Below are 57462 nucleotides of genomic sequence, written 5' to 3' on the forward strand. Positions count from 1 at the left end.
ACGGCTGAACGAGGGTGGGTTCGCGCAGTTCCTCGCCAACTGGCAGCACGTCGAGGGGGAGGACTGGCAGGACAGACTCAGGTCGTGGGTGCCCCGCGGGTGCGACGCCTGGATCGTGCAGCGCGAGGTGCAGGACATCACCCAGTACGCCGAACTGTGGCTGAGGGACGCGGGCGACCACCGCGGTGACCGGGCCGCGTACCGGGCGCGGTACGACGCGTGGCTGGACGAGTTCGAGGCGCGCAAGGTGAAGGCGGTCGGCTTCGGCTGGATCACCCTGCGCAAGTCGGGTTCCGCCGCGGAGTCGGTCACGGTGGAGGAGTGGCCGCACCCGGTCGAGCAGCCGCTCGGCGAGACGGTCCGGGCGCACTTCGACCGGCTCGACTACCTGCGGACGCACGACGACGCGGCGCTCCTCGAAGCGCGCTTCGCGCTGGCCGCCGAGGTGGTGCAGGAACAGGTCGGGCTGCCCGGCGCCGAGGATCCGGAGCACGTCGTGCTGCGGCAGAACCGCGGGATGCGCCGGGCCACCAAGGTGGACACGATCGGCGCGGGCTTCGCGGGCGTGTGCGACGGCACCATGGGCGCGGGCCGGATCCTGGACGCCATCGCCCAGCTCCTCGGCGAGGACCCGGTGCTGCTGCGCGACCGGACGCCGGCCCAGATCCGGCTGCTGGTGGAGCAGGGCTTCCTGGAGCCCGTCGGCTGACACGGGCGGCGGCGGTCTCCGGGCACCCCGGCGGGCCGGGCCCCACGGGTCACGTCACTGCCTCGTGTCGCGTCTTTCACGCCGGCCACAGCCTCCCGCCCGGCCCTTTCACATCGATCCGGAATTTCCGTGAAAGGGCCCCCGGGCCGGTTTCCGGACACTTGCCCGGGCCCGTAGTCCTCGCGTTCACCTCCGATTCGCCCGCCCGCCGTCCGGGCGTGGCAGCGTCCTTGCGAGGCCGGTGGCGGCGGACGGGAAAGAGGGCATCGGGCGACCATGGAGAGCGGACCGGCGATCTTCGCGGGAATGGTGTTCTGCCTGTTCGGAGGCGGATTGCTGGCCTGGACCGTGACCCGCGCGCGGCAGCACCGCCCCGTCGCCCAGAATGTGAGCCCCGTCGCATCGATCACCGTCGCGGGACTGGCCGCGATGATCTTCCTGGCCCTCGGCGCATGGTGCCTGACCCGCCTGTGAGGAGCGCGGAACCCCAGCGGCTCCCAGTAACCGGTAGATCGCACTCCGCATAAGCGCGGGCGGAGTCTGGACACTCCGGGCGGCAGGAACGGTGGTAGTCGGGTTACCGTTCGAGTGGCCGTTGCGGGCTTTTCCCGTTTGACACGGGGGCGGGATGTACCGTCACACTCCGCAGCGTCACCATGACCCGACCCCGGGGGAGACCGCCTGGGGAGCCCCAAGCGTCGACCGGAGAGAAGAGCGAAGTTGTCCCCGACCAGCGAGACCGCGAAGGGCGGCCGCCGACTCGTCATCGTCGAGTCGCCTGCCAAGGCGAAGACGATCAAGGGCTACCTCGGCCCCGGCTACATCGTCGAGGCGAGCGTCGGGCACATTCGCGATCTTCCCAACGGCGCCGCCGAGGTGCCGGAGAAGTACACCGGCGAGGTCCGCCGCCTCGGTGTGGACGTCGACCACGACTTCCAGCCGATCTATGTGGTCAACGCGGACAAGCGGGCCCAGGTCAAGAAGCTGAAGGACCTGCTGAAGGAGTCCGACGAACTCTTCCTCGCCACCGATGAGGACCGCGAGGGCGAGGCCATCGCCTGGCACCTGCAGGAAGTGCTCAAGCCGAAGATCCCGGTCAAGCGGATGGTCTTCCACGAGATCACCAAGGACGCGATCCGCGCGGCCGTGGCCAACCCGCGCCAGCTCAACCAGAAGCTGGTCGACGCCCAGGAGACCCGCCGCATCCTCGACCGCCTCTACGGCTACGAGGTCTCGCCGGTCCTGTGGAAGAAGGTCATGCCCCGGCTGTCCGCCGGCCGCGTGCAGTCCGTCGCCACCAGGCTGGTGGTGGAGCGGGAGCGCGAGCGCATGGCGTTCCGCTCCGCCGAGTACTGGGACCTGACGGGCACCTTCGCGACCGGCCGGGCCGGGGACGCGAGCGACCCGTCGTCGCTTGTCGCCCGCCTGCAGACCGTCGACGGCAGGCGGATCGCGCAGGGCCGCGACTTCGACTCCCTGGGGCAGCCGAAGAGCGCGAACACCCTCCACCTCGACGAGGCCCACGCCCGCGCCCTGGCCGCCGCCCTGGAGAACACGCGGTTCGCCGTGCGTTCCGTCGAGTCCAAGCCGTACCGCCGCTCGCCGTACGCCCCGTTCCGTACGACGACGCTGCAGCAGGAGGCGAGCCGCAAGCTCGGCTTCGGCGCGAAGGCCACGATGCAGATCGCGCAGAAGCTGTACGAGAACGGCTACATCACCTACATGCGTACGGACTCGACGACCCTGAGCGAGACGGCGGTCGCCGCCGCCCGTGCCCAGGTCACGCAGCTGTACGGCGCCGACTACCTGCCCCCGCAGCCGCGCACCTACGCGGGCAAGGTCAAGAACGCGCAGGAGGCGCACGAGGCGATCCGCCCCTCGGGCGACCGTTTCCGTACGCCCGCCGAGACCGGTCTGAGCGGCGACCAGTTCAGGCTCTACGAGCTGATCTGGAAGCGGACCGTCGCCTCGCAGATGAAGGACGCCACCGGCAACTCCGTCACCGTGAGGATCGGCGGCACGGCGGCCGACGGCCGGGACGTCGAGTTCAGCGCGTCCGGCAAGACGATCACCTTCCACGGCTTCCTGAAGGCGTACGTGGAAGGCGCCGACGACCCGAACGCCGAACTCGACGACCGCGAGCGCCGGCTGCCGCAGGTCGCCGAGGGCGACGCCCTCACCGCCGAGGAGATCACGGTCGACGGGCACGCCACCAAGCCCCCGGCCCGCTACACCGAGGCGTCGCTGGTCAAGGAGCTGGAGGAGCGGGAGATCGGCCGGCCGTCGACGTACGCGTCGATCATCGGCACGATCCTCGACCGCGGCTACGTGTTCAAGAAGGGCACGGCCCTGGTGCCGTCCTTCCTCTCCTTCGCCGTGGTCAACCTGCTGGAGAAGCACTTCGGCCGGCTCGTCGACTACGACTTCACCGCCCGGATGGAGGACGACCTCGACCGCATCGCGCGGGGCGAGGCGCGGGCGGTGCCGTGGCTGAAGCGGTTCTACTTCGGCGAGGGCACGAGCAACGGGGACGCGGCCGACGCAGGCAACGGCGACGGGGACCACCTCGGCGGCCTCAAGGAGCTGGTGACCGACCTGGGCGCGATCGACGCGCGCGAGGTGTCGTCGTTCCCGGTGGGCAACGGCATCGTGCTGCGGGTCGGGCGCTACGGCCCGTACATCGAGCGCGGCGAGAAGGACACCGAGCAGCACCAGCGCGCCGACATCCCCACGGACCTGGCGCCCGACGAGCTGACCGTCGAGCTCGCCGAGGAACTGCTCGCCAAGCCGAGCGGCGACTTCGAGCTGGGCACCGATCCGGCGACCGGTCACGCGATCGTCGCCAAGGACGGCCGCTACGGTCCGTACGTCACGGAGGTCCTTCCCGAGGGCACCCCGAAGACCGGCAAGAACGCGGTCAAGCCGCGTACGGCCTCCCTCTTCAAGTCGATGTCCCTGGACACGGTGACGCTCGACGAGGCGCTGAGGCTGATGTCGCTGCCGCGTGTGGTCGGCGCGGACGCCGAGGGCCAGGAGATCACCGCGCAGAACGGCCGCTACGGGCCGTACCTGAAGAAGGGCACCGACTCGCGGTCGCTGCAGTCCGAGGAGCAGCTCTTCACGATCACGCTGGAGGAGGCGCTGGCGATCTACGCCCAGCCCAAGCAGCGCGGTCGGGCAGCGGCCAAGCCGCCGCTGAAGGAGCTGGGCACCGACCCGGTCAGCGAGAGGCCGGTCGTGGTGAAGGACGGCCGCTTCGGGCCGTACGTCACCGACGGGGAGACCAACGCGACGCTGCGCTCCGGCGACAGCGTCGAGGAGATCACCCCGGAGCGCGGGTTCGAGCTGCTCGCCGAGAAGCGGGCGAAGGGCCCCGCCAAGAAGACGGCGAAGAAGACCGTCAAGAAGACGGCGGCCAAGAAGGCGCCGGCGAAGAAGGCGACGGCCGCCAAGAAGACCGCGGCGAAGAAGACCACGACGGCGAAGAAGACGGCGGCCAAGAAGGCGACCGCCTCGAACGCGGCGGAGGACTGAAACCCCACCGCGCGGGTACCCGCCGGGGACCGCGCGGATTTCCGTCCGGTCCCCTGTCGGTCTTCGCCGGAGGTTCGGAATGCGAACGTCCCGACAACACTTCGGTGTCGGGGCGTGGGCATGTCAGGCGCGTCGCGCCGGGCTGTCGGCCCGGGCCGATAGGCTGAACGCATGACGCGAGCCGAGCAGCCAACGGCCCCTCAGCCGGCCCCCGACGACGCCCTTCTCGCGGACTCCCGCGAGCGTGCCGTCCGCGCCCTGCTGCGCCGACCCCAGCTGAAACGGCTGTGGAGCGCGCAGCTCGTGGGCGGGGTGGGTGATGTCCTCGCCCTCCTGGTGCTGGTCCTCCTCACCGTGCAGGCGGCGGTCGCCGAGGGGTCCTTCGGCGGGGGCTACCGGGGCGTGGCGTTCGCAGTGGCGACCGTCTTCGGGGTGCGCATCCTGGCCACGCTGCTGTTCGGCGCCGTCCTCCTCGGCCCGCTCACCTCGCTCACCTCGCCGGACGGGCCGCTGGACCGCCGCTGGACCATGGTCGGCGCCGACGGGCTGCGGGCCGCGCTGCTCATCGTGGCGCCGCTGTGGATCGACTGGACGCCCCAGGACGCGCCGGCCGTCCTCCTCGTCACCGCCTTCGTGACCGGTGTCGCCGAGCGGTTCTGGACGGTGTGCCGGGAGAGCGCCGCACCCTCGCTGCTGCCCGCCCCGCCCCCCGAGGGCGCGACCGTGCGCCCGCTGCCCGACCACATGGACGCGCTGCGCCGGCTGTCGCTGCGCACGAGCTTCGTGGCGATACCGCTCGCGGCCGTCGCGCTCGTCGTCGCGGCCCTGTGCAACAACCTGCTCGCCACCGGGATCGACTGGTTCGGCGACCACCGGGCGGCCCTCGCCTCGTACGTCGCGGCCGGACTGTTCGCCGCGTCGCTGTCCGTCCTGACCTTCCTGGAACTGCCCGGCACCCGCACCCCGCGCGCCCGGTCGCCGCTGGAGGGACTGCGCCGCCCGAAGAGCGCCACCGGCGCCGACAAGGGCCGCACCGGCGCGGTGCCGCTGCTGGTGCTCGCGTCCGCGTCCGTCGCCGCCGCGGTGTCGGCCGCCGTCTCCGTGTCGGTGCTGCACGCCAAGGACCTGGGCGGCGGCCCCGTGCTGTACGGCCTGCTGGTGGGCGCGCTGACCGGCGGTGTCGTCGTCGGCATCCGTACGGCGCCCGCCCTGCTGCCGGCCCTGTCCCGGCGCCGGCTGCTCGCGCTCGCCCTCGCCCTCACGGGGGTCGCGCTGCTGGCCGCCGGACTCGTACCGGACGTCACCAGCGTGGTGATCGTCATGGCGCTGGCGGGTGCCGGCGCGGGCATGGCGGCCAACACCGGGCACACGCTGCTCGACCAGGAGGCCGAGGACCAGCGGCGGGCCCGTACGACCGAGCACCTGCACGCGGTGGTCCGGGTCTTCGTGGCGCTCGGCGCGGTGATCGCCCCGCTGGTCGCCGCGGCCATCGGGCCGCACCGGCTGGAGAACGGCCGGTTCGTCTTCGCGCACGGCGGCGCCGCCTTCACGCTGATGCTGGTCGGCGCGCTGCTGCTGCCGCTGGCCGCGCTGGTGCTGGCCAAGGTCGACGACCGCTCCGGCGTGCCGCTGCGGCAGGACCTGCGCGACGCGCTGCTCGGCGGCGACGACCCGCACCAGGCGACCGCCGCCTCCGGCTTCTTCATCGCCCTGGAGGGCGGCGACGGCGCCGGGAAGTCCACCCAGGCCGAGGCCCTCGCCGATTGGATCAGGGCCAAGGGGCACGAGGTCGTGCTCACCCGCGAGCCCGGGGCGACCCCGGTCGGCAAGCGGCTGCGGTCCATCCTGCTGGACGTCTCCAGCGCCGGCCTCTCGCACCGCGCGGAGGCACTGCTGTACGCCGCGGACCGCGCGGAGCACATCGACACCGTCGTACGGCCCGCCCTGGAGCGCGGCGCCGTCGTCATCACCGACCGGTACATCGACTCCTCCGTCGCCTACCAGGGCGCCGGGCGCGATCTGTCGCCGACCGAGATCGCCCGCATCAACCGCTGGGCGACCGACGGGCTGGTCCCGCATCTGACGGTGCTGCTGGACGTGGCCCCGGAGACCGCGCGGGAGCGCTTCACCGAGGCGCCGGACCGGCTGGAGTCGGAGCCCGCCGAGTTCCACGCGCGCGTGCGGGCCGGTTTCCTCACGCTGGCCGCGGCCGACCCCGGCCGCTACCTGGTGGTCGACGCCGGCCAGGAACCGGAGGCGGTCACCACGGTGATCCGGCACCGGCTCGACCGGGTGCTGCCGCTGTCCGAGGCCGAGATCCGGGCCCGTGAGGAAGCACGCCGCAAGGCCGAGGAGGAGGCCCGCCGCAAGGCGGAGGAGGAGGCGGCCCGCAAGGCCGAGGAGGAGCGCCTGGAGCGCGAGCGCGAGGAGCAGCTCGCCCGGCTGCGCGCCGAGGAGGAGGAGCGCAAGCGGCGCGAGCTGGAGGAGGCGCAGCGGCGCGAGGCGGAACGGCAGGCGGAGGAGGCCCGGCAGCGGGCCGAGGAAGCGCGCCGGCGCGCGGAGGAGGAGCGGCAGCGGCTGCTCGCCGAGGAGAAGGCGCGCGCCGAGGAGGAGGCCCGCCGCAAGGCCGAGGAGGAACGCCGCCGCAAGCAGGCCGAGGAGGAGGCGCGGCTGCGCGCCGAGGCCGAGGCGCTGCGCCTGGAGAAGCAGCGCAAGGCCGAGGAGGCGCTGCTGCGCGCGGAGCAGGCCCGGCGGCTGGCCGAGCAGGCGGCGGCCGCGGCGGAGGCGGGACCGAGGACGACGGGTGCCCCCGGTGCCGCACGTCGGGGAGCGGCCGACGAGGCGGCGACCGTACCGACGCCGGTGGTGACGCCGACGAACGCGTCGGGCGGTCCGGTCGACGAGACCGCCGTGCTGCCCCGGGTGCCGGAGGAGGACGCCGGGCAGCGGTCCGGCCGGTCCGGGGTGTCCGACGCCGAGGTGACGACCGAGCTGCCGAAGCCGTCGGTGCCGCCGGGCGCGGCGGACGAGACGGCGGTGCTGCCTCCGGTGCGGGAGGACGGCGGGGGGTCCGCGGACCGGGTGCCGCCGGGCTACTTCCGGGACGAGCGGCCGGCGGGCGGCCCCGGGGGGACCGACGGGCCCGACGACCGCACGCGCGAGCTGCCCCGGGTCGACGACGGGGGCGCGCCCCGCCGACGCCGGCCGCGTTCGGACTGGGCCGAGGAGACCCCGCTGGACGACCTGCCGACGCTGGCCGACGAACTGCTGGGCCCGCGCGACGGCGAGCACGAGGACGGTGACGAGGACGGGGGCCGGGGACGCCGGCGCTGACCGGCCGGTCCACGGGTGCGGGCGTTGTCAGTGCCCGCCCGCACAATGGATCCGGTAAGGCAGACGTGACGGAAGGACGGTCCGACCCATGACCGTGTGGGACGACCTGGTCGGGCAGGAGCGGGTGAGCGAGCAGCTCGCCGGCGCCGCCCGCGACGCCGACGCGCTCGTCACCGCGGCGGCGTCCGGCGCGCCCCCGCCCGAGGCGTCGAGGATGACGCACGCCTGGCTGTTCACGGGTCCGCCCGGCGCGGGACGCAACCAGGTGGCGCGTGCCTTCGCCGCCGCGCTCCAGTGCGTCAGCCCCGACCGCGCCCTCGGCGGAGCCCCCGGCTGCGGGTTCTGCGACGGCTGCCACACCGCGCTGATCGGTACCCACGCGGACGTCAGCTCGGTCGCCGCCGTCGGCTCGGAGATCCTGGTCAAGGACATGCGCGACACCGTCCGCAAGTCGTTCACCGCCCCGGCGAACGGCCGCTGGCAGGTGATCCTGGTCGAGGACGCCGAGCGGCTGAACGAGAAGTCCGCCAACGCCGTCCTCAAGGCCGTCGAGGAGCCCGCCCCCCGCACGGTCTGGCTGCTGTGCGCCCCCTCCCTCGAGGACGTCCTGCCGACGATCCGCTCCCGCTGCCGCCACCTCAACCTGAGCACGCCGTCGGTGGCCGCCGTCGCCGACATGCTCGTCCGGCGCGAGGGCATCGAGCCGGACGTCGCCGCGGCCGTCGCCCGCGTCACCCAGGGGCACGTCGACCGGGCCCGCCGTCTGGCCACCGACCCCGCCGCCCGCGCCCGCCGGGCCTCCGTGCTGAAGCTGCCGCTGCGGGTCGAGGACATCGGCGGCGCGCTGAAGGCCGCCCAGGAACTCGTCGACGCCGCCGCCGAGGACGCCAAGCAGCTCGCCGAGGAGATGGACAGCAAGGAGACCGAGGAACTGAAGGCGGCGCTGGGCGCGGCCCAGGGCGGCCGCATGCCGCGCGGCACGGCAGGCGTCATCAAGGACCTGGAGGCCGATCAGAAGCGCCGCAGAACGCGCACGCAGCGCGACAGCCTCGACGTGGCGCTGAGCGACCTGACCAGCTTCTACCGCGACGTCCTCGCCCTCCAGTTCGGCTCCCGCATCGCCATCGCCAACGGCGACGCCGAGGACGCACTGGAGCGCACGGCCCGCGGCAGCTCTCCGGAGTCCACGCTCCGCCGCATCGAGGCGATCGCGGCGTGCGGTGAGGCCCTGGACCGCAATGTGGCCCCGCTGCTCGCGGTGGAGGCGATGACGATGGCCCTCAGGGCGGGCTGACCGGGGGCATCCGCCCAGTGGCTCGACGCGGTAACTCGTACGGGGCACGGCGTGTGCACAGAGCACCCGCACCGTCGCGCACGGTTACGCTCGCTGCATGCACACAAGGCGCACCCATCGCAGGACCCGTACCGGAACCGGAGCCGCGCTGCTCGCCGCCGTCGCGCTGCTGATCCCGGGCTGCTCCTCGGGCAGCAGTCCGAGTGCGGCCAGTGCGGCGGCGGAGCAGGCGGAGGCCGCCCTCGTCCCCCTGCCCCGCTCCACACCCGCGGCCCTCGCGCCGTACTACGGGCAGAAACCGGCCTGGCGTGACTGCAAGGTCCCCGGTTTCCAGTGCGCCACGCTGAAGGTCCCGCTCGACTACGCCGAACCGACGGCCGGTGACGTGCGCCTCGCCCTCACCCGGAAGAAGGCCACGGGCCCCGGGAAGCGGCTGGGCTCCCTGCTGGTGAACCCCGGCGGCCCGGGCGGCTCGGCGGTCGGCTACGTCCAGGCGTACGCCGGGATCGGCTACCCGGCCGACGTGCGCGCCCGCTACGACATGGTGGCCGTCGACCCGCGGGGCGTCGCCGGCAGCGAACCCGTCGAGTGCCTGGACGGGCCCGGGATGGACGCGTTCACGCGGACGGACATCACACCGGACGACGCGGGGGAGACCGGCACGCTGGTCGCGTCGTACAAGAGGTTCGCCGAGGGCTGCGGAGCGGACGCGCCGAAGCTGCTGCGCCATGTCTCCACCGTCGAGGCGGCCCGGGACATGGACATCGTCCGGGCCGCGCTGGGCGACGGGAAGCTGAACTACGTCGGCGCCTCGTACGGCACCTTCCTCGGCGCGACGTACGCCGGGCTGTTCCCGGACCGGGCGGGCCGGCTGGTGCTGGACGGCGCGATGGACCCCTCGCTGTCCGCGCGGCGGCTCAACATCGAGCAGACGGCGGGCTTCGACACCGCCTTCACCGCCTTCGCGAAGGACTGCGTGCGGCGGAGCGACTGCCCGCTCGGCGGCCGGGGCACCGGCGCCGGGCGGGCCGGCGAGAACCTCAAGGCGTTCTTCGAGAAGCTCGACACCCGGCCGATCCCCACCGGTGACGCCGACGGCCGCAGGCTCACCGAGTCGCTGGCGACGATCGGCGTGATCGCCGCGATGTACGACGAGGGCGCCTGGCAGCGGCTGCGCGAGGCGCTGACGGCCGCGATGAAGGAGAACGACGGCGCCGGACTCCTCCTGCTCTCCGACAGCTACTACGAACGTGACGCGAACGGCGACTACAGCAACCTGATGTTCGCCAACGCGGCCGTGAACTGCCTCGACCTCCCGCCCGCCTTCGACTCCCCGGACGAGGTGCGGCGGGCGCTGCCCGACTTCGAGAAGGCGTCCCCGGTGTTCGGCGAGGGTCTCGCCTGGGCCTCGCTGAACTGCGCGTACTGGCCGGTGCGGGCCACGGGCGAGGCCCGGCGCATCGAGGCGAAGGGTGCGGCCCCGATCGTCGTCGTCGGCACCACCCGGGACCCGGCCACCCCGTACCGCTGGGCCGAGGCCCTGGCCGGCCAGCTCTCCTCGGCCCGCCTCCTCACCTACGAGGGCGACGGCCACACCGCCTACGGCCGGGGCAGCGCCTGCATCGACTCCGCGATCAACGCCTACCTGCTCGCCGGCACCCCGCCGAAGGACGGAAAGCGCTGCTCATAGCCGGTACGACCGGCCCCGGAGGCGTCCGCTCCGGCCCGCCTCCGGGGCCGGTACGAAGCACCCTCGGAAACTGTGTAGACTTACCGACGTCGCTGATCGCACCATGGTGCCGGCAGCGCGCCGCCTTAGCTCAGATGGCCAGAGCAACGCACTCGTAATGCGTAGGTCTCGGGTTCGAATCCCGAAGGCGGCTCTTCGAAGAAGGCCCAGCTCCTCACCCTTGAGCTGGGCCTTTCTCGTTCAGCGGATGCGACGGCGGCATAGGGAGCGTGCCGCGCGGGTGTCGGCGGTCTCGTTCCTGGTCTCAGTGGGGTCCGGAATCGGGGTCGACTGCGGCGGTGCGAAGAACTCGCCCCTACGCCGCACGGCGTCCTGGGACAGAGGGGACCGGCCCTTGAGGTCGAGCGGGCGCCGGTCGGCTTGAACTTTTCTCGGCCACGCTTCGTGACGCGTTGTGATCTTGGTGGTGCGGCCGTGTTCGAGCCGGAGCACGACGAGGGCGGCGCGGGCGATCCGGGTGATGGCCGCGGGGTCGAGGCTGACCCGGCGCAGGGCCTTGAAGGTGACCTTCGGCCCGCGTCGTCAGATCGCCTCACCGGGATCCCCGCCGAGTCGTGCGAGGCCCTCCGCGCCCGCCGGCCGGTTCTTGGTGAGCTGGGCCAAGTGCGCTTCGAGGACGTCGAGCTGCTCGGATCCGATCTGCGCCGCCCAGCGGTCACGCACCTCGGTGAAGAGCGTCGCGCCGAGCGTCATCATGTCGTGGCCGCGGGCCGTGACGCGAAGTCGCTTGATGCGTGCGTCGCTCGGGTCGGTCTCCCGCTCGACGTATCCGAGTCGCTCGAGGGCGGCGATCGTCTTGGCGGCGGCCTGCTTGGACACCGACAACCGGCGGCCGAGTTCCGTGGCCGTGTCCGCTCCCTCCCCGATGGCGCGCAGGGCGAACTCGTGGGACGCACGCACGCCTTCGTGTCCGCGGCGTGCCAGTTCGCCGACCACGTCGTCCACCATCGACTGGAAGCCGCCGAGCAGCAGCAGCGCAAGCTCAGCGCCTGGTGACCGTGTCATAAGGCGCATCATACGAGAATCCCGCCGGGGTCGACAACTGGGTTGTCGACCTATAGGCTGACAACCATGTTGTCGATCAAACGGAGGAAACCCATGGCCCCCACGACCCCCGGCGCCACTCTTCCGGCCCTCGAACACCACCGTGTCAGCCTCAACGGCACGGAGCTTCACTACGTCTCGGCGGGAACCGCCGGATCCCCCGTCATGCTGGTCCACGGCTTCCCGGAGACCTGGTGGGTCTTCCACAAGCTGATCCCCCTGCTCAGCGCGCACCACCGCGTGTTCGCTCCCGACCTGCGCGGTTTCGGTGACTCCGCCACCGCCACCGGAGAGCACGACAGCGCGACCGCGGCCCGGGACCTGAGCGAACTGATCACCCTGCTCGACCTCGGCCCCGTTCACCTGACGGGTCAGGACATCAGCGGTCCCACCACATTCCGTGTCGCGGCCGCACACCCCGAGCTGGTGCGCAGCTATACGGCGATCGAGACCGGCCTGCCCGGGTTCGGCCTGGAAATGCTCGCGGACGTCACCCACGGCGGTGCCTGGCACATCGGCGTCCTCGCCGCCCCCGGCATCCCGGAGATGCTGCTCGCCGGGCGAGAGCGCGCATTCCTCTCCGAATACGCCCTGCCCTCCCTCAGTGCTACCCCTGATGCGTTCACCGACCAGGACATCGACGAGCTCACCCGCTCCTACACGCGACCCGACGCGTTCAAGGGTGCGGCCGGGCTCTACCGGTCGATGCTCCGCGAAGGCGAGGAAATCCGAGAACTGGCCTCCGGGCAGCTCACCATGCCCGTGCTCGCCATCGGCGGCGGGTCGGGAGACTTCACGCCGGCGACGCTACGCCAAGTCGCCGAGGACGTGAGTTCCGCATCGCTCGACGGCATCGGCCACTACGTGGCGATGGAAGCACCCGAACGGCTCGCGGACGCCCTCCTCGCTTTCTACCGGAAAATCGACAGCCCGGAATGACCCCCGGACCCAACCCCTGAGCGCGCAACAGCGCGCCTGCAGAGGCAGAGCGCCCTTCATCGTGTGAGCAACGCGGTCACACGATGAAGTTCAGGCGGGCGGCGCCGATTCGACAGCGCCGCGAGACCGTTGGGTCCTTCTCGGGAACATGATGGTTGCGGTGCGTGACCGTGGGCGGTCACCGGGGCCGAGAGTGGTGATCTGGCGTCAGATGCACGTGAAGCCCCTGGCAGGAACGGGTCTGCGAAGATCGAGTTCCGTAAGGCCGAAGGCTTCGTGCGCCCTCCGGTATCACCTGAACCGCCGTCCTCGACGTCAGCAGGACCACCGCCGATTTCCTCGCCCGGCTCCTCCAACGGCACCGCGAGCGGCTCGGCACCCGCGACAACACCCGCGCCCTGGGCCCTTTCCAGCAGGCGGTGCTCATCCTGCGCTGGTTCGTCGACGGAACCCGCGTCGCTCGACTCGCCCGCGACAACGGCGTCTCCACACCGACCTCCTACCGCTGCCTCCACGAAGGGCTGACCGTGCTTGCTGACCACGCGCCCGACCTGGCCACCGCCCTGGAGCGAGCCGTCGCGGCCGGCCGCACCCACCTCAACCTCGGCGGCACCGTGATCCGCACCGACCGCGTCGCCGCCTCCGGCCCCAACGGCACCGACCTGTGGTGGTCCGGCAAACACGGGCACCACGGCGGGAACGTACAGGTCGTCTCCGCCCCGGACGGCCGGCCGATCTGGCTCTCCGGTCTGCCCGGGCCGGGCGCACGACACACCTGCGTCCGCGCACACGGCCTGGTCGATGCCCTGGGCATCCCCACCCCGACCGGCCTCGGCCACGAGAGCGCCGGAGGCGGCTTCCGGCACCCGGTCAAGAAGTCCAGGGGCAGTGAACTCGCGGAGCACGGAAAGGCGTTCAACGCCGTGATCCGAGGCGTCCACGCCGTCGCCGAACGCGTCGACGCCCTGCTGAAGGTCACCTTCAAGGCCCTGCGCCGGGTCAGCCTCGACCTCGCGGCCATCACCCGGATCGCCCGCGCAGCCCTCGCCCTGCTCCGACTCGAACACGGCCGCACCACCTGGACGAGGATCACAACGCATCACGAAGCATTACCGGGAAGAGTTCAATGACACGCGGGTGCTGGGCCCTGCCTGGTGACGCGTAAGCGCAGGGTCGATCTCCATCGGGGTCTCGACGCACCCGCGATCCGGGTGCGTCCGTTCCTGTCCGTTGGAGTCCAGCAGTCCTTCTGAGCAGGCAGGAAATCCGTTTGCCGGACGTCCTTGGACACCACCGGATCAAGATCGGTGAACGCGTCATGCGTAGGTCTCGGGTTCGCGTCCCGAAGCGGCTCCATGAAAAACGCAGGTCACTCTTGTGACCTGCGTTCTCGTTTCCCGTCGGTGGGAGCGGCCGGTTCGGTCCGGCGGAGACCGCGGCGGTCCCGGGCGCCGTGGTCCGACGGCAGGACGGTCACCGGGCCCGGTGCGGACGGGGCGGTGGCGAACTGTGTCGTCCTACGTTCACCCGGCCGAGGTTCGGACGCAACCGAGCGTGACTCAGAGTAAGTTGCGTGAGTTTCGAGCCCTTGGAACATGCCGGTGATCGGCGGGGCCGGGTGGGTTGCGGTGAGTGAGGAGCAGCGTTCATGCCACGTCAGCAGGAACCTCCGGCCGGCGGGGCGACGCCGGCCGTGGCCGTCCGCCGTGCGGTTGCCGTGCCCGCGCCGGGTGAGGACCCCGGGGCGGATCTGAGACCGCGCAGTCCCGGGCCCGCCCCCGGGCCCGCCCCCGAGCCAGGGCCCGCTCCCGCGCCCGAGTCCGCTGCCGATCCGGACGCCGCCGTACCGGTACCGGCGTCCTCCGAGCCGCGCTCCCGGACCGCCGGGGAAGCGGGACGGCAGCAGGAGCGACGGCAGCGGCGGGCGGCGGATCCCGACGGGGCGGAGGCCGAGGCGGCGGCCGGTGTGGTCGCGGCCGGGGACGGTGACGGCGGGAGAGCGGAGGCGAAGACGGAGGCGGACGCGGACGAGCCGGCGCCGGGTCGCCTGCGCGGGCCCATGGTGGCCGCGGCTGCCCTCGTGGGGGCGGTGCTGATCTGCGTACCGCTGCTGATACTCGGACTGAACCGTGAGGACGAGCGCACGGTCGAGACGGCTCCCGCCGGCGGAACGACGCTCGACCCCGGTACGTCCGACGGCATCCCGGCCGCCGACTACCAGGCCGCGTCCCCGTCACCCTCGGCGTCGCCGAGCGGATCCGAGTCCGCGTCCGGCTCACCGGCCGAGTCCGATTCCGGGGCCGAGCCCAAGTCCGAGCCCAAGTCCGAGCCCAAGTCCGAGCCCAAGTCCGAGCCCAAGTCTGCGCCGTCCCGTTCGGCCGAGGTGAAGGAGGCCGAGGCACCGAAGAGGAGCGCGGCGACCACCGTCCGGCGACTGGCCGCGGAGGATCCGGGCGGACGGCACATCTGCTACCGGGTCCATGTGGCGGGCCGGGGCTGGAGCGACGCGGTGTGCGACGGCGGGACAGCGGGCACGGCGGGCTCGGGGGCACCGATCACGGCCGTCAACATCGCCGTGTCCGGAACCAGGGGCACGTCCGGCGGCGCCTTCGTCCACGACCCCGCGTCGACCAACGGCGAGGGACACTTCCCCGAGCCGTGGTCGAACGCCGTCGACGGCATCGACAACTACGTCGGCAGCACCGGGAAGGACGCCCCGCACATGCTGGGGTTCACCATCAACGTCGACGGTGGCGCCGGCGCCGTCTGCCAGTCCTCCTACGTCCACGACGACGCCTGGCTCGGCCTGGCGTGCGACGAGCCCGGGACCGGGTACGACTTCACCTACGCCGGCACCCACGACAACGAGTCGTGGATCGAGGCGGTCCGGCTCACGGTGTGACCTGGGCCGTCCGCGGAGGGCTCGGCAAAGGGCTGGTTGGCGGCTCACCCGGCTGGGGCGGCCACCGGTCGTCTGACCACCGGTCACCTGGCCGACGGGCAGGTGATCCATGGGCGGAACGGCGAGGTCGGCGATCCGGTCACTTGGCGTCCGCGTAGCACTCCACCACCGCCGTCGTGAACGGGAACCGCACCGGTGTCTCCCCGAAGGTCAGCCGGCCGGCCAGGTCCGCGGCCCGCCGGATCGCCGCCACCACCGTCTCCGCCTCCTCCTCGGGACAGTGCACGATCACCTCGTCGTGCTGGAAGAAGACCAGTTCGGCCGCCATGCCGCTCAGGGTCCGCCGCAGCGCGGCGAGCAGCAGCAGGGCCCAGTCGGCGGCGCTGCCCTGGACCACGAAGTTGCGGGCGAAGCGGCCACGGGCGCGGGCGTTGGCCGAGGCGTAGCCCGGCACCCAGGGGCGGCCTCCATCGGTGGCGTCCTCCTCCGCGGCCGGGATGCCGGCCTCCTCCGCCGCGTCGTCCGTCGTACGGGCGGCCGCCGGGCAGGTGCGGCCCAGCCAGGTCCGTACGAGCCTGCCCTCCTCGCCCGCGCGGGCGGCCTCGTCGACGTAGGCCACCGCCCTGGGGAAGCGGCGGCGGAGCGCGGCGAGGTTCTTCAGGCCGTCGCCGGAGGTCTGGCCGTAGACCGCGCCGAGGACGGCGAGCTTGGCCTGGGCGCGGTCGTCGGAGAAGGCGCGGTCGGACACCGACTGGTACAGGTCGGTCTCCCGGCCCGCCACCTCCATCAGCCCGGTGTCGCGCGAGATCGCCGCCAGGACGCGCGGCTCCATCTGGTCGGCGTCGGCCACGACGAGCCGCCAGCCGGGGTCGGCGACGGCCGCGCGGCGGATCACCTTGGGGATCTGCAGCGCACCCCCGCCGTTGGTCACCCAGCGGCCGGTCACCGTCCCGCCGGCGAGGAACTCGGGCCGGAACCGGCCGTCGCGCACCCAGTCCTGGAGCCAGGACCAGCCGTGGGCGACCCAGATCCGGTACAGCTTCTTGTACTCGATCAGCGGTCCGACGGCCGGGTGGTCGACGGACTCGATCTCCCAGCGGCGGGTCGAGGTGATCTTGACGCCGGCCTGCGCGAAGGCCTTCACCACATCGGCGGGCAGGTCGGGCCGGACCCGGCGGCCGAAGGCGGCGGACACCTCGTCGGCGAGCTCGGCGAGCCGGCGTGGCTCGCCGCCGCCCGCGTACCGCTCGCCGAGCAGGTCGTGCAGTACCGCGCGGTGCACGTCCGCCCGCCAGGGCAGCCCCGCGCGGTTCATCTCGGCGGCCACCAGCGTCCCCGCCGACTCGGCGGCCGTCAGCAGCCGCATCCGGTCCGGGTGCGCGGCCCGGCCGGTCCGCCGCTGCTGCTCGGCGTAGACCGCGAGGAGGTCCGTCAGCGGCAGCCGGCCGCCCTGGGGTTCGAAGAGGGAGGACTGGGCGCCCGGTGCGGCCTGGCGCTGCGGTGGATCGGGCGGTACGGGGCCGCCGCGCAGCCGGGCCAGCGCCGCCGCGGCCGAACGGGGTTCCCCGTACCGCCCCTCGTGGCCGAGGAGGAGCGTCTCGGCGGCCTCGATGTCGTAGGCCCGCTCCACTCGCACCCCCGCGGCGAGCAGGCGCGGGTAGATCTCGGCGGTGGACCGCCACACCCACCGTGCGACACCGGGACGGCTCCGTACGGCCTCGGCTAGGTCCGCCTCCCGCCGTACCGGACCGGCGGGCAGCCCGTCCGGACCGAGGGGGGCGACGTCCACGCCACCGTCCTCGGCCGGAGCGAGTGCCCACCGGTCGGCCATGCTGCGAGTGTGGCAGGGGGGTCTGACATCGGCTCGGCCTCCGAGCAGGGGGTCCGGCACCGGGCCCCGAGCGGTGTCCCGGGCTCAGCCCTCCCGCGCCGCCTCGTCCTCGCCCTCCGTCCGGGTCTCGACGTACTGCGCCAGCATGTCGGCGACGTACCGCTCGGTGGCGGTCTTGTCGACGCCCAGGCCACTGAGGAGGCCCTTGCCGTTCTCGTGCTCCAGCAGGGCGAGCAGGATGTGCTCGGTGCCGATGTAGTTGTGGCCGAGGCGGAGGGCCTCGCGGAAGGTGAGTTCCAGGACCTTCTTGGCCGCCGGGCCGTACGGCACCAGCTCGGGGGCGTCCTCGACGGCCGGCGGGAGCGCCGCGCGGGCGGCCTCGGCGACCGCTTCCACGGTGACGCCCTGCTCGGTGACCGCCTTCACCGCCAGGCCCTGCGGCTCGGCGAGCAGGCCGAGGACCAGGTGCTCGGGCAGTCCCTCGGCGTTGCGCGCGGCCCGCGCCTCATTGTGCGCGGCCATGACCGTGTTGCGGGCGCGGGGCGTGTAGCGGTCGAAGCCCTGGCTCGGGTCGAGGTCGTTGCCCTCCTTGGGCACGAACCGCTTCTGGGCCGCCTGCCGGGTGACGCCCATGCTCTTGCCGATGTCCGTCCAGGAGGCGCCCGAACGCCGGGCCTGGTCCACGAAGTGGCCGATCAGGTGGTCGGCCACGTCGCCGAGGTGCTCACCGGCGAGCACCGCGTCCTGGAGCTGTTCCAGGGGCTCTTCGTGGACCTTCTTGATGGCGGCGATGAGGTCGTCGAGACGCACGGATGACTTGATGGTCGAGTTCGTCGTCATGCGTCAACCGTAAGTTGACAGTCCATGGGTGTCAACCCGAAGTTGACACTTGCGGGTGAATCCCCGGGACGTGGCACGATCGGTCCGTGAGTACGTCCAGCACCGTCGACCGCGCCTTCCGGACCGCCCTCTACGACACCGGCGACACCGCCCTCGACACCGGCGCGTCCCTGCTCGCCGCCGACCCGGCGGCCGACGCCGAACTCGCCCGGCGGGGAGAGGAGTTCGTGGCGACCGCCTGGCAGCGCGGCTGGCAGCCCGCCGACGTCGTGCGGATCGTCCGGCGCGAGCTGGACGACGTCCACGTACGGCTCGTCTCCGCGCTGATCCGCGCGCAGGCACCGCGCGACGACCGGCCGCGCGGGCCCCGCTGGAAGGCCCAGCTGGACGGGCTCGGGACGGACGACGCCCCGCGCGGCGACCGTTTCCCGTACGCCACGGCCGTCCTGGAGCTGTACCGCCTGCTGCTGCGGCTGCCCGCCCTCGAACCCCTCGACGAGACGGCCGCCCCGGACCCGCGGGACCGGCGGCCGGAGTCCCGTGCGCTCGGCCGCATCCGCGCGCTGCTGGCCAAGGCGGAGGCGACCGGCTTCCCGGACGAGGCGGAGGCGCTCAGCGCCAAGGCGCAGGAGCTGATGGCGCGGCACAGCGTCGACGAGGCGCTGCTCGCCGCGCGGGAGCCCTCGGCCCAGGCGCCGGGCGCCTGCCGGATCGGGGTGGAGCCGCCGTACGAGCAGGCCAAGGCGGTGCTGCTGGACGCGGTCGCCGGCGCGAACCACTGCCGGGCCGTGTGGAACGAACCGCTCGGCTTCTCCACCGTGGTCGGCTTCCCCACCGACCTGGAGGCGGTGGAACTCCTCCACACCTCACTGCTCGTGCAGGCCACCACGGCGATGACCAAGGCGGAGGCCGCACAGCGCGCGGGCGGGAGGAAACGCACCAAGACCTTCCGGCAGTCCTTCCTCGCCGCCTACGCGCACCGCGTAGGAACGCGTCTCGCGGCCGTCGCCGAGACCCAGGTGAGCGACGATCTGCTCCCGGTTCTCGCCTCCCGCGCGATGGCGGTCACCGAGCGAACGGACCGTCTGTTCCCGGAGACGACGACCACCCGGCTGCGCGGGGTGAGCGACGCGGCGGGCTGGGAGGAGGGCACCCGCGCGGCGGACGACGCACAGGTCGGGGCGCGCCCGCGCCTCCCCTGAGCACCAGGTCCTGTCGTCGGACTCCCGTCGCGCGGCAGACGGGAGTCCGACGACAGGGCCTAGTCCCCCGCCTGCTGGTAGGCGCTCACGGAGATCCTGTGGCCGGACGGACCGCCGGCCGCGACCGGGCCATACGTCCAGCGGAAGCCGCGGGTGCCCGAGAGGACCACCTGAAGGTTCTCGGCGTCGAAGGCGCCGTCGCCGCGCGCGCCGCGTTCGTAGGTGAGGGTGAAGGACGCGGACTCGCCCTCCGCCAGGGTCAGTTCCTGGGCCTCGGCGCCCTCGGTCGGCGGCACCTCGACGGTGGCGGAGCCGCCGGCACCGGCCAGCCGCACCTCGGGGAAGCCGTCCAGGGCGCAGGTGGCGCTCCGGTTGGTGAGGGTGACCGGGACCTCACCGGTGTCCCCGGCGGCCGGCGCGGTGCTCGCGGGCCCGACCTCCACGTCCACCGTCTCGACCGAGCAGGCGGTGCTCTCCCGCTTGCCGTCGCCGCTCTCGCCGCCGCCCCCGGTGTCGCAGGCGGTCAGCACGAGGAGCGCGGCGAGGGCGGCGGGGACGGCGATCGGCGTGGTGCGCATGAGTGATCCTCTGGGTTCGTGGAGGTGCCCACCGGTCATCATCACGCACCCGCCACCGATCCGCCCCGCCGGCCGGGCCTAGGAGCCCGGCCCTTCCGTCGGCAGCCCCGTCGGGAGGGAGCCGCCCTCTGCCCTGGTGTACGTCTCGGTGCCGAGGGAGCCCTCCCAGGTGACCTTCAGGGAGTCCCCTCCGACGGGGCCGACCGTGCCCTTCGCCCGTTCCTCGGTGCCGTCGTCGCACTTCAGGCGGATCGAGTGGGTCCCGGCCCGTTCCCGCGCGGTGCCGCTGCACACGGGGCCGCCGGTGGCGAAGAGGGCGGCGTCCCCGCCGTTGACCATCAGGATCACGGCCTTGCCGCCGGCCGTGGTGAGCCAGCTGCCCTCCAGCTTGCTCGCCGGGGCCGTGCTCGCGCCGGAGTCCCCGGTGCCGCCGGCGGACTCCGCGGTCGCCGCCGTGGACGGGGTGGGGCCGGCCGCGGAGTCGCCCGGGTCGTCGGAACCGTCCCCGCCGCACGCGGTCAGCACGAGCGCGCCGGCCAGCCCCGCGGCCGCGGCCGCGGCCCGGGCGCGCCGGGAGTGCGACCCGTGCGATGGCGGCGATGCGGGCGAGTGCGTCACCGAAGCCTCCGAAGTCACTGCGAGCCCCCTGGCTGTGGCCGGCCCCGTCGGCCGGACGACCGCCGTCAGCTAACAGGACCCGCCCGGCGCGCCACCAGCCTCCGTGACAGACCTCGCACCGCATGTTCACGACGCACCGGCGGGCCGGCGCGGAGGGAATGCGGAGGACGCGCAAGGGAAGACGAGGGAACACAAAGGCCCCCGCGCGCGTCTCTCAGGGAGCGGGGTTTCGGTAAAACGTCCGTCAAGGCGGGTACCGCCCGATCGCCAAGGCTGTAACCGCAGCAACACCCCGCGTGCACGTGCATCTGCCCATGCATCTGCACATGAACAAAGCTATGATCCCGGTCAGTTGACCACTGCATCAATGGTCACACCAGCCAGTGCACCAGCGGGGAGCGACCTGTGGACCACGACGTGTACGACGGTGACGTGTACGACGGCGCCGACGCGTCCGGCGTGTACAACGGCATGGCGGCCACCAGGCTGGACGGTGTGGCCTGGCAGAAGAGCCGGCACAGCAACTCGCAGGGTTCCTGCGTGGAGTTCGCCCGGCTGCCCGGCGGAGCGGTGGCCGTGCGCAACTCCCGCTTCCCCGACGGGCCCGCGCTCGTCTACACCCGCGCGGAGATCGAGGCCATGCTGCTCGGCGTGAAGGACGGCGAGTTCGACCACCTGGTCGTCGGCTGAGCGACGGCCGAGCGACGACGCCGGCCGCTCCGGGAGGGACCGGAGTGGCCCAGGGGGCGCCAACGCGCGTAGAACCGCGGCGCCCGGAAGCGCCGCGGTGCGTCATGTGCCGGGACAGTGGCGGTCGGCGGGGCGCGGAAGCCGGAACAGGGCCCAGACCACCTTGCCGCTGAGCGTGCCGGCCATCGGGTGCCAGCCCCAGCTGTCGCTGAAGGATTCGACCAGGAACAGCCCCCGGCCCGACTCGGCGGAGAAGTCGTCCGACTCGCGGGCGACGGGGCTGTCGTCGCTGGGGTCGCGCACCGCGCACACCAGCCGCCCGGTCCACCGCATCAGGTGCAGCCGTACCGGCGGGTCCGGCACCGCCGGCCGCGGGGCGTCGGCCGGCAGGCCGTGCCGCAGGGCGTTGGTGACCAGCTCGGAGACGACCAGGCACACGTCGTCGAAACGGCTGCTCAGGTCCCACTGGTCGAGGGTCCCGCGGGTGAACCGCCGGGCCTCGCGGACCGCTTCGTGGCGGGCGGGGAGGGCGCAGGAGGCGGCGTCGGAGGCGGCCGCGAGGTTCAGCGGCGGAAGGCCCTGCCGTAACGGCTCGAGCATGGTCGATCCATTCGTCCCCATGCGAGGCACTCCCGGGAATTCGCGGTCGTAGCGAGGCTGCGGTGGTGCGGGGACCATGGTTTCGGATGCGTACGGCAGATGCAAGGGCAGATGCACGTGCAGCTGACCGAAATCATCCCTGCCGTACTGGTTTGTTGGCCAATTTTTCCGTCATCTCCCTGTCCTCTTCCGGCTGTTCCCTTGTCTCCTCGTTGCTCCTTCCTTCTCCTTCCTTCTCCTTCCGTGCCCGATCCGTGCTCCTTCCGGACCGGAACCCCGGCCGGATTCCGTTTCCGTAACCGCACGAGTACTGCTCGAAGTGTTTTAGTGGCAGACTGCGGGCCCTGAAGACGTTGGGGAGGCTGGCGAACGTGAGCGCGGGAGAGCCGGGATCGGTGGTGCGGCGCATGCTGCTCGGATCACAACTCAGGCGACTGCGTGAGGCGCGGGGGATCACGCGCGAGGCGGCGGGCTATTCGATCCGCGCCTCCGAATCGAAGATCAGCCGGATGGAGTTGGGCCGGGTGAGCTTCAAGACCAGGGATGTCGAAGACCTGCTGACGCTGTACGGCATCACGGACGAGCAGGAGCGCCTGTCGCTGGTCTCCCTGGCCAAGGAGGCCAATGTGGCGGGCTGGTGGCACAGTTACTCGGACGTGCTGCCGAGCTGGTTCCCCACGTACGTCGGTCTGGAGGGCGCCGCCTCGCTGATCCGGGCGTACGAGGTGCAGTTCGTGCACGGTCTGCTGCAGACCGAGGAGTACGCCCGCGCGGTGGTGCGGCGCGGCATGAAGGGGGCGAGTCAGGAGGACGTCGAGCGGCGGGTGGCGCTGCGCCTGGAGCGGCAGAAGTACCTGGTCGCGGAGAACGCCCCCGAGTTCCACGTCGTCCTCGACGAGGCCGCCCTGCGCCGGCCGTACGGCGACCGCGCGGTGATGCGCGGCCAGCTCCAGCACCTCATCGACGTCTCCGAGCGGCCCAACGTCCGGTTGCAGGTGGTGCCGTTCAGCCTCGGCGGGCACTCCGGCGAGTCGGGCGCGTTCACCATCCTCAGCTTCCCCGAGTCCGACCTCTCGGACGTCGTGTACCTGGAGCAGCTGACCAGCGCGCTGTACCTCGACAAGGCCGAGGACGTGGCCCAGTACGAGAAGGCGCTCAAGGAGCTCCAGCACGACAGCCCAGGTCCCTCGGAGAGCCGGGACCTTCTGCGGGGGCTGCTGCACATGTCCTGAGCGTGCCTCAACTCACATAAAACGCAAGTACGATGACGCGTGATCAGACCGTGCAGTCGATCAGTGCTCCGCTGGTGCAGCGAGGGATTGAGGGATCACATGTCGTCGTACTTCACCGACCTGGCTCAGCAGTACATCGACGGTGAGTGGCGCCCGGGCACCGGCTCCTGGGACATCATCGACTTCAACCCGTACGACGACGAGAAGCTCGCGTCGATCACGATAGCCACGGTCGACGAGGTCGACGAGGCGTACCGGGCGGCCGCCCGCGCGCAGAAGGAGTGGGCGGCGACCAATCCGTACGCCCGCCGCGCGGTGTTCGAGAGGGCGCTCCGGCTGGTGGAGGAGCGCGAGGAGGAGATCGCCGGGGCGATCGTCGCCGAGCTCGGCGGTACGCGGCTGAAGGCCGCCTTCGAACTGCACCTCGCCAAGGAGTTCCTGCGCGAGTCGGTCCACCTGGCGCTGCGCCCCGAGGGCCGGATCGTCCCCTCGCCGGTGGACGGCAAGGAGAACCGCGTCTACCGGGTGCCCGTGGGCGTCGTGGGCGTGATCAGCCCCTTCAACTTCCCCTTCCTGCTCTCCCTCAAGTCGGTCGCCCCCGCGCTCGCGCTCGGCAACGCCGTGGTGCTCAAGCCGCACCAGAACACGCCGGTCGTCGGCGGCTCCCTGGTCGCGAAGATCTTCGAGGACGCGGGCCTGCCCGGCGGTCTGCTGAACGTCGTCATCACCGACATCGCGGAGATCGGCGACGCCTTCCTGGAGCACCCGGTCCCGAAGGTCATCTCCTTCACCGGCTCGGACGCGGTCGGCCGCCACGTGGCCACCGTCTGCGCCTCCCTCTTCAAGCGCTCGGTCCTCGAACTCGGCGGCAACAGCGCGCTGGTGGTCCTCGACGACGCCGACCTCGACTACGCCGTGGACGCGGCCGTCTTCAGCCGTTACGTCCATCAGGGCCAGGTCTGCATGGCCGCCAACCGCGTCCTGGTCGACCGGTCGGTCGCCGACGAGTTCACTGAGAAGTTCGTCGCCAAGGTCACCTCCCTCAAGGCCGGCGACCCGCGCGACCCGGAGACGGTCATCGGCCCGGTGATCAACTCCCGTCAGGCGGACGCCCTGACCGCCGTCGTCGAGCAGGCGCTCGCCGAGGGCGCCACCGCCCTGGTGCGGGGCGCGCGCAGGGACAACCTGGTCGAGCCGTCCGTCCTCACCGGCCTGCCCGCGGACTCGGCCCTGCTGAAGCAGGAGGTCTTCGGGCCCGTCGCCTTCCTCGTCCCGTTCGACGGCGAGGAGGAGGCCGTGCGCATCGTCAACGACACCCCGTACGGCCTGAGCGGCGCCGTGCACACCGGTGACATCGAGCGCGGCGTGAACTTCGCCAAGCGGATCGACACCGGCATGTTCCACGTGAACGACGGCACTGTGCACGACGAGCCGATCGTCCCCTTCGGCGGCGAGAAGCACTCGGGCGTCGGCCGCCTGAACGGCGACACCATGCTGGACGCCTTCACCACGGTGAAGTGGATCTCGGTGCAGCACGGCCGGAGCGGCTTCCCGTTCTGAGCGGGCAGGGCGGCCCCCGGAGGCGCTCCCGGGGGGCCCTACGCTGGGCACATGTCAGTGATCCGTCTCCTGGTGCTCGGCGCGGTGCGCCAGCACGGGCGGGCCCACGGGTACCAGGTGCGCAACGACCTGGAGTACTGGGGCGCGCACGAGTGGTCCAACGCCAAGCCCGGCTCGATCTACCACGCGCTGAAGCAGATGGCGAAGCAGGGGCTGCTGCACGCGCACGAGATCGCGCCGTCCACGGCCGGCGGTCCGCCGCGCACGGAGTACGAGATCACCGAGCGGGGCACCGAGGAGTTCTTCCGGCTGCTGCGCCAGGCCCTGACCTCCTACGACCAGAAGCCGGACGTGCTGTCGGCGGGGCTCGGATTCATCGTCGACCTCGAACGCGCGGAGGCCCTCGCGCTGCTCGAGCAGCGGATGCGCGCGATCGGGGAGTGGCGCAAGGCCGTCACCGAGTACTACACGCCCGAGGACGGTCCCGGTCAGCTCGGCCACATCGGGGAGATCATGGACTTCTGGGTCCACTCCGCCGACACCGGCGCCGAGTGGACCCGCGCCCTCATCGAGCGCATCCGGGGCGGCGCCTACACCTTCGCCGGTGAGGGCGAGCCGTTCGTCGGCGTCCTGGCCGAGGGCGAGGAGAACCCGTACGGGACGGGGGAGCGGCATCCCGGGGACGATCGCTAATCAAGTTTGACCAGAAGCCTCGCGGGTATTACGGTCGAGCGAGTAGTCAACTTTGACTAGCGAGGGGATTCGAGTGTCCGACGCGGCGATCACCGTCGAGGAAGCGCACAAGACATACAGGGGCGGCAGCGGTGGCCCCGCACTGGACGGGCTCGACCTGACGGTCGCGCGCGGCACGGTGCACGGAGTGCTCGGCCCGAACGGCGCGGGCAAGACCACCCTGGTGAGGATCCTGGCCACGCTGCTGCGGCCCGACGCGGGCCGCATCGAGGTGGCGGGACACGACGTCGTGCGCGAGGCGTACGCCGTACGGCTGCGCATCGGCCTGCTCGGCCAGCACGCGGCGCTCGACGAGGAACTCGGCGGCCGGCAGAACCTGGAGCTGTTCGGCCGGCTGCACCACCTGGGCGCGCGACGCGCACGCGCGCGTGCCGGCGAACTGCTGGAGCGCTTCGAGCTCTCCGGCACCGGACACAAGGCGGTGAAGCAGTACAGCGGCGGCATGCGGCGCCGCCTGGACCTCGCCGCCTCCCTGATCACCGAACCGGAGGTGCTCTTCCTGGACGAGCCGACCACCGGCCTCGACCCGCGCGGCCGCGCGGAGGTGTGGGAGTCGGTCCGCTCCCTGGTCGGCGGCGGTACGACGGTCCTGCTGACCACCCAGTACCTGGAGGAGGCCGACCAGCTCGCCGACCGCATCTCGGTGGTGGACGCCGGCCGGGTCGTCGCCGACGGCACGGCGGACGAGCTCAAGGCGGCCATCGGCGGCGACCGCATCGACGTCGTGCTGCGCGACGCCGGTCAGCTGGGCGCGGCCGTCGCCCTGCTGCCCGTACCGGAGGACGCGGTCACCGTGGACACCGACCGGCGGCTGCTGAGCGTCCCGGTCACCGACCGCATGGCGGCCCTGGCCGGGGTCGTCCGCGCGCTGGAGGACGCGGGCGTCGAGGCCGAGGACATCGCCCTGCGCAGACCCACGCTCGACGAGGTGTTCCTGCACCTGACCGGGCACGACGACCGAGTGAAGGAGGCCGCGTGACCACCACGACGTACGCCCTGACCGACTCCTGGACCATGACCCGCCGCGAACTCGCCCGCTGGGGGCGGCAGCCGGTGGCGGTGGCGGTGAACCTGGTCTTCCCGGTGATGCTGCTGCTGATGTTCGGCTACCTGGTCGGCGGCGGCCGGGGCGTGAGCGGCGAGTACCTCGACTTCCTGGTGCCCGGCATGCTCGCGCTCACCATGGCCTTCGGCCTGGAGGGCACGATGATCGCCGTCACCCGGGACCTTGACAAGGGCGTCATCGACCGCTTCCGCTCCATGCCCATGGCCGACGGCGCGGTGCTGGTCGGCCGGTCCGCCGCCGACATGCTCCAGTCCGCGCTCGGCCTGGCGGTGCTGCTCGCCGTCGCCACCGCGCTCGGCTGGCGCGCGCAGGGCGGTCCGGCGGGCTTCCTGGGCGCCGTGGGCCTGCTCCTGCTGTTCCGGTTCGCCATGCTCTGGATCGGCATCCACCTGGCGCTGGTCGCCGGGAAACCGGAACTGGTGCAGGCCGTGCAGATCCTGGTCTGGCCGGTCGGCTTCCTGTCCAACGCCTTCGCCGCCCCCGGGTCCATGCCCGACTGGCTGGGCACGGTCGTCGAGTGGAACCCCCTGTCCCACACCGCCACGGCCGTGCGCGACCTGTTCGGCGGCCCCGGCGGGGAACCGGGCCACGTGTGGGCCGCCGTCGTATGGCCGCTGGCCCTGCTGGCGGTGTTCTTCCCGCTGGCGGTGCGCCGGTTCGCGCGGCTCAGCCGCTAGTGGTGGAAGCCGGTGGCCGCGTCCCTGTCCCGGGTGAGGGGGTGCGGCTGCCGGCGCAGTTCCGGCAGCAGCCGGGCCAGGTCCTCGGCGAACAGGTCGGCGAGGTCCTCGGAGAAGCCGTTGCGGCACACCACCCGCAGCACCGACAGGTCCTCACGGTTCGCCGGGAAGGTGTACGCGGGCACCAGCCAGCCCTGCTCGCGCATCCGCCGGGACACGTCGAAGACGTCGTACGCCGTCACGTCGCCGGCGGTCGTGAACGCGAACACCGGGAGCTGGTCGCCCCGGGTCAGCAGCCGGAAGTCGCCGAGCTCCCCGATCCGCCGCGCGAGCCGTCCGGCCACGTCCCGCGCGGCCTGCTGCACCGCGCGGTAGCCGCCCCGGCCCAGCCGCAGGAACGTGTAGTACTGCGCCACGACCTGCGCGCCCGGCCGGGAGAAGTTCAGCGCGAAGGTCGGCATGTCGCCGCCCAGGTAGTTCACCCGGAAGACCAGTTCCTCGGGCAGCGCGTCCGCGTCCCGCCACAGCGCCCAGCCGACACCCGGGTAGACCAGCCCGTACTTGTGCCCCGAGGTGTTGATGGACGCCACGCGCGGGAGGCGGAAGTCCCACACCAGGTCCTCGTCGAGGAAGGGCGCGACCATCGCGCCGGACGCCCCGTCGACGTGCACGGGGACGTCGAGGCCGGTGCGCTCCTGGAGCTCGTCCAGCGCCGCGCACAGGTCGGCGACCGGCTCGTACGACCCGTCGAAGGTGGAGCCCAGCACACCGACGACCCCGATGGTGTTCTCGTCGCACAGCCCGGCCGCGGCCTCCGGGTCCAGGTGGAACCGCTCGCCCTCCATGGGCACCTGACGGGCCTCCACCTCCCAGAAGGTGCAGAACTTGTCCCAGCAGACCTGGACGTTGACGCCCATGACGAGGTTGGGCCGGGCACCCGGCGCGGGAGCGCGCCTGCTCCAGCGCCGCTTGAGCGCCATCCCGGCGAGCATGCACGCCTCGCTCGACCCGGTCGTCGAACAGCCCACGGCCCTCGCCGGGTCGGGCGCGTGCCACAGGTCGGCGAGCATCGCCACGCAGCGCCGCTCCAGCTCGGCGGTGCGCGGGTACTCGTCCTTGTCGATCATGTTCTTGTCCCGGCACTCCGCCATCAGCAGCCCGGCCTCCGGCTCCATCCAGGTGGTGACGAAGGTGGCCAGGTTGAGCCGCGCGTTGCCGTCCAGCATCAGCTCGTCGTGCACGAGCTGATACGCCGTCGAGGGCGCCACGGGCGAGTCGGGCAGCCGGTGCTTGGGCGGCGCCTCCGTCATGTCCCCGACCGGATTGGCCGGCCCCAGGAAGGGGTTGACGGACACGGGGCGCTCGTCGTGCTGCGGGCCGGTGTGGAGCGGCATGGGTGACTCCTGGTCTCGGGGCGGGAGGGGCCGGGGCGGCGGCGAACGGGCTCACCGGGCCCTGCCGGAGCGCGCCCCGCGGTTCCTCGGCCGCCGTGCCTTGCCTCCCCGCCGGGACCGGGCTCGGCACCGTGCCCACGCGCACACGATAAACGGACCAAGCGGACATATCGGTAAACGGCTTGCACCTCACGCGGCGTGAGGACCCAGGGTGGAGCGCGTACCGAGAAGGGAGCGGAAGTGAGCTACTCCGTGGGACAGGTGGCCGGATTCGCCGGTGTCACCGTGCGCACCCTGCACCACTACGACGACATCGGCCTGCTCGTGCCCAGCGAGCGCAGCCACGCGGGGCACCGGCGCTACAGCGACGCCGACCTCGACCGGCTGCAGCAGATCCTGTTCCACCGCGAGCTCGGCTTCCCGCTCGACGAGGTCGCCGTCCTGCTCGACGACCCGGACGCGGACCCACGCGCGCATCTGCGCCGCCGGCACGAGTTGCTGACCGCCCGGATCGAGGAGCTGCGGAAGATGGCGGCGGCCGTGGAACACGCCATGGAGGCACGCAGGATGGGGATCGATCTCACGCCCGAGGAAAGGTTCGAGGTGTTCGGGGACAAGGACCCCGAGCGGTACGCCGACGAGGCGGAGGAACGCTGGGGCGGCACCGAGGCGTACGCCGAGTCGCAGCGCCGCGCGGCGCGCTACACCAAGGAGGACTGGAAGCGGATGCAGGCCGAGGCGGCCGACTGGGGCGAGCGCTACGGCGCCCTGATGGCCGCCGGGGAGTCCGCGACCGGCGAGGCGGCCATGAACATGGCCGAGGAGCACCGGCAGCACATCTGCACCTGGTTCTACGAGTGCCCGTACGAGATGCACACGTGCCTGGCCGAGACGTACGTCGGCGACGAGCGCTTCAAGGCGTTCTACGACTCCCTGCGGTCCGGTCTCGCCGAGCACCTCAAGGAGGCGATCCTCGCGAACGCCGCGCGGCACACCTCCTGAGCGTCGTGGCCCGGCTCGTATCCGGGCCACGACCTGCGGATCGCTCCCCGCCCCACGGGTCACGGCTTTCTCCGCGGCGACTCACAGGGCATGCTGGGTACCCCCGCGGAACCTGGGCCCCGACGGCTGCGTTCATAATTTGGGCAGCCAGCCCAGCCCCCGTACCCCCAGCTGCAGGAGCCACATCCCCGTGACCACGCTTGCGCTCGGCCCTGAGTGGCTGAGCCCGGACTACCTGATCGAGACCTTCAGCCTGCCCGGCATTCTGCTGATCGTCTTCGCGGAGTCCGGACTCTTCGCGTTCCTGCCCGGTGACTCCCTGCTGTTCACGGCGGGTCTCTTCGTGGCCGAGGGCAATTACATCAGCCAGCCGCTGTGGCTGGTGTGCACGCTGATCGTGCTGGCCGCCGTCATCGGCGACCAGGTCGGTTACATGATCGGCAAGTTCTTCGGGCCCAAGCTGTTCAGCCGGCCGAACTCCAAGCTCTTCAAACAGGAGAACCTGGAGAAGGCGCACGAGTTCATGGAGAAGTACGGCCCCAAGGCGATCGTCCTGGCCCGCTTCGTCCCGATCGTGCGCACCTTCGCCCCCATCGTGGCCGGCGCGGGCCGCATGAAGTACCGCACGTTCCTCACGTACAACCTCATCGGCGGTGTCGCCTGGGGCTGCGGTGTCACCCTCGCGGGCTACTGGCTCGGCCAGATCGAACTCATCAAGACCAACATCGAGCCGATCCTCATCCTGATCGTCCTGATCTCCGTGGTGCCGATCATCATCGAGTACCTGCGCGAGCGCGGGAAGAAGAAGCGTGCCGCCGCCGACCCGGCCGCCGCCCCGCAGCACCCCCAGCACCCGGTCATGGACGACGCCACCACCCAGCTGCGCCGCGTCACCCCGGCCGCCCCCCAGCAGCCCCAGCAGCAGCACTACGGCAACCAGGGGTACCCCCAGCAGGGCTATCAGCAGCAGCCCCAGCAGCCGTACGGCGCTCAGGGCTACCCGCAGCAGCCCCAGCAGCCGTACGGCAATCAGGGGCACCCGCAGCAGCAGCCCCAGCAGCCGTACGGCGACGGGTACCACAACCAGCAGCAGCCTTACCACCGCGGCCACTGAAACCCCCGGGGGCGCGGGGCCGTGTCGACAAGCGGCTCCGCCGCGCGGGCGCGGGCAGCCCCCACCGGGCCGCGGTCGCCGATGCACCCCGGCCCCCGAGCCGGACGGCGCCCGGGGGCCGTCCGGTGCGCGCGCCGAAAATCCCGCGCCCGGCGCTAGAACCCCCGCGTCCGCTTGGCGGCCCGCCGCTTCTCCGCGGACCCGATCCGCAGGAAGATCCGCGAGATCTCCGACCCGAGGTTCACCCCGATCGCGATGGCCATGGCCAGCGCCACGGCCTTCGTGAGGGACGTCAGCCCCGAGTCGACCTCGTTCTGGGCGATGCCCAGCAGACCGAAGTACGTGGCGGAACCGGGCAGCAGCGGCCCGATCGCCGCCGTGGTGTACGGCAGCGCGGACGCGAACTGATACCGGGCCAGCAACTGCCCGAACAGGCCCACGAGGCCCGCCGCCGCGGTCGTGGAGACCACCGGCGAGATGTCTCCCGTGGAGTGCATCGCGCCGTACACCACCCAGGCGACCCCGCCGTTCAGGGTCGCCATCAGCACGGTGGACCGTTCCTGCTGGAGCAGCACGGCGAAGGCCAGGGACAGCAGCATCGACGCGGCGATCTGCCACAGCGGGTCGTCGGAGACGCCGAGCGCCGCGTCCGGGTTCAGCCTGGCGCCCAGCTGCACGCCGAAGTACAGCACCGTCAGCACCCCGGCCACGATGCCCACGAAGAAGTACAGGACCTCCAGCAGGCGCGCGGACGCCGTGATGTAGAAGCCGGTCAGGCCGTCCTGCACGCCGGCCACCAGCGCCCGCCCGGGCAGCAGGGCGAACAGCCCACCGGTGATCACCGCGGACGCCTTCACGTCCGCGTGCGCCAGCGTCAAAGCCACCCCGATCGCGGCCGGCGGCATCGCGGCCACCGTGAACTGGTAGAACTCCGGCAGCCCGCGCCCCGCGCACAGCCAGGCCAGCCGGTCGCCGAGCATCGCGCCGATCGCGGCCGACACGAACACCAGGAAGCCACCGCCGACGAGCACCGACGCCGCCCCCGCGAGCAGCCCGCTCGCCACGGTCAGCGCCCAGCCGGGGTACGGGTGCCGGTTGCGGCGGATCTCCGCCAGCCGGCGGTACGCCTCCTCCAGGGAGACGTGCGTCTCGTCGTCGCTGAGGTCGTCCACCAGCCGGTAGACGGCCGCCAGCCGGGTGTAGTCGGGGCTGCGGCGCCGCACCGTGCGCGACGCGGTCACCGGGTCGTCGACCAGGGACGGCTGGTAGGAGATCGACAGCAGGGTGAACGTGACGTTGGGCTCGCAGCGGTCCAGGCCGTAGGAGCGGCACACGGCGAACATCGCCGCCTCCACGTCCTCGGCGCCCTCACCGCCCGCCAGCAGCAGCTCGCCGATGCGCAGGGTCAGGTCGAGCACGCGCGGCACGGCCGGCCCGGCCTCGTCGTGCCGCTGCACCGGCTCCGGCGCCGGCCGCTCGGTCACCGGCATGCGCAGCATGGTGCGCATCCGGTCCTGCCAGGGCACGTCCTTGGTCAGGCTGACCAGCGGAATCCCGCTCGCCGGGGTGAACGCGGCCGTCTGCTTCGCGCTGTAGGTGCTCGGCGTGCCGAACGCCGACCCCTCCGTCTCGGCCGGCGGCGGGGTCACCTCCAGGCCGTGCGGAACGGCGAACTCGGAGGTCGTCTCGGACTCCGTGCCGGTCCTCGGGACGGCCAGCCCGTCGGGAACGGCGAACTCGGACGTCGTCGACGACTCGCTCTCGGCCGGCGCCGCGACACCGGCGGGAGGCGTGAACGCGCTCCTCGCCTCGTCCGACTGCGGCTTGCGGTCCTCCGCGTCCCTCACCTGCTCCGCTCTCCCTTTGCGACACCGTCGGTACACCTGCCCCGTACGGCCTCAGTATGCGCACGCGCAGCAGAACGGGCCGCACGCGCGCGTGCGGCCCGTTCTGCGTCCGGCAGCGGGAGGGCTCAGTGGCCGCCCGTCTCCTTGAAACGCTTGTAGGACCGCTCGATCTCCGCCTCGGCGTCCACCCGGCCGACCCAGTTGGCGCCCTCGACCGACTTGCCCGGCTCCAGGTCCTTGTAGACCTCGAAGAAGTGCTGGATCTCCAGGCGGTCGAACTCGGACACGTGGTGGATGTCCCGCAGGTGCTCCACGCGCGGGTCCGTCGAGGGGACGCACAGCAGCTTGTCGTCGCCGCCGGCCTCGTCCGTCATCCGGAACATGCCGATCGCGCGGCAGCGGATCAGGCAGCCCGGGAACGTCGGCTCGTCCAGGATGACCAGCGCGTCCAGCGGGTCGCCGTCCTCGCCGAGGGTGTTCTCGACGAAGCCGTAGTCGGTCGGGTAGGCGGTCGAGGTGAAGAGCCGACGGTCCAGGCGGATCCGACCCGTCTCGTGGTCCACCTCGTACTTGTTCCGCGAACCCTTCGGGATCTCGATCGTGACGTCGAACTCCACCGGACGCTCCTCCATGATCAGCACATAGTTCTGGTGGTTAAGTGTCCCTCACGCAGGTGTGTGATCGCGAAAGGGGCTGGTGGTCGTGCCAGAGCTGAGGCCTTGGCGGGCCGCGGGACCGCACGTCGTGCGGATCGCGGACGCCGTACGACCTCGTCTCGCCCGGGCCGCGGAGACCGTACGGCCACGTCTGGCGCGCGTCGCCGCGGCCGTCGGGCCACGGTTCGCGCGGCCGGACCGGCCGGGATCACCGCGGGTCCCGCGGGGTACGCGGCCGAAGACCTGGCGGTTCACCGCGACCGCCGCCACCGCCGGTCTGGCGCTGGCCGCGGGTGTGGTGACCGCCGCCGGTCCCTGGGACTCCTCGGGTCAGCGTAAGGCCGAGCGGGACCGGGCCGTGGCTCTGCAAGCCGCGCGTGGCACAGATCACGGCGGCGCCCGGGCCCATGCCGGTACGCCGCCCCGCGGAACCCGGGCCGTCCCGCCGGCCGTCTCCGTGCTCACCGGCCTCGGCGGCACCGCCACCACCGTGAAGTCGGCGCCCGGGGGCAAGGCCCTCGGCGCCGTCCTCGACCCGCTGCTGAAGAACCCCGTGCTCGGCAGCCGATCCGCCGCCGTGGTCGACGTGGCCACCGGTGAACGGCTCTACGGCACCGGCTCCGGGAACGCGCTCGTCCCCGCCTCGACCACCAAGATCGCCACCGCCGTCGCCGCGCTCTCCGCGATGGGCACCGACCACCGCCTCACCACCCGCGCGGTGTACGAACCCGACACCGAGGAGGTCGTCCTGGTCGGCGGCGGCGACCCCACGCTCACCGCCCGCAAGGAGACCGGCGGTCTCGCGAGCCTGCGCGACCTCGCGGCGCGGACCGCCGCCGCCCTGGCGGGGCGAGGGGTGCGCGAGGTGACGCTGTCGTACGACACGACCCTCTACAAGGGCACCACGGTCCACCCGATCGGGGTCAATCCGAACCTCGCCGCCGTCACCCCCCTCATGGTCGACGAGGCCCGCACCGACGGCTCCACCAGCGGCCCGGCCCCGCGGGCCGCGGACCCGGCGGCCGACGCCGCGCGGACCTTCGGCGACCTGCTGGAGAAGCACGGCGTCAGGACCACGCCACCCGGCCCCTCGAAGGCCACCACCCGCGCCGCCACCCTCGCCACGGTCTCCTCGCCCCCGCTGGCCGCCCTCGTCGAGCGGATGCTGACCGACAGCGACAACGACCTCGCCGAGGCCCTCGCCCGCCACACCGCCCTGGCCACCGGCCGGAGCGCCGACTTCGCCGGCGGCGGCGCGGCGGTCACCGCCCGCCTGAAGCACCTCGGTCTCCCCCTGAAGGGCGTCGGCGTCAAGGACGGCAGCGGCCTCGACCGGCGCGACAGACTCACCGCCGACCTCCTCACCGCCCTGCTCGTCAAGGCGGGCGACCCGGCCCACCCCGAGCTGCGCCCCGCCCTCACCGGCCTGCCCGTGGCCGGCTTCACCGGCACCCTGGCCGGCCGTTATACCGACGGCGCGGCCGGCGTCGTACGCGCCAAGACCGGCACGCTCACCGGCGTGAACGCACTGGCGGGCACGGTCGTCGACAAGGACGGCCGCCTGCTGGCCTTCGCCTTCCTGGCGAACGCCACCACCGGCCCGGCGGCGGCCCAGTCCGCCCTGGACAAGGCGGCCACCGCGCTGGCGGCGTGCGGCTGCCGCTGACCCCCCGGTCACCTCGCCGCCCTGCCCCAACCACGGGCACTCACGTACCGTTGACGCATGACGAGCATCGGTGGTGCTGCCTCTTCCGGGATGGTCGACTGGAATCTCGCGGTCGCGACCGCGACCCGGCTCATGCGGCCGGGCCCCGACGTGAGCCGCGACGAGGCCCGGGCCGTCGTCGCGGAACTGCGCCGGCACGCGAAGGCCTCGGAGGAACACGTCCGGGGCTTCACTCGTCTGGGCACCGAGGAGACCCACGACACCCCTGTCCTCGTCGTCGACCGCCCCGGCTGGGTCCGGGCCAACGTCGCCGGCTTCCGCGAACTGCTCAAACCGCTCCTCGACAAGATGCAGGAACGGCGCGGCACCGGCCCCGGCAACGCGGTCCTCGGCGCCGTCGGCGGCAAGGTCACCGGAGTGGAGCTGGGCATGCTGCTGTCCTTCCTCGCCTCCCGCGTCCTCGGCCAGTACGAGACCTTCGCCCCCGCCACCCGCGACCTCCCGGCCGGTGCGAACGGGGCCGGCCGGCTGCTGCTCGTCGCCCCCAACATCGTCCACGTCGAACGCGAACTCGACGTCGAACCGCACGACTTCCGCCTGTGGGTCACCCTCCACGAGGAGACCCACCGCACCCAGTTCACCGCCGTCCCCTGGCTGCGGGACCACCTGGAGGGCGAGATCCAGTCCTTCCTGGAGGAGACCGACGTCGATCCCATGACCGTCCTGGAGCGCGTCCGCGAGGCCGCCCAGTCGCTCGTCGGCGGCCGCCCCGAGGGCGAGGAGGGGCACTCCCTCGTCGAGCTCGTGCAGACCCCCGCCCAGCGGGAGATCCTCGGCCGCCTCACGGCCGTGATGTCCCTGCTGGAGGGCCACGCCGACTTCGTGATGGACGGCGTCGGACCCGAGGTCGTGCCGAGCGTCGCCGAGATCCGCGAGAAGTTCCAGCAGCGCCGCGCCAAGGGGGCCTCCCGCCTGGACATGGCCCTGCGCAAACTGCTCGGCCTGGACGCCAAGCTCCGTCAGTACCGCGACGGCGAACGCTTCGTGAGCGCCGTCGTCGAGGAGGTCGGCATGGACGGCTTCAACCGGGTGTGGACCTCGCCCAACACGCTCCCCACCAAGGCGGAGATCGCCAAACCGGCGGACTGGATCACACGGGTGCACCGCAAACCGGAAGCCTGAGTCCCGCGCACCGTCATGCGCCGTACACGGCAGGCGGCAGACAAACGCCCCTTCAATCACCCGTCCGAGGGACCGTCAGTCCTGAGTAGGCGTGCAATGCTCGGGGAACGGCCCGGTTCTGTCACCATCTACACACTCTGAGTGACCGGACTTCGGGCTCACCCCCCGACAACTTCATGAAGGGAACCGGACATGGGTCCCCATCCTGCGGTCGCGGCGATACGCCTGGCGGTCCGCCGCGTCCTGAACGACATCCTCGACGACCACGGCCGAACCCCCGGCCGCACGACGCACGAGCGGCCCCCCTCCCCACTCGTGCTCGTGGCCTGCTCCGGCGGCGCCGACTCCGTGGCGCTCGCCTCCGCCCTCGCCTTCGAAGCCACCCGCCTCGGCGTCCGCGCCGGCGGCGTCACCGTCGACCACGGCCTCCAGGCCGGCTCCGACCTGCGCGCCGCCGAAGTCGCCTCGCGCCTGCGCGAGCTCGGCCTCGACCCCGTCGAGTCCGTCGCGGTCACCGTCGGCCGCGACGGCGGGCCCGAGGCCGCCGCCCGGGACGCCCGCTACGCCGCCCTGGACGCCGCCGCCGAGCGGCACGGCGCCGCCGCCGTCCTGCTCGGCCACACCCGCGACGACCAGGCCGAGACCGTCCTGCTCGGCCTCGCCCGCGGCTCCGGCATCCGCTCCCTGTCCGGAATGGCCGCGGTCTCGGGGGCCGGCGGCCGTTACCGGCGCCCCTTCCTCCAGCTCGACCGGCAGACCGCCCGCAAGGCCTGCATGGTCCAGTCCCTGCCCGTCTGGGACGACCCGCACAACGCCGACCCCGCCTACACCCGCTCCCGGCTCCGTCACGAGGGCCTGCCCGCCCTGGAGAAGGCCCTCGGCAAGGGCGTCGTCGAGGCCCTCGCCCGTACGGCCCAGCTCTCCCGTGACGACGCCGACGCCCTCGACGCCTGGGCCGGCCGGGCCGAAGCCGGCGTCCGCGACGCCGACGGCCGCCTGGAGTGCGCCGCGCTGCACGACCTGCCGCCCGCCGTACGCCGCCGTGTGCTGCGCCGCGCCGCCATCGAGGCCGGCGCGCCGGCCGGTTCGCTGTTCGCCCGCCACATCGAGGAAGTCGACCGGCTGATCACCGGCTGGCGCGGCCAGGGGGCCATCAATCTCCCCGGCCGGGTCGTCGCCCGCCGGCAGGGTGGCAGACTGGTGATTCGGCAGGGCTGAATCCGGACCCCACCGACCCGTACGAGTCGCGGGGCGGACCGGACCGGCCGGTGGGACGACCGAAAGTGATGCGGGTGGACGCGAAAGACATGGGTGCCGACCTCGAGAAGGTGCTCATCACCAAGGAAGAGATCGACGCCAAGCTGGCGGAGCTGGCCGCGAAGATCGACGCGGAGTACGCGGGCAAGGACCTGCTGATCGTCGGCGTGCTCAAGGGCGCGGTGATGGTGATGGCCGACCTCGCGCGGGCGTTGTCCACCCCCGTCACGATGGACTGGATGGCCGTGTCCTCGTACGGGGCGGGCACCCAGTCCTCCGGTGTGGTGCGGATCCTCAAGGACCTCGACACCGACATCAAGGGCCGGCACGTCCTGATCGTCGAGGACATCATCGACTCCGGGCTGACCCTGTCCTGGCTGATCTCCAACCTCGGCTCGCGCGAGCCCGCCTCCCTCAAGGTGTGCACGCTGCTGCGCAAGCCCGATGCGGCCAAGGTCGCCATCGACGTGGAATGGGTCGGCTTCGACATCCCCAACGAGTTCGTCGTCGGCTACGGCCTCGACTACGCCGAGAAGTACCGCAACCTCCCGTTCGTCGGTACGCTCGCGCCCCACGTCTACGGCGGCTGAACCGGGGGCCCGGTCCGCCGTACGGTGATCGGGAACCCCGGCGGGCTCCGCGGCGTTGGAGCATGCGTGGACGCGAATGCCGGCTGTCCCCCGCAGCTTCGGGGGACAATGCTGGGGTACCGTCCGAAGAACAGTCTTTATCAAACTCACTATGGCAGGAGGGACGGGGCGGCACCGCTCCGTATGGATGGACGTGAAGCGATACTTCCGTGGGCCGGTCATGTGGATCGTGCTGGCCGTCCTTGCCGTGGTCGTGTTGATGCAGGTCGTCGGCTCGTCCGGTGGCTACAAGACGGTGGACACCGGCCAGGTCGTCCAGGCGATCAATGAGAACAAGGTCGAGTCGGCCAAGCTGACCACCGGCGACGAGCAGACCATCAAGGTCCAGCTCAAGGACGGCGTCAAGGTCAAGGACAGCTCGAAGATCCAGGCGAGCTACATCGGCGACCAGGGCGTCACCATCGCCAACACCCTGCAGGACAAGTTCCAGAACAAGCAGATCCCGGACGGCTACACGGTCTCGCCGTCCAAGCAGAACCCGTTCGTGAGCATTCTGCTGTCCCTGCTGCCCTTCGTCCTCATCGTGGTCGTCTTCCTGTTCCTGATGAACCAGATGCAGGGCGGCGGCTCCCGCGTCATGAACTTCGGCAAGTCCAAGGCGAAGCTCATCACCAAGGACACCCCGAAGACGACGTTCGCCGACGTCGCGGGATCGGACGAGGCGGTGGAGGAGCTCCACGAGATCAAGGAGTTCCTGCAGGAGCCGGCGAAGTTCCAGGCCGTCGGGGCGAAGATCCCCAAGGGCGTCCTGCTCTACGGTCCGCCCGGTACGGGCAAGACCCTGCTCGCGCGTGCCGTCGCGGGTGAGGCCGGCGTGCCGTTCTACTCGATCTCCGGTTCCGACTTCGTCGAGATGTTCGTCGGTGTCGGCGCCTCCCGGGTCCGTGACCTGTTCGAGCAGGCCAAGGCCAACGCCCCCGCGATCGTCTTCGTCGACGAGATCGACGCGGTCGGCCGCCACCGCGGCGCCGGCCTCGGCGGTGGTCACGACGAGCGCGAGCAGACCCTGAACCAGCTCCTCGTCGAGATGGACGGCTTCGACGTCAAGGGCGGCGTGATCCTCATCGCCGCGACGAACCGGCCCGACATCCTCGACCCCGCGCTGCTGCGTCCCGGCCGCTTCGACCGCCAGATCGCGGTCGACCGCCCGGACATGCAGGGCCGGCTGGAGATCCTCAAGGTGCACCAGAAGGGCAAGCCGGTCGCCCAGGACGTCGACCTGTCGGCCGTCGCCCGGCGCACCCCCGGCATGACCGGTGCCGACCTGGCCAACGTGCTGAACGAGGCCGCGCTGCTGACCGCGCGCAGCGATCAGAAGCTGATCGACAACAAGATGCTGGACGAGGCGATCGACCGTGTGGTCGCGGGCCCGCAGAAGCGGACCCGGATCATGTCGGACAAGGAGAAGAAGATCACCGCGTACCACGAGGGCGGACACGCCCTGGTGGCGGCGGCCTCCCCGAACTCCGACCCCGTCCACAAGATCACGATCCTCTCCCGGGGCCGCGCCCTCGGCTACACGATGGTGCTCCCGGACGAGGACAAGTACTCGACCACGCGCAACGAGATGCTGGACCAGCTCGCCTACATGCTGGGTGGCCGCGCGGCCGAGGAGCTCGTCTTCCACGACCCGACCACCGGTGCCGCCAACGACATCGAGAAGGCCACCGGTGTGGCCCGCGCGATGGTCACGCAGTACGGCATGACCGAGCGCCTCGGCGCGATCAAGTTCGGCGGCGACAACACCGAGCCGTTCCTCGGGCGTGAGATGGCTCACCAGCGCGACTACTCGGAAGAGGTCGCCGCGCTGGTCGACGAAGAGGTCAAGAAGCTCATCGAGACCGCGCACAATGAGGCGTGGGAGATCCTCGTCGAGAACCGTGACGTCCTCGACAACCTGGTCCTCGCCCTCCTGGAGCGGGAGACGCTGGGCAAGGAGGAGATCGCCGAGATCTTCGCGCCGATCGTCAAGCGCCCGCCCCGGCCCGCCTGGACCGGCTCCTCCCGCCGTACGCCGTCCACCCGCCCGCCGGTCCTCTCCCCCAAGGAGCTGGCCCTGACGAACGGGGCGAACGGCGCGACGCCGGCCATCACCACCGCCAAGAGCACCGCGGCGGACCCCGCCCCGGCGTCCGAGCGGACCCCGGAGGAGCGCCCCGAGGTCTGATCCGAGGCCCACGGCGCCCCACCGGGCCCGGAATGGATGCTGCGCCCCCCCTGGTTCTAGCCTGGGGGGCGCGGCATTTCGCCTGCCCGCAGTGAAGACGCGTGCCCCTCACGCGTGAAGGCACAGGAACGAGGCACCTCATGACCGACCCCGTGACGCTGGACGGCATAACCCCCGTCGGCGAGTTCGACGAGAAGCGGGCCCGCGACGCCGTGCGCGAACTCCTGATCGCGGTCGGCGAGGACCCGGACCGGGAGGGGCTGCTGGAGACTCCGGCGCGGGTGGCGCGGGCGTACCGGGAGATCTTCGCGGGGCTGTGGCAGAAGCCCGAGGACGTGCTGACGACGACGTTCGACATCGGCCACGACGAGATGGTGCTGGTCAAGGACATCGAGGTGTACTCGACCTGTGAGCACCACCTGGTGCCGTTCCGGGGCGTGGCGCACGTCGGGTACATCCCGTCCACCAGCGGCAAGATCACGGGACTGTCCAAGCTGGCCCGGTTGGTGGACGTCTACGCCCGTCGCCCGCAGGTGCAGGAACGGCTCACCACCCAGATCGCGGACTCCCTGATGGAGATCCTGGAGCCGCGCGGAGTGATCGTGGTCGTGGAGTGCGAGCACATGTGCATGTCGATGCGCGGCATCCGCAAGCCCGGTGCCAAGACCCTCACCTCGGCCGTGCGCGGTCAGCTGCGGGACGCGGCGACGCGCAACGAGGCGATGAGCCTCATCATGGCCCGCTGACGCGGGCGTGCCTCACGCCGCGGGAGCGGTGCCCGGGCCGTTGCCGTCGTCGTCCTCCGGGAGCTTGCAGACGCGCTCCAGGAAGATGGCCGCCGCTATGACGCCGATGCCCGCCAGGACCGAGAAGCCGGCGTAGACGGCCTGGTCACGGCGGGCGGGGATGTCCAGGGACTCCAGCAGGAAGACGCCCGTGCCGCCGTACACGCCGGCGACGAGCGCGGCCACCAGGGCGCTGGCCTGCCCGAACACGACCGCGCGGGCCGCCATCAGGGGGTCGACCCCCTTGGCGTCGGGCTGCCGCTCGCGCTGGGCCTTGAGGCGGGCGCGGATGGACAGCGCGGTGGCCGCGAGGACCACCGCGATCAGGGCGAGGACGATGGGCGCGGCCAGGGGCACGCTCGGCAGGGTGCCCAGGGAGTTCCAGAGGCGGGCGCCGGCCCAGGACAGGATCCCGGCCACGACGAAGACGCCTGCCAGCACCCTGATGCGCAGCTCTTTCACGGTGTCCCTTCGCGTTCCCCCGGACGGTGCCCCGGAATGTGGTCGTGTCGACCTTAACGGCTATTCGGGCAGCCGGAGTTCCAGGTCCTCGCGGGGGGTGACGCCCTCACGGGTGACCGCGCCGAGGAGATCGGCGACCGGACCGCGGCCGGGCAGCTCCGCCGCGGGGTCGACGTCGTGCCAGGGGGCGAGCACGAAGGCGCGCTCGTGGGCGCGGGGGTGCGGGAGCGTGAGGTGCGGGTCGTCGGAGTGGAGATCCGCGTAGGCGACGATGTCCACGTCCAGGGTGCGCGGCCCCCAGCGCTCGTCCCGGACCCGGTGGAAGGCGTCTTCGATTGCGTGCGCCCGCTCCAGCAGGGAGGACGGGGGCAGGGTGGTCCTCAGGACCACGACCGCGTTGAAGTACGAGGGCTGGCTGCCGGGTTCGACGCCCCACGGCTCCGTCTCGTACACGGGGGAGACCGCCTTGACCCGGATGCCCGGGGTGTCCTCCAGGGCGTCGACGGCCCCCTGGAGGGTCTCCAGGCGGTTGCCGAGGTTGGCGCCGAGGGAGATCACGGCCCGTTTCGGATCGTGCAGGGTGGCGTCGGCGGCGTCGACCTGCTCCACCACGGAGGCCGGGACGGGCTGGACGGTCGGGTCGGTCTGGCCCTTGGTGGACGGCCTGGTCATACGCGGCTCCGGGTGATGGTGACGGTCACGTCGTCGAAGGGCACGGTGATCGGCGCGTCCGGCTTGTGGACGCACACCTCGACCTCCTGCACCACGTCGTGCTTCAGACAGACCTGGGCGATGTGCTCGGCGAGCGTCTCGATGAGGTCGACGGGCTCGCCCTGGACGACCGCCACGACCTCCTCGGCGACGATGCCGTAGTGCACGGTCTTCGTCAGGTCGTCGTCGGCCGCGGCCGACCGGGTGTCCAGGCCGAGGACGAGGTCCACGATGAAGGTCTGGCCCTCCTCGCGCTCCTTGGGGAACACACCGTGGTGCCCGCGGGCCTTCAGGCCGCGCAGCGCGACACGATCCACGCGAATCACTCCTGCAAGTCGTCGGTCCGGCCGGTCGGTGCCCGTGCGGGCGGTACACCGGCCTGCGCTCGAATCTACCCGCGGACACCGGCGGCGCCGGTGACCCGGGGGGTGCGGGTACGGGCCGGTGGCCGGGACGTCACCGCCCGTTTCCCCCGGCGGGGCCGGGGGTTCACGGTGCGGTGGCGGCTCCTGCCCGCCCCGCCGTGACGCCGGCCACCTCCGGTGGGGGCGACGGGCCCCGAGGTCCGTTTACCCGCTCAGGCCGGGGTGTCGTCGTCCTCGCCGTCCTCTTCCTCGGCGAGGACCGGGGAGGCGTGGTGGGACCAGAGCTTCCAGCCGGACGGGGTGCGCCGGAACACGTTGGTGGCGACGACGAGCTGGCCGACCAGGGGGCCGAGTTCCTCGCCGGCCTCGGGGGCGGGGCCGCCGCTGAGGATGTTCTCGGTGCAGGTCACCACGGCGGTGTCGCCGGTGACGGAGACATGCGTGTCGGTGAGGAAGAACTGGATGTAGTCGGTGTTCGCCATGATCAGGGCGTACGACCTGAGGACTTCGCCGCGTCCGGTGAGCACCGGCCAGCCGGGATGCACGCAGGAGACCACGCCGGTGTCCGCGGGGTCGTGGTACGACTCGTCGACGCCGAGGTCGCCGGGGGTCAGCCAGAGTGAGGCGACCTCTTCGAAGTCGCCCCTTTCGAGTGCCTCGTAGAAGGCGGTGTTGGCGGCCTCGACGTGCTCGACATCGGTGTGGGGTGCGCTCACCGGGCTCCTTCTGCGCCGTGCGCGCCGGGTTCGGGGGGTGTGGTGTCCGCCGTGCGGGCCCGCGCGATGGCGCGCGTGACCCGTACGGCGTCCGCGGTGGCGCGCACCTCGTGCACGCGGACCGCCCAGGCGCCGGCCTGCGCGGCGAGGGCGGAGACGGCGGCGGTGGCCGCGTCGCGTTCCCGCGCGGGCGGGGGCGCGCCGTCCGGACCGGCCAGGACGTGGCCGAGGAACCGCTTGCGGGAGGCGGCGACGAGCACCGGATGGCCGAGGGCCAGGACGCGGTCGAGGCGGGCGAGGAGGGCCAGGTCGTGGTCGGCGCCCTTGGAGAAGCCGAGGCCGGGGTCGACGATCACGCGGTCGGCGGCTATGCCGCCCTCCAGGACGGCCTCCACGCGCGCGTGCAGTTCCGCGGCGACCTCCGTGACCACGTCGGCGTACACGCCTTCGATGTTGCCGCCCTCCAGGAAGCCACGCCAGTGCATGACGACGAAGGGGGCGCCGGCGGCGGCGACGACGGGGATCATGGCGGGGTCGGCGAGTCCGCCGCTGACGTCGTTGACCAGGGCGGCGCCGGCCGCGAGGGACTGTTCGGCGACGGAGGCGCGCATGGTGTCGACGGAGATGGTGACGCCCTCGGCGGCGAGGCCGCGGACCACGGGGATGACGCGCTTGAGCTCCTCGGCCTCGTCGACGCGGGTGGCGCCGGGCCGGGTGGACTCACCGCCGACGTCGACCAGGTCGGCGCCCTGGGCGACCAGGTCGAGGCCGTGCTTGACGGCGGTCGTCGTGTCGAACCAGCGGCCACCGTCGGAGAAGGAGTCGGGGGTGACGTTCACGACTCCCATGACCGCGCAGCGGTCCCAGTGAGGAAGGCCCGCGACCTGGCGGCGTCCGCTGTGGTTGCTCATATGTTCAGCGTAGGCCCAGCAAGGGGACGGGGTGCGCCTCGGGCCGGGTGGGAGGCCCGGGGCCCCTCAGGGCCGCGGAGACGTTCCCCCGGGCCCCGCGGCCGGCCGGTGGGGGAGAGGGATCCCGGGCGTCCACCGCCGCCTCCCCACCGGGTTCCCGCACCTCAGGTCCCCTCCCGGGCCCGCGCCTCGCCGCCGGGGGAGCCGTCCGGCGGCATCGCGTCCTCCGGGAAGGCGTCTCGGGGGAGGGGTTCACCGCGCGCGGCAAAGCGGCCGGAGGACACGGGGAGTTCACCGGGTGGAGTTCGGTGGTCGGTGCACGGGGCAATAAATGATCTTGATAATTGAGCCCCGCGTCTATTCACGTGTGACGCGCGTTCCCTGATGCCCTGTGAAAGCCTCGGTATGGCTTTGTTTTTACTGGGCGGGGCACCAACATTCGCCTACGCGCGGTAAGTTTCTGGCCATGCCACGTGGACGTCACCGTCATTCCCCTCCCCTGCACAGGATGCTGCCCCCGTCGGCGATCGCGGGCGTGTCCGCCGTCTGCGCCCTGGGGCCCTGGGTGTTCACGCAACCGATGGTGCTTCGTGTCCTGGCCGCGGCCGCCGCGGCCACGGCGATCGGCGGCGCCGTCGTCATGCGGCACTGGGACACCCAGGCGGGCAAACGCGTCGCCGAGCTCACGCGCGCGCGTGCGAGCGACGAATGGCGTTTCGAGGAGCGGGTCGCCGAACTGGAATCCGACCTCGAGGAGTCGCGCGAACTGCGGACGAAACTGGAGCAGCGGCTGCGCGCCAAGCGCGCGGAACTCGCCGGGCTGCGCAACGAGCACGCGGCCCTGCTGCGGCGGTACGCCGCGTCGGAGGTCGACCGGGCGAGCGTCCTGGAGGAACGCCGGGTGCTCGAGATAGAGGCCACGGTTCCGGCCCGCGCGCTGCCGGCGGGACCGCCGTCGGCGCCCGTCGGCCCGGGGACGCCCGTGGAGGAGGCGTCCGCGGCGGTGGAGCGGGACGAGGCCGTCGCCGAGGAGGCGCCGGCGGCTCCCTCCGTCTTCTCGCCGGAGGGTTCGAAGCTGTTCCTGCGCGCCGACGCGGCGCTGGCGCGGCTCGCCGCCGCCGGCGCGGACGCCGCGGAGGACGGCGCCGGCGCGGCCGTGCGGACCGACGAGGCGTCCGGTCCGGCCGACGGCGACGCCCGGACCGGTGACACACGGGAGGACGGCGGCTCCCCGGAGGACGGCGCCCCCGAGGGCCCCGAGGACGACGGTCCCGAGCCCACGAAGCGGCCCGGGCGGGAGCAGGCGCAGGAGGACGGGGCCGAGGGGCGGACCGAGGCGGTCGACGAGCACGAGCGTACGGCCTCCTCCTCCGCGCCGGCCGCTTCTCCGGCCCCGTCCGCGCGGCAGTCCTCCGGGCACTTCACCGTGCCGACGGCGGTGGCGGTCGTACCGCCGACCGCACCGGTACGGCGGCCGGTGTCCGAGGGCGGTTTCGACTTCTTCGGCACGAAGAAGGACACGGACGGCGCCGCCCTGGACGCCGTGCAGAACGAGGACCTCGCCGACGTCGTCGGCCAGGAGGCGCTCGCGCTGCACAAGGAGGACGCCGAGGCGCGGTTCAAGCCCGCCGACGAGGAGGCGCGCGGCGTCGGCCAGGTCATCGACCTGACGGCGCACGACGAGACGGAGCACATCGACGTCGAGGATCTGCGCAGCGCGGCCTCCTGAACCACCGCCCACCCCGACGGGCCCCGCGCACACCGCGCGGGGCCCGTCGGCGTTCCACCGCGCCCGCGCGTACGGGTGGTGCCGTCCGGCTGCCGGGACGAACTCTTGCGGCCGGCCCGCGTCCTCCCCCGGCGTGCCGTCGTCACAGGGGCTCCCGCGGGGGCTTCGTCGTCGGTGCGGGTCAGGTCATCCAGCGGTCCGGGCGGGCGTCCCCGCGGCCGGTGCGGGAGCGCTCCGCCTGGGACCGCAGGAGGGCCGCCGCCTCCGTGGCGTCCCGGAGACGGGCCGTCACCGACTTGTTCGCGCCGGTGTCCACGTGGACGTCCGCGACGCCCCGGGCCCGCTGCCAGGGGCCCTGGACCAGCCGCACGCTCTGCACCTTGGCGTGCGGCACCAGGGACAGGCTGCGTCGCAGCAGCCCGCGGCGGGTGGCGAACACCGCGTCGGTGACGGCGAGTCCGTAACCCCGCCACCACAACGGAACGCACCACCGCGCGCGGCGCGGCGGCGGGGAGAGCGCCTCGCGCGGGGGCACGCTCACCCCGGGCAGCACCCGCGCGACGACCGACTCGGCGAGCTCGCGCGGAGCGACCGGCAGCAGCAGGGAGTTGGACGAGCCCGCCACGTCCAGTTCCACCCGCACCCACGCGCGCCGCCGCCACAGCAGCGGCTCGACCAGCCGTACGGTCTGCACGCGCCCCGGCGGCACCGTCTCGTGCGCCCGGTCCAGCAGGCCGTGGTCGATGCGCAGCCCGTCGGGCGACTCGCCCAGCGTCCAGTCGTACTCGGCGACGAACCGGCCCACACTGCTCGCGCCCGCGGCGCCGAGCAGCGGCACGGCCGCGGCGAGCACCGTCCACAGGCTGTGGGTGGCCGTCCACAGCAGCGGCACCACGACGGCGGCGACGAGGAGCCAGCCCCAGGTCGCCCCGGTCAGCAGCAGGGAGACGGCGAGGACGCCCGGCGGCACCCGCAGCATCTGCCGGGACGGCGCCTCGCCCACCTCGTGCGCGGTCTCCGGCGCGAAACCCGCCGCCCGCGCGAGGAGTTCCGCGCGCAGGGCACGCGCCTCGTCGGCGCCCAGGAAGGCGAGTTCGTCCTTCTTGTCGGTGCCTATGACGTCGAGTCTCAGCTTCGCCACGCCCGCCACCCGCGCGAGCAGCGGCTGGGTGACGTCGATGGCCTGGATCCGCTCGAGCCGGATGTGCGCGGTGCGCCGGAACAGCAGCCCGGTCCGGATGCGCAGCTCGCCCTCGGTCACCGCGAAGTGGGTGAACCACCAGGTCAGGAAGCCGTAGAGGGCGGCGGCCGGAAGGAGCACGGCGAGACCGATCAGCAGGGTCGTCGTCGTCAGCCGGGTCAGCTGGCGCTGCGCCTGGTCGGGGTCGTGCAGCGCCCACCCGAGCAGCACCGCGACGGGGGCCCACGCCCGCCTGAGCGGCGTGACGGGGTGCAGCCGCCGCTCGGTCACGGGCGGCCGGCCGCGCACGTCCCCGTGGACGCCGGGGGCCGTCACAGCCCCGCCGATCGGGCCTCGCCGAGCTCGGTGAGCCGGTCGCGCAGCCGCTCCGCCTCGGCCGGGACCAGGCCGGGGACGGTGGCGTCGGTCGCCGCGGCCGCCGTGTGCAGCTGCACGCTGGCCAGCCCGAAGTGCCGTTCCACGGGTCCGGAGGTGACCTCGACCAGCTGCATCCGCCCGTACGGCACGACCGTCTCCCGGCGCCACAGGACGCCCCGGCTGATCAGCAGGTCGTCGGCGCGCTCCGCGTACCGCCAGGAACGCCAGTTCCGCTCCAGCAGCACCCAGCCCCAGACCAGCAGGGCCAGCGGCAGCAGCGCGAGGGCGGCCCAGCCGGGCCCGGCCAGCAGCCCCGGCACCAGCGCGGTGGCCAGGACCAGCAGCCCCAGCCACACCACCAGCAGCAGTCGCCGCATCCTCAGCAGCCCCGGGGGCAGTGCGATCCACCCCGGCTCCTCGCCGCCCCGGGCCGCCGGCCCGCCCGTTCCCGCCGTCCCCGTGCCGTGCGGACTCCCCGTCTCCATGGGCCCAGCGTACGTAGGGGAGACTGTGTTCATGACTCCTACGACGGAGACCATGGTCGGTATCGGCGGCGCTGCGGAGAGCACCGACATGGTGCTCAACATCGGGCCCCAGCATCCGTCCACGCACGGCGTGCTGCGGCTGAAGCTCGTCCTGGACGGCGAGCGCATCGTCCGCGCGGAGCCCGTGATCGGTTACATGCACCGGGGCGCGGAGAAGCTGTTCGAGGCCCGCGACTACCGCCAGATCATCATGCTGGCCAACCGCCACGACTGGCTGTCGGCGTTCTCCAACGAGCTGGGCGTGGTCCTCGCCGTGGAGCGGATGCTCGGTATGGAGGTCCCCGAGCGCGCGGTGTGGCTGCGCACCCTGCTCGCGGAGCTGAACCGGGTGCTCAACCACCTGATGTTCCTCGGCTCCTATCCGCTGGAACTGGGCGGCATCACCCCGATCTTCTACGCCTTCCGGGAGCGCGAGGAGCTCCAGCACGTCATGGAGGAGGTCTCCGGCGGGCGCATGCACTACATGTTCAACCGCGTGGGCGGCCTCAAGGAGGACCTCCCGGCGGGATGGACCGCGCGTGCGCGCGGCGCCGTCGCCGACGTGCGCTCCCGCATGGACCGCTTCGACGACCTGGTGCTCGGCAACGAGATCTTCCGCGGCCGCACCCGCGGCGTCGGCGTGCTGTCGCCGGAGGCGGTGCACGCGTACGGCGTGAGCGGACCCATCGCGCGGGGCTCCGGCGTCGACTTCGACCTGCGCCGCGACGAGCCGTACCTCGCCTACGGCGAACTGGGCGACGTCCTGAAGGTGGTGACCCGCGCGGAGGGCGACTGCCTGGCCCGCTTCGAGTGCCTCCTGGAGCAGACCCACAACGCCCTCGACCTCGCCGACGCCTGCCTCGACCGGCTCGCCGAGCTGCCCCCGGGCCCGGTCAACCAGCGGCTGCCGAAGGTGCTCAAGGCGCCCGAGGGGCACACCTACGCGTGGACCGAGAACCCGCTCGGCATCAACGGCTACTACCTGGTCAGCAAGGGCGAGAAGACCCCGTACCGGCTGAAGCTGCGCTCGGCGTCGTACAACAACATCCAGGCGCTCACCGAGCTGCTGCCGGGGACGCTGGTCGCGGACATGGTGGCGATTCTCGGGTCAATGTTCTTCGTCGTCGGCGACATCGACAAATAGGTCCCCCGCGTCCGCGATCCCCACCGGCTGCACCAGCCAGCCGAAGTCGCCGAGCCCGCCCGGCGCGGTGAGTTCGGCGGCCTCGCCGGCTTCCGCGAGGGCGCGCACGTACCCGGCCGGGTCGGTGGACGCCAGGGTGAGCGGGGGGCGCGCGCCGCTGACACCCAGGGCGCGCAGGGCGTCCCGCTGGGTCAGCAGGCGCGTGCCGGGGAGCGCGCAGGCGGCGGCGCACGCGTCCAGGGCCACATGCGCGGTGAGGTCGCACGACCCGTCCGGCACGGGCGTCGTCTCCCGCCCCTCCCGGAACGCCGTGAGCGTCCCGAACGGCGGCCGGTCGGCGGCGCCGTGCGCGTAGTCCACGGCGACGGCGAGTCCCCGCACGACCGTCCCGGCCACCGCCGCCCAGGCCCGGTCCCGGGGCAGCCCGATCTCCGCGCGGAGCCCCTCCTCGGCCCCCAGCGGCCACCACCGGGCCAGCCACTCGGCCTCCGCGCCGGCGACCGGCTCCCCGAGCCGCTCCGTCCCGTCCTCCCGCACCAGCACCAGCCGCGGTACGCCCGCCGGGTCCACCTCGGCGACGTCCACGGGCACGTTGTCCAGCCACTCGTTGGCGAAGAGCAGTCCCGTGACCCCCTCCGGGGGCTCGGCCCGCCACTCGATCCGCCGGTCCAGCCCGGCCGGCCGGCCGGCGAGCTCGACGGCGTACGCCCGCACGCGCGGCGCCACGTCGGCGGGCAGCGCGGCGAGGACACCGGTGACCAGTTCGCCCCGTCCGGCCGCCATGTCCACGAAGTCGAGCACCGCCGGCCGCCCCAGGGCCCCGTCGACCCGGCACAACAGCCGCGCCACGGCGCCGGCGAACAGCGGCGAGGCGTGCACGGACGTGCGGAAGTGCCCGGCCGGACCCGCGCCGGGCCCGCGGTAGAAACCGTCCGGCCCGTACAGGGCCTCCTGGGCCGCCGCCCGCCAGCCCCGGCGGCCGCCCTCCACCGCTCCTGCCGTCACCGGTGCCACACCCCCGTCGTCGCCGTCGTCACCGGCCCAGGTAAGCACGCGGACGTGCCGGGCCTCCACCTTGCGGAGTACGCGTGCCGACCGGGGATCGGCCCTCCGGTTGACCCCTGCACGGACTTCGCTTCCCTACGCTGGGTTACGTGCAGCGCCTCTATGACTTCCTCCGCAGACACCCGACCTGGGTCGACGGCTTCTGGGCCGTGGTCCTGTTCGGGATTTCGGTGATCGGCGGGGCGGCCATGGAGGAGTCCCAGGGGACGCGCTCGCCCGCCCTCACCGTGCCGGTGGTGCTGCTGCTGTCGCTGGTCGTCGCCCTGCGCCGCCGGATGCCCGAGCGGATGCTGGTCCTCGCCCTCGTCGTGGGCCTGGGACAGCTGATCGCGGACGTGGCGACGCTGCCCGCCGACTTCGCCCTGCTGGTGATCGTCTACACGGTCGCGGCCGTCGGCGCCCGCTGGGCCTCCCGTCTCGCGCTGACCGCCGGCCTGTGCGCGGCCCCGCTGGCACAACTGCGCTGGCCCAACGAGGATGTGGGCGTGGCGACCAACGTCGCCGTGATGATCCTCCAGACCGTGCCCTTCGCCCTCGCCTGGGTGCTCGGCGACTCCATCCGCACCCGCCGCGCGTACTTCGCGCAGCTGGAGGAGCGGGCCGCCCGGCTGGAGAAGGAGCGCGAGGCGCAGGCCAAGGTCGCGGTCGCCGCCGAACGCGCCCGGATAGCCCGCGAACTGCACGACGTCGTCGCGCACAACGTGTCGGTGATGGTGGTGCAGGCCGACGGCGCCGCCTACGTCCTCGACGCCGCCCCCGACCAGGCGAAGAAGGCCCTGGAGACGATCTCCTCCACCGGCCGCCAGGCCCTCTCCGAGATGCGCCGCCTGCTGGGCGTGCTGCGCACCGGCGAGCACCAGGAGGCCGGGGAGTACGTGCCGCAGCCCGACGTGCAGCAGATCGAGGACCTCGTCGAGCAGTGCCGGGGGTCGGGACTGCCGGTGGACTTCAAGGTCGAGGGCACCGCGCGTCCGCTGCCCAGCGGCGTCGAGCTCACCGCGTACCGCATCGTGCAGGAGGCGCTCACCAACACCCGCAAGCACGGCGGACCCAACGCGGGCGCCAGCGTGCGCCTGGTGTACTTCGACGACGGGCTGGGCCTCCTCGTGGAGGACGACGGCAAGGGTGCTCCGCACGAGCTGTACCAGGAGGGCGGTTTCGACGGCCAGGGCCACGGCCTGATCGGCATGCGCGAGCGGGTCGGTATGGTCGGCGGCACCCTGGACGCGGGACCGCGCCCCGGCGGAGGATTCCGCATCAGTGCGCTGCTGCCGCTCAAACCCGCGCACTGACGCCCACGCACGCCCCCTGTTGACACCTGTCACACCCCCTGCGACGACTCGACGACCGAGACGACTCGACGACCGAACGGAAGAGGCCCCGATGACGATCCGCGTGATGCTCGTCGACGACCAGGTGCTGCTGCGCACCGGGTTCCGGATGGTGCTCGCCGCCCAGCCGGACATGGACGTCGTGGCGGAGGCGGGCAACGGCGTCGAGGCCCTGGAGGTGCTGCGGTCCACCGCCGTCGACGTGGTGCTGATGGACGTCCGCATGCCCAAGCTCGACGGCGTGGAGGCGACCCGCCGGATCTGCGCGGACACCGATCCGCCGAAGGTGCTGATCCTCACCACCTTCGACCTCGACGAGTACGCCTTCTCCGGGCTGAAGGCGGGCGCGTCCGGCTTCATGCTCAAGGACGTGCCGCCGGGCGAGCTGCTCACCGCGATCCGCGCGGTGCACAGCGGCGACGCCGTGGTCGCCCCGTCCACCACCCGCCGGCTCCTGGACCGGTTCGCGCCGATGCTGCCCAGCGCGGGCAAGGAGCCCCAGCACAAGGAGTTGGAACGCCTCACCGAGCGCGAGCGGGAGGTCATGGTGCTGGTCGCCCAGGGCCTGTCCAACGGGGAGATCGCGGCCCGGCTGGTGCTGTCCGAGGCGACCGTGAAGACCCACGTGGGCCGCATCCTGACCAAGCTGGGCCTGCGGGACCGGGTGCAGGTGGTGGTCCTCGCCTACGAGACGGGTCTGGTACGGGCCGGCGGACACGGCTGATTCGCGGTCCGGCCGCCGGCGGGATCCGGGCATGCCGCTGTGGATCAACGGGCCCTCCGGGGGCGGAGATCCGTCCCACGACTGCCCGCACATGGGATACGGCGCCGGCTGCCGGGCAGCGTCATCTGCGATCCGGTGCACCCCGGCTTCGGCCCGCACCGCATGCTCCCGCCCGATCCGCGCGGCGGCCTCCAGGACGTGCGGGCCTGGCGGCAGGGCGTCGTCGAGGTCCTCGGCCTCGTGCTCACCCGGCACGACGGCGTGGTGACCGCCCCCATGACCGTCACCGACTCCGGGCACTTCGCGGAGACCGTCGGCAGGCTGCGCGAACTCGGCCACGACGTACGCCGCCTCGCCGAGCGTGCGACGGTGCTGCGGCGGCCGCGTGAGCGCGGCTTCGGCCACCTCCTGCGGTACGCGAGGGGGAACGCGGGGCCGCGCCGGGAGAGCTGGGCGGTGCGGCGGCTCGACCACTGCCTGGAGCGGCTGGGCGAACCGGAGTTCGCCGAGCACCTGTGGACCGACCGCACCACGGTGCCGAAGACGGCCCACCGCATCGCCGTCCTGGCCGGACCGGCCCTGAGCCCCCCTCACGAGGGCCGGCCGCACACCCGGCTGCGGCAGGCGGGCGCGGGCATCCGGCACATCCGCCCGGACTGACCGCCGCACGCGCGGCACGCGCGGTACGCGCCCTCAGCGCAGGATCCCCTCCAGGAAGTCGCTGCCGAGCCGGGCCACGACCGTCACGTCCAGCTGGTGCAGCACGTACCGCCCACGACGACGGGTGGTGACCAGGCCGGCCTTCTTCAGCACGCCCAGGTGCCGTGATATCTCCGGCGCCGTCATGCCGTGCACCTGGACCAGCTCGCCGGTGGTGTAGGCGCTGCGGGCGAGGTGGCGGCACATGCGCATGCGGACCGGGTGGGACAGCGCGTTCATCCGCAGGGCCAGTTGCTCGACCGTCGGCGGGGCGGCCGGCTCGGCGGAGCCGACCGGGTAGTGCAGCACCGGCTGCCAGCCGTACCGGTGCAGCACCATCAGGTGCGGCCGGCCGAGGCTGGTCGGGATCAGCAGCAGTCCGCCGTCGCCCGTGGCCGTACGGCCGTCGCCCAGCTTGTCCACGGTGATCAGGCCGCCGGTCTCGTCGAGCGTCACCGCGGGGGAGACCGAGGCCAGCGCCTCGGCCAGCCCCTTGTGCCGGAGCAGGTCGGTCTTGTGGCGGGTGTCCGCGGCGAGCTGATGCCGCAGCCGGGACCACGCCTCGGCGAAGAACGCCTCGTCGCAGTCGCGCAGGAACTGCCGCAGCCAGGTCCTGATCCGCGGCGGGTCGGCGAGCAGCCGCTCGGTGAACTCCATCTGGCGCGGCCCCCGCGCGGCGGCCAGCTCCAGCGAGCGGCGCCGCAGCCCCTCGTCGGTGAGCGGGCCCGCGCCCGGATCGCCGTAGGGGAGCGCGCAGGTGAACTCCAGTGCGGCGCCCACGAACTGCTCGTCGGACAGCTTGTCCAGCAGGTCCAGTTCCTCGGCGAGCGTCCCGCCCGGGAGCGTCACGCGGCCCGGTATGCCGGCGCTCGGCAGGAACAGGTCCGAGAACGTCGTCCGCCACAGGAAGTCCGCCTCGCACATCCGGTCCGCGAGATGCGGGTCCAGCCGCGCGGTCACGCCCGTCACCCAGCCCTGGAGCCCCGGGTGGTGCGACGGCTCGGACAGCGCGTGCAGCGCCATGCCGAGCTCGGCCAGGGGCGAGGGCACGACGGTGGTCCTCTCCGGCCGCAGCCCCGCGATGTTGATGCTCACGCCCATGCACACATGGTGCACCTTGTCCGCGCCGGGCCCGAGCGTGAGGGGTTTTCGCCCCCGCCGCCCCTTCCCGTCCCGAAACCGGGGCTCCGCCCCGGACCCCGCTCCTCAAACGCCGGAGGGGCTGGAGTCAGCCCGTCCGGCGTTTGAGGACGAGGCCCGTTCAGGGCCGAAGGGGGGCTGGGGGCGCAGCCCCCGGGGACGGGACGGGACGGGAAGGGGCGGCGGGGGCGAAGAAACCCTCAGACCTGGAGCAGTCGCCGCGCGAACTCCACCGCCGCCGCGCGTACGTCCTCGGCCGTCCACTGCAGCCCCGCGGAACGCACGTACACCTCCGTGCAGGACAGCCCCGGCCCCTTCGGGTCCCAGTGGTTGGCGAAGAGCACGGTCCCCGTCTCCTCGGCCGCCCCGATCGCCACCTCGGCGACCACATCCGCCTCGTACGGCAGCCACACCTGGAAGTCGTGGGTGTGCGGCACCTCCGGGTGGACGCGGAACCAGGGCAGCCCCCCTGCCTCCAGGCCCTCCCGCAGCGCGGCGGCCACCACGCGCGCGTGCCGGACGTACTCCGGCAGCCGGGGCAGCTCCCGGTCCAGTCCGATCAGTGCCGACAGCGCGGTCGGGAACTGCTGGAACACGTTGCCCCCGTACCGGTGCCGCCAGGCCCTCGCCTCCTCCACCAGCGTCGCGGGACCGGCCAGGGCCGCGCCGCCGTAGGCGCCGAGGGACTTGTAGAACGACACGTAGACGCTGTCCGCGAGGCCCGCGATCTCCTCCAGCGGCCGCCCGAAGTGCTCGGTGCACTCCCACAGCCGGGCCCCGTCGACGTGCACGACCGCCTCGCGTTCCCGCGCGGCGGCCACCACCTCGGTCAGCTCCTCCCACGTGGGCAGCAGGAAACCGGCGTCCCTGAGCGGCAGTTCCAGCATCAGCGCCCCGAAGGGCTCCTCGAAGTCGCGCACCTCGGCGGCGGTGGGCAGCCGGGGCTCGTTCGTCACCCGCACCGGACGCAACCCGCCGACCCGGCTGAACGCGTTCCGCTCGTGGACCTCCGGGTGGCTGAGCGGGTGCAGCGCGACCGTGGGGTCGCCGGTGCGGCCCGCCCAGCAGCGCAGTGCCACCTGCTGGGCCATCGTCCCGGTCGGGAAGAACGCGGCGGCCTCGGTGCCGAGCAGACCGGCGACCCGCTTCTCCAGGGCCTCGACGACACCGTTGCCGTAGATGTCGGACATCTCGTCGAGGTCGTACACGCTCCCCGCGTCCTCCAGCAGCGCCAGCCGCTCCCGGAGCGGGGCGACGAAGCCGAGGCGCGCGAGCACGCGCGGGGCGCCGCGCCAGGCGGCGATCCGCCGTTCGCGCAGCGTCGGCCGCGACCCGCCGCCCGTCTCCGGGCCGGACTCCCGGCCGTCCCGCACCGTCGTGGTGTCCCTCATGCCGTCCGTATCACTCATGCGCGTGATCATCCCGCGCCCCCGTCCGCGCGGACACCCTCATTTCCGTACACGCGGGCGCCACGACGGCGCACGGAAACCCACACCGTGTGGACGACCGGCCGCCCCCGGAACCGATCGCGTTAACATGACGAGAAATCGTCCGGTACCCCGAGCGGACTGGAACGGGAAGGCCGTCGTCGCGTGAACACAACCCCACAGCCAGATCCCCGGGGCCGCCCCGCGCGGCTCACCGTCGGCGTCGTCGGCGCCGGACGCGTGGGCCCCGCCCTGGCCGCGTCCCTCCAGCTCGCCGGGCACCGCCCGGTGGCCGTCTCCGCCGTCTCCGACGCCTCCCGCAGGCGCGCCGAGCGGATGCTCCCCGACGTGCCGGTGGTGCCGCCCGCCGAGGTCCTCCAGCGGTCCGAGCTGGTCCTGCTGACCGTCCCGGACGACGCCCTGCCCGAGCTGGTCTCCGGACTCGCCGACACCGGCGCGGTGCGGCCGGGCCAGCTGCTGGTGCACACCTCCGGGCGGTACGGCGCGAGGGTCCTCGATCCCGCCCTGCGGGCCGGCGCGCTGCCGCTCGCCCTGCACCCCGCGATGACGTTCACCGGCACGCCCGTCGACGTGCAGCGCCTCGCCGGGTGCTCCTTCGGCGTCACCGCCCCCGAGGAGCTGCGGCTGGCCGCCGAGGCCCTCGTCGTCGAGATGGGCGGCGAGCCGGAATGGATCGCCGAGGAGAACCGCCCGCTGTACCACGCGGCCCTGGCCCTGGGCGCCAACCACCTGGTCACCCTGGTCGCCCAGTCCCTGGAGCTGCTGCGCACCGCCGGTGTCGAGGCCCCCGACCGGATGCTCGGCCCGCTGCTCGGCGCCGCCCTGGACAACGCCCTGCGCTCCGGTGACGCGGCCCTCACCGGCCCGGTCGCGCGCGGTGACGCGGGCACGGTCGCCACGCACGTCACCGAGTTGCGCCGGCACGCCCCGGAGGCCGTCGCCGGCTACCTTGCGATGGCCCGCGCGACCGCCGACCGCGCCCTCGCCCACGGCCTGCTGAGGCCGGAACTCGCCGAGGACCTCCTCGGGGTACTCGCCGACGGAGCCGGCGGAGCGGACGGCACCGGAAGCCCCCCGGGAGGCGACCGATGAGCGGCACGCCCCGACGCCCCGCCCACCACAGCCGCACGACGACGCGCGCGTCCCGGAACGGAGCCGCCCGATGACCGCCACCCTGCTGCGCACCGCCGCCGAACTGCACGCACGCGCGCGTACCGGCCGCCGCGCCGTCGTGATGACCATGGGCGCCCTGCACGAGGGCCACGCCACGCTGATCCGCACCGCGCGCGGGATCGCCGGCCCCGACGGCGAGGTCGTGGTCACCGTCTTCGTCAACCCGCTGCAGTTCGGCGCGGGCGAGGACCTGGACCGCTACCCGCGCACCCTGGACGCCGACGTCGAACTCGCCGGGCAGGCGGGCGCCGACGCCGTCTTCGCCCCGTCCGTGGACGAGGTCTACCCGGGCGGCGAACCCCAGGTCCGCATCAGCGCCGGCCCCATGGGCGAACGCCTGGAGGGCGCCGCGCGCCCCGGCCACTTCGACGGCGTCCTCACCGTCGTCGCCAAGCTGCTGCACCTCACCCGCCCCGACGTCGCCCTGTACGGCCAGAAGGACGCCCAGCAGCTCGCCCTGATCCGCCGCATGGTGCGGGACCTGAACTTCGGCGTCGAGATCGTCGGTGTCCCCACCGTCCGCGAGGAGGACGGGCTCGCCCTGTCCAGCCGCAACCGCTACCTCTCGGCCGCCGAGCGGCGCACCGCGCTCGCCCTGTCCCAGGCCCTGTTCGCGGGCCGCGACCGGCACGCCGCCCAGCAGGCACTGCGCGCGCGGGCGAGCGAGGTGCCCTCCACGCGCGCGCGGGCCGAGGCGCTCAGCGCCATGGGGGAGTCCCGCGCGGCGGCCGACGCGCACGCCGTCGCCACGACCGCCGGCGGCCCGGAGGCCGTCCGCGCCGCCGCCCGCCTGGTCCTCGACGAGGCCGCCCGCCTCACGCCGCCCCTCGGCCTGGACTACCTGGCCCTGGTCGACCCCTCCGACTTCACCGAGATCGGCGACGACTTCG

Annotated in this window: 48 protein-coding genes, 1 tRNA gene and 3 pseudogenes (2 of these 52 running past the window's edge); 32 read left to right on the top strand and 20 right to left on the bottom strand. The window is 72.8% G+C overall.

The window, feature by feature from the left end:
- The 7 genes from ACFY3N_RS09260 to ACFY3N_RS09290 all read left to right on the top strand — a co-directional run.
- Positions 1-709, top strand: the 3' end of a protein-coding gene (locus tag ACFY3N_RS09260; protein ID WP_390815968.1) for a methyltransferase. It extends 821 nt beyond the left edge of the window; 709 of the gene's 1530 nt are visible here — the last part of the coding sequence; its start codon lies off the left edge, out of view; the stop codon is at positions 707-709.
- Between the two features lie 276 nt (positions 710-985).
- Entirely contained in the window at positions 986-1183 is a 198-nt protein-coding gene (locus ACFY3N_RS09265; RefSeq protein WP_390815969.1) for a hypothetical protein, read from the top strand.
- A gap of 246 nt (positions 1184-1429) precedes the next feature.
- Positions 1430-4243: a type I DNA topoisomerase gene (gene topA / locus ACFY3N_RS09270; protein ID WP_390815970.1), complete on the top strand. Its 2814-nt coding sequence runs from the start codon at positions 1430-1432 to the stop codon at positions 4241-4243.
- 171 nt (positions 4244-4414) lie between these two features.
- Complete coding sequence (tmk, locus tag ACFY3N_RS09275) at positions 4415-7576, top strand: dTMP kinase (protein WP_390815971.1); 3162 nt, start codon at positions 4415-4417, stop codon at positions 7574-7576.
- A gap of 88 nt (positions 7577-7664) precedes the next feature.
- Complete coding sequence (locus tag ACFY3N_RS09280; protein ID WP_390815972.1) at positions 7665-8870, top strand: DNA polymerase III subunit delta'; 1206 nt, start codon at positions 7665-7667, stop codon at positions 8868-8870.
- Between the two features lie 97 nt (positions 8871-8967).
- Positions 8968-10560, top strand: a complete 1593-nt coding sequence (locus tag ACFY3N_RS09285) for an alpha/beta hydrolase (RefSeq protein WP_390815973.1) — start codon at positions 8968-8970, stop codon at positions 10558-10560.
- A 119-nt stretch (positions 10561-10679) separates the two neighbouring features.
- Positions 10680-10753: transfer RNA gene (locus ACFY3N_RS09290), tRNA-Thr, on the top strand.
- Between the two features lie 269 nt (positions 10754-11022).
- Here the strand turns inward: ACFY3N_RS09290 and ACFY3N_RS09295 are convergent.
- Both ACFY3N_RS09295 and ACFY3N_RS09300 read right to left on the bottom strand, forming a co-directional pair.
- A pseudogene (locus ACFY3N_RS09295) lies at positions 11023-11130 on the bottom strand (IS5/IS1182 family transposase); the annotation flags it as partial.
- A 12-nt stretch (positions 11131-11142) separates the two neighbouring features.
- The gene (locus ACFY3N_RS09300; protein ID WP_390815974.1) at positions 11143-11625 is read right to left on the bottom strand and encodes a MarR family winged helix-turn-helix transcriptional regulator; all 483 of its coding nucleotides are present in this window, start codon (positions 11623-11625) and stop codon (positions 11143-11145) included.
- A 93-nt stretch (positions 11626-11718) separates the two neighbouring features.
- On the opposite strand from ACFY3N_RS09300, the gene ACFY3N_RS09305 reads away from it, so the two are divergent.
- The 3 genes and pseudogenes from ACFY3N_RS09305 (at position 11719) to ACFY3N_RS09315 (ending at position 15505) form a co-directional block, all read left to right on the top strand.
- Positions 11719-12603: an alpha/beta fold hydrolase gene (locus ACFY3N_RS09305; protein ID WP_390815975.1), complete on the top strand. Its 885-nt coding sequence runs from the start codon at positions 11719-11721 to the stop codon at positions 12601-12603.
- Between the two features lie 299 nt (positions 12604-12902).
- Positions 12903-13733, top strand: a pseudogene (locus ACFY3N_RS09310) (transposase family protein); the annotation flags it as partial.
- A gap of 518 nt (positions 13734-14251) precedes the next feature.
- Positions 14252-15505: a hydrolase gene (locus ACFY3N_RS09315; RefSeq protein WP_390815976.1), complete on the top strand. Its 1254-nt coding sequence runs from the start codon at positions 14252-14254 to the stop codon at positions 15503-15505.
- A 139-nt stretch (positions 15506-15644) separates the two neighbouring features.
- On the opposite strand, the gene ACFY3N_RS09320 is transcribed toward ACFY3N_RS09315, so the two are convergent.
- Together ACFY3N_RS09320 and ACFY3N_RS09325 are read right to left on the bottom strand one after the other, a co-directional pair.
- Positions 15645-17336, bottom strand: a complete 1692-nt coding sequence (locus ACFY3N_RS09320; RefSeq protein WP_390815977.1) for a bifunctional 3'-5' exonuclease/DNA polymerase — start codon at positions 17334-17336, stop codon at positions 15645-15647.
- Between the two features lie 84 nt (positions 17337-17420).
- Positions 17421-18176, bottom strand: a complete 756-nt coding sequence (locus tag ACFY3N_RS09325) for a Clp protease N-terminal domain-containing protein (protein WP_390815978.1) — start codon at positions 18174-18176, stop codon at positions 17421-17423.
- 86 nt (positions 18177-18262) lie between these two features.
- Between ACFY3N_RS09325 and ACFY3N_RS09330 the strand changes: the two genes are divergently transcribed.
- Entirely contained in the window at positions 18263-19378 is a 1116-nt protein-coding gene (locus ACFY3N_RS09330; protein WP_390815979.1) for a DUF2786 domain-containing protein, read from the top strand.
- 59 nt (positions 19379-19437) lie between these two features.
- Here ACFY3N_RS09330 and ACFY3N_RS09335 read toward each other — a convergent pair whose 3' ends face one another.
- Together ACFY3N_RS09335 and ACFY3N_RS09340 are read right to left on the bottom strand one after the other, a co-directional pair.
- Positions 19438-19956 (bottom strand): DUF4232 domain-containing protein, encoded by a 519-nt coding sequence (locus ACFY3N_RS09335; RefSeq protein ID WP_390815980.1) that lies wholly within the window; start codon positions 19954-19956, stop codon positions 19438-19440.
- Between the two features lie 78 nt (positions 19957-20034).
- Positions 20035-20574, bottom strand: a complete 540-nt coding sequence (locus ACFY3N_RS09340; RefSeq protein WP_390815981.1) for a hypothetical protein — start codon at positions 20572-20574, stop codon at positions 20035-20037.
- Positions 20575-20979: 405 nt separating this feature from the next.
- Between ACFY3N_RS09340 and ACFY3N_RS09345 the strand changes: the two genes are divergently transcribed.
- Entirely contained in the window at positions 20980-21264 is a 285-nt protein-coding gene (locus ACFY3N_RS09345; RefSeq protein ID WP_390815982.1) for a DUF397 domain-containing protein, read from the top strand.
- A 102-nt stretch (positions 21265-21366) separates the two neighbouring features.
- Here the strand turns inward: ACFY3N_RS09345 and ACFY3N_RS09350 are convergent, their stop codons facing one another.
- Positions 21367-21885, bottom strand: a complete 519-nt coding sequence (locus ACFY3N_RS09350) for an ATP-binding protein (RefSeq protein ID WP_390815983.1) — start codon at positions 21883-21885, stop codon at positions 21367-21369.
- A gap of 386 nt (positions 21886-22271) precedes the next feature.
- Here ACFY3N_RS09350 and ACFY3N_RS09355 point away from each other — a divergent pair, with 386 nt between their 5' ends.
- The 5 genes from ACFY3N_RS09355 to ACFY3N_RS09375 all read left to right on the top strand — a co-directional run bounded on the left by ACFY3N_RS09355 (position 22272) and on the right by ACFY3N_RS09375 (position 27152).
- Complete coding sequence (locus tag ACFY3N_RS09355; RefSeq protein ID WP_390816073.1) at positions 22272-23096, top strand: helix-turn-helix domain-containing protein; 825 nt, start codon at positions 22272-22274, stop codon at positions 23094-23096.
- A 99-nt stretch (positions 23097-23195) separates the two neighbouring features.
- Positions 23196-24656, top strand: a complete 1461-nt coding sequence (locus ACFY3N_RS09360) for an aldehyde dehydrogenase family protein (protein WP_390815984.1) — start codon at positions 23196-23198, stop codon at positions 24654-24656.
- 51 nt (positions 24657-24707) lie between these two features.
- Positions 24708-25349: a PadR family transcriptional regulator gene (locus ACFY3N_RS09365; protein ID WP_390815985.1), complete on the top strand. Its 642-nt coding sequence runs from the start codon at positions 24708-24710 to the stop codon at positions 25347-25349.
- A gap of 73 nt (positions 25350-25422) precedes the next feature.
- Positions 25423-26388, top strand: a complete 966-nt coding sequence (locus ACFY3N_RS09370) for an ATP-binding cassette domain-containing protein (RefSeq protein ID WP_390815986.1) — start codon at positions 25423-25425, stop codon at positions 26386-26388.
- Positions 26389-26423: 35 nt separating this feature from the next.
- Entirely contained in the window at positions 26424-27152 is a 729-nt protein-coding gene (locus ACFY3N_RS09375) for an ABC transporter permease (RefSeq protein WP_390816074.1), read from the top strand.
- On the opposite strand, the gene ACFY3N_RS09380 is transcribed toward ACFY3N_RS09375, so the two are convergent.
- Positions 27149-28546: a glutamate decarboxylase gene (locus ACFY3N_RS09380; protein ID WP_390815987.1), complete on the bottom strand. Its 1398-nt coding sequence runs from the start codon at positions 28544-28546 to the stop codon at positions 27149-27151. The two genes, ACFY3N_RS09375 and ACFY3N_RS09380, sit on opposite strands and share 4 nt — an antisense overlap.
- A 240-nt stretch (positions 28547-28786) precedes the next feature.
- On the opposite strand from ACFY3N_RS09380, the gene ACFY3N_RS09385 reads away from it, so the two are divergent.
- Both ACFY3N_RS09385 and ACFY3N_RS09390 read left to right on the top strand, forming a co-directional pair.
- A complete protein-coding gene (locus tag ACFY3N_RS09385) occupies positions 28787-29548 on the top strand; it encodes a MerR family transcriptional regulator (protein WP_390815988.1) in 762 nt (253 codons plus the stop codon).
- 190 nt (positions 29549-29738) lie between these two features.
- Positions 29739-30662, top strand: a complete 924-nt coding sequence (locus ACFY3N_RS09390) for a DedA family protein (protein WP_390815989.1) — start codon at positions 29739-29741, stop codon at positions 30660-30662.
- Between the two features lie 155 nt (positions 30663-30817).
- On the opposite strand, the gene ACFY3N_RS09395 is transcribed toward ACFY3N_RS09390, so the two are convergent.
- On the bottom strand, positions 30818-32509 hold the full coding sequence (locus ACFY3N_RS09395) for a threonine/serine exporter family protein (RefSeq protein ID WP_390815990.1): 1692 nt from the start codon (positions 32507-32509) through the stop codon (positions 30818-30820).
- Between the two features lie 125 nt (positions 32510-32634).
- Entirely contained in the window at positions 32635-33126 is a 492-nt protein-coding gene (locus tag ACFY3N_RS09400) for an inorganic diphosphatase (protein WP_030828087.1), read from the bottom strand.
- Positions 33127-33205: 79 nt separating this feature from the next.
- On the opposite strand from ACFY3N_RS09400, the gene dacB reads away from it, so the two are divergent.
- The 6 genes from dacB (at position 33206) to folE (ending at position 40833) form a co-directional block, all read left to right on the top strand.
- Positions 33206-34831 (top strand): D-alanyl-D-alanine carboxypeptidase/D-alanyl-D-alanine-endopeptidase, encoded by a 1626-nt coding sequence (dacB, locus tag ACFY3N_RS09405; protein WP_390815991.1) that lies wholly within the window; start codon positions 33206-33208, stop codon positions 34829-34831.
- A 57-nt stretch (positions 34832-34888) separates the two neighbouring features.
- Positions 34889-36013 (top strand): zinc-dependent metalloprotease, encoded by a 1125-nt coding sequence (locus ACFY3N_RS09410; protein WP_390815992.1) that lies wholly within the window; start codon positions 34889-34891, stop codon positions 36011-36013.
- A 192-nt stretch (positions 36014-36205) separates the two neighbouring features.
- Positions 36206-37231, top strand: coding sequence for a tRNA lysidine(34) synthetase TilS (gene tilS / locus ACFY3N_RS09415; protein WP_390815993.1), 1026 nt, complete (start codon positions 36206-36208; stop codon positions 37229-37231).
- Between the two features lie 68 nt (positions 37232-37299).
- Complete coding sequence (hpt, locus tag ACFY3N_RS09420) at positions 37300-37860, top strand: hypoxanthine phosphoribosyltransferase (RefSeq protein WP_030863364.1); 561 nt, start codon at positions 37300-37302, stop codon at positions 37858-37860.
- Positions 37861-38047: 187 nt separating this feature from the next.
- Entirely contained in the window at positions 38048-40087 is a 2040-nt protein-coding gene (gene ftsH / locus ACFY3N_RS09425; protein ID WP_390815994.1) for an ATP-dependent zinc metalloprotease FtsH, read from the top strand.
- Between the two features lie 140 nt (positions 40088-40227).
- Positions 40228-40833, top strand: coding sequence for a GTP cyclohydrolase I FolE (gene folE, locus ACFY3N_RS09430; protein ID WP_390815995.1), 606 nt, complete (start codon positions 40228-40230; stop codon positions 40831-40833).
- Positions 40834-40845: 12 nt separating this feature from the next.
- On the opposite strand, the gene ACFY3N_RS09435 is transcribed toward folE, so the two are convergent.
- From ACFY3N_RS09435 to folP, 5 genes are all read right to left on the bottom strand, one after another.
- Entirely contained in the window at positions 40846-41334 is a 489-nt protein-coding gene (locus tag ACFY3N_RS09435) for a DUF3180 domain-containing protein (RefSeq protein WP_390815996.1), read from the bottom strand.
- A 60-nt stretch (positions 41335-41394) separates the two neighbouring features.
- Complete coding sequence (gene folK, locus ACFY3N_RS09440; protein WP_390815997.1) at positions 41395-42006, bottom strand: 2-amino-4-hydroxy-6-hydroxymethyldihydropteridine diphosphokinase; 612 nt, start codon at positions 42004-42006, stop codon at positions 41395-41397.
- A complete protein-coding gene (folB, locus tag ACFY3N_RS09445; RefSeq protein WP_390815998.1) occupies positions 42003-42362 on the bottom strand; it encodes a dihydroneopterin aldolase in 360 nt (119 codons plus the stop codon). Before folB ends, folK begins: the two co-directional genes overlap by 4 nt.
- Before the next feature lie 260 nt (positions 42363-42622).
- Positions 42623-43126 (bottom strand): nuclear transport factor 2 family protein, encoded by a 504-nt coding sequence (locus ACFY3N_RS09450; RefSeq protein WP_381220325.1) that lies wholly within the window; start codon positions 43124-43126, stop codon positions 42623-42625.
- Entirely contained in the window at positions 43123-44037 is a 915-nt protein-coding gene (folP, locus tag ACFY3N_RS09455) for a dihydropteroate synthase (protein WP_390815999.1), read from the bottom strand. The genes ACFY3N_RS09450 and folP overlap by 4 nt, the downstream gene beginning before the upstream one ends.
- Positions 44038-44545: 508 nt before the next feature.
- Here folP and ACFY3N_RS09460 point away from each other — a divergent pair.
- Positions 44546-45766 (top strand): hypothetical protein, encoded by a 1221-nt coding sequence (locus ACFY3N_RS09460; protein WP_390816000.1) that lies wholly within the window; start codon positions 44546-44548, stop codon positions 45764-45766.
- A gap of 181 nt (positions 45767-45947) precedes the next feature.
- Here ACFY3N_RS09460 and ACFY3N_RS09465 read toward each other — a convergent pair whose 3' ends face one another.
- Entirely contained in the window at positions 45948-47282 is a 1335-nt protein-coding gene (locus ACFY3N_RS09465) for a PH domain-containing protein (protein ID WP_390816001.1), read from the bottom strand.
- Positions 47279-47809: a PH domain-containing protein gene (locus tag ACFY3N_RS09470; protein WP_390816002.1), complete on the bottom strand. Its 531-nt coding sequence runs from the start codon at positions 47807-47809 to the stop codon at positions 47279-47281. Before ACFY3N_RS09470 ends, ACFY3N_RS09465 begins: the two co-directional genes overlap by 4 nt.
- Positions 47810-47840: 31 nt before the next feature.
- Between ACFY3N_RS09470 and ACFY3N_RS09475 the strand changes: the two genes are divergently transcribed.
- On the top strand, positions 47841-48992 hold the full coding sequence (locus ACFY3N_RS09475) for an NADH-quinone oxidoreductase subunit D (protein WP_390816003.1): 1152 nt from the start codon (positions 47841-47843) through the stop codon (positions 48990-48992).
- On the opposite strand, the gene ACFY3N_RS09480 is transcribed toward ACFY3N_RS09475, so the two are convergent.
- Complete coding sequence (locus ACFY3N_RS09480) at positions 48957-50006, bottom strand: SAM-dependent methyltransferase (RefSeq protein ID WP_390816075.1); 1050 nt, start codon at positions 50004-50006, stop codon at positions 48957-48959. The two genes, ACFY3N_RS09475 and ACFY3N_RS09480, sit on opposite strands and share 36 nt — an antisense overlap.
- Positions 50007-50146: 140 nt before the next feature.
- Here ACFY3N_RS09480 and ACFY3N_RS09485 point away from each other — a divergent pair, with 140 nt between their 5' ends.
- The 3 genes and pseudogenes from ACFY3N_RS09485 to ACFY3N_RS09495 all read left to right on the top strand — a co-directional run bounded on the left by ACFY3N_RS09485 (position 50147) and on the right by ACFY3N_RS09495 (position 52772).
- Positions 50147-51349 carry a sensor histidine kinase gene (locus tag ACFY3N_RS09485; RefSeq protein WP_390816004.1) on the top strand — a complete coding sequence of 401 codons (1203 nt, stop codon included), beginning with the start codon at positions 50147-50149 and terminating at the stop codon, positions 51347-51349.
- 91 nt (positions 51350-51440) lie between these two features.
- Positions 51441-52112 carry a response regulator gene (locus ACFY3N_RS09490; RefSeq protein ID WP_390816005.1) on the top strand — a complete coding sequence of 224 codons (672 nt, stop codon included), beginning with the start codon at positions 51441-51443 and terminating at the stop codon, positions 52110-52112.
- Positions 52113-52143: 31 nt separating this feature from the next.
- Positions 52144-52772: pseudogene (locus ACFY3N_RS09495) on the top strand (ATP-binding protein).
- 33 nt (positions 52773-52805) lie between these two features.
- Here ACFY3N_RS09495 and ACFY3N_RS09500 read toward each other — a convergent pair.
- Together ACFY3N_RS09500 and ACFY3N_RS09505 are read right to left on the bottom strand one after the other, a co-directional pair.
- Positions 52806-53912: a DUF5937 family protein gene (locus tag ACFY3N_RS09500; protein WP_390816006.1), complete on the bottom strand. Its 1107-nt coding sequence runs from the start codon at positions 53910-53912 to the stop codon at positions 52806-52808.
- A gap of 239 nt (positions 53913-54151) precedes the next feature.
- Positions 54152-55360 (bottom strand): threonine aldolase family protein, encoded by a 1209-nt coding sequence (locus ACFY3N_RS09505; RefSeq protein WP_390816007.1) that lies wholly within the window; start codon positions 55358-55360, stop codon positions 54152-54154.
- A 183-nt stretch (positions 55361-55543) separates the two neighbouring features.
- Here ACFY3N_RS09505 and ACFY3N_RS09510 point away from each other — a divergent pair, with 183 nt between their 5' ends.
- On the top strand, positions 55544-56491 hold the full coding sequence (locus tag ACFY3N_RS09510) for a Rossmann-like and DUF2520 domain-containing protein (protein WP_390816008.1): 948 nt from the start codon (positions 55544-55546) through the stop codon (positions 56489-56491).
- 70 nt (positions 56492-56561) lie between these two features.
- Positions 56562-57462, top strand: partial view of a pantoate--beta-alanine ligase gene (panC, locus tag ACFY3N_RS09515; RefSeq protein ID WP_390816009.1) — the 5' portion only. Its footprint extends 98 nt past the window's final position; 901 of the gene's 999 nt are visible here — the first part of the coding sequence; its start codon is at positions 56562-56564; its stop codon lies off the right edge, out of view.

Origin of the sequence: Streptomyces sp. NPDC000348, from assembly GCF_042898795.1 — a bacterium.
Lineage (GTDB): Bacteria > Actinomycetota > Actinomycetes > Streptomycetales > Streptomycetaceae > Streptomyces.

Excerpts from the sequence above, each read along its gene's own strand:
- ACFY3N_RS09265 (WP_390815969.1), top strand. The coding sequence starts at position 986 with ATGGAGAGCGGACCGGCGATCTTCGCGGGAATGGTGTTCTGCCTGTTC.
- tmk (WP_390815971.1), top strand. The coding sequence starts at position 4,415 with ATGACGCGAGCCGAGCAGCCAACGGCCCCTCAGCCGGCCCCCGACGAC.
- ACFY3N_RS09280 (WP_390815972.1), top strand. The coding sequence starts at position 7,665 with ATGACCGTGTGGGACGACCTGGTCGGGCAGGAGCGGGTGAGCGAGCAG.
- ACFY3N_RS09285 (WP_390815973.1), top strand. The coding sequence starts at position 8,968 with ATGCACACAAGGCGCACCCATCGCAGGACCCGTACCGGAACCGGAGCC.
- ACFY3N_RS09300 (WP_390815974.1), bottom strand. The coding sequence starts at position 11,625 with ATGACACGGTCACCAGGCGCTGAGCTTGCGCTGCTGCTGCTCGGCGGC.
- ACFY3N_RS09305 (WP_390815975.1), top strand. The coding sequence starts at position 11,719 with ATGGCCCCCACGACCCCCGGCGCCACTCTTCCGGCCCTCGAACACCAC.
- ACFY3N_RS09315 (WP_390815976.1), top strand. The coding sequence starts at position 14,252 with ATGCCACGTCAGCAGGAACCTCCGGCCGGCGGGGCGACGCCGGCCGTG.
- ACFY3N_RS09320 (WP_390815977.1), bottom strand. The coding sequence starts at position 17,336 with ATGGCCGACCGGTGGGCACTCGCTCCGGCCGAGGACGGTGGCGTGGAC.
- ACFY3N_RS09325 (WP_390815978.1), bottom strand. The coding sequence starts at position 18,176 with ATGACGACGAACTCGACCATCAAGTCATCCGTGCGTCTCGACGACCTC.
- ACFY3N_RS09335 (WP_390815980.1), bottom strand. The coding sequence starts at position 19,956 with ATGCGCACCACGCCGATCGCCGTCCCCGCCGCCCTCGCCGCGCTCCTC.
- ACFY3N_RS09350 (WP_390815983.1), bottom strand. The coding sequence starts at position 21,885 with ATGGGGACGAATGGATCGACCATGCTCGAGCCGTTACGGCAGGGCCTT.
- ACFY3N_RS09355 (WP_390816073.1), top strand. The coding sequence starts at position 22,272 with ATGCTGCTCGGATCACAACTCAGGCGACTGCGTGAGGCGCGGGGGATC.
- ACFY3N_RS09360 (WP_390815984.1), top strand. The coding sequence starts at position 23,196 with ATGTCGTCGTACTTCACCGACCTGGCTCAGCAGTACATCGACGGTGAG.
- ACFY3N_RS09365 (WP_390815985.1), top strand. The coding sequence starts at position 24,708 with ATGTCAGTGATCCGTCTCCTGGTGCTCGGCGCGGTGCGCCAGCACGGG.
- ACFY3N_RS09375 (WP_390816074.1), top strand. The coding sequence starts at position 26,424 with ATGACCCGCCGCGAACTCGCCCGCTGGGGGCGGCAGCCGGTGGCGGTG.
- ACFY3N_RS09380 (WP_390815987.1), bottom strand. The coding sequence starts at position 28,546 with ATGCCGCTCCACACCGGCCCGCAGCACGACGAGCGCCCCGTGTCCGTC.
- ACFY3N_RS09410 (WP_390815992.1), top strand. The coding sequence starts at position 34,889 with ATGACGAGCATCGGTGGTGCTGCCTCTTCCGGGATGGTCGACTGGAAT.
- tilS (WP_390815993.1), top strand. The coding sequence starts at position 36,206 with ATGGGTCCCCATCCTGCGGTCGCGGCGATACGCCTGGCGGTCCGCCGC.
- hpt (WP_030863364.1), top strand. The coding sequence starts at position 37,300 with ATGCGGGTGGACGCGAAAGACATGGGTGCCGACCTCGAGAAGGTGCTC.
- ftsH (WP_390815994.1), top strand. The coding sequence starts at position 38,048 with ATGGACGTGAAGCGATACTTCCGTGGGCCGGTCATGTGGATCGTGCTG.
- folE (WP_390815995.1), top strand. The coding sequence starts at position 40,228 with ATGACCGACCCCGTGACGCTGGACGGCATAACCCCCGTCGGCGAGTTC.
- folK (WP_390815997.1), bottom strand. The coding sequence starts at position 42,006 with ATGACCAGGCCGTCCACCAAGGGCCAGACCGACCCGACCGTCCAGCCC.
- folP (WP_390815999.1), bottom strand. The coding sequence starts at position 44,037 with ATGAGCAACCACAGCGGACGCCGCCAGGTCGCGGGCCTTCCTCACTGG.
- ACFY3N_RS09460 (WP_390816000.1), top strand. The coding sequence starts at position 44,546 with ATGCTGCCCCCGTCGGCGATCGCGGGCGTGTCCGCCGTCTGCGCCCTG.
- ACFY3N_RS09470 (WP_390816002.1), bottom strand. The coding sequence starts at position 47,809 with ATGGAGACGGGGAGTCCGCACGGCACGGGGACGGCGGGAACGGGCGGG.
- ACFY3N_RS09475 (WP_390816003.1), top strand. The coding sequence starts at position 47,841 with ATGACTCCTACGACGGAGACCATGGTCGGTATCGGCGGCGCTGCGGAG.
- ACFY3N_RS09490 (WP_390816005.1), top strand. The coding sequence starts at position 51,441 with ATGACGATCCGCGTGATGCTCGTCGACGACCAGGTGCTGCTGCGCACC.
- ACFY3N_RS09500 (WP_390816006.1), bottom strand. The coding sequence starts at position 53,912 with ATGGGCGTGAGCATCAACATCGCGGGGCTGCGGCCGGAGAGGACCACC.
- ACFY3N_RS09505 (WP_390816007.1), bottom strand. The coding sequence starts at position 55,360 with ATGAGTGATACGGACGGCATGAGGGACACCACGACGGTGCGGGACGGC.